Source organism: Roseomonas sp. KE0001, assembly GCF_016107285.1.
In the GTDB taxonomy this organism is placed as follows: domain Bacteria; phylum Pseudomonadota; class Alphaproteobacteria; order Acetobacterales; family Acetobacteraceae; genus Pseudoroseomonas.
In genome coordinates, this window is sequence record NZ_RCVQ01000002.1 from 437,306 (window position 1) to 493,536 (window position 56,231).

At 73.2% G+C, this 56,231-nt stretch carries 49 protein-coding genes and 1 tRNA gene (2 of these 50 running past the window's edge); 27 read left to right on the plus strand and 23 right to left on the minus strand.

Going from position 1 to position 56,231, the window contains the following annotated elements; all coding sequences use genetic code 11:
* Positions 1–812: the 5' portion of a chorismate mutase gene (locus tag D9598_RS05635; RefSeq protein WP_198365409.1), read on the minus strand. Its footprint begins 61 nt before the window's first position; 812 of the gene's 873 nt are visible here — the first part of the coding sequence; its start codon is at positions 810–812; its stop codon lies beyond the left edge, outside the window.
* 153 nt (positions 813–965) lie between these two features.
* On the opposite strand from D9598_RS05635, the gene D9598_RS05640 reads away from it, so the two are divergent.
* Positions 966–2,105: a homoserine O-acetyltransferase gene (locus tag D9598_RS05640; RefSeq protein ID WP_232476917.1), complete on the plus strand. Its 1,140-nt coding sequence runs from the start codon at positions 966–968 to the stop codon at positions 2,103–2,105.
* 22 nt (positions 2,106–2,127) lie between these two features.
* Here the strand turns inward: D9598_RS05640 and D9598_RS05645 are convergent, their stop codons facing one another.
* The 4 genes from D9598_RS05645 to D9598_RS05660 all read right to left on the minus strand — a co-directional run bounded on the left by D9598_RS05645 (position 2,128) and on the right by D9598_RS05660 (position 7,134).
* The gene (locus D9598_RS05645) at positions 2,128–3,066 is read right to left on the minus strand and encodes a DUF5996 family protein (RefSeq protein ID WP_198365411.1); all 939 of its coding nucleotides are present in this window, start codon (positions 3,064–3,066) and stop codon (positions 2,128–2,130) included.
* A 55-nt stretch (positions 3,067–3,121) separates the two neighbouring features.
* Positions 3,122–5,434: a xanthine dehydrogenase molybdopterin binding subunit gene (xdhB, locus tag D9598_RS05650; RefSeq protein ID WP_198365412.1), complete on the minus strand. Its 2,313-nt coding sequence runs from the start codon at positions 5,432–5,434 to the stop codon at positions 3,122–3,124.
* Positions 5,434–6,831: an FAD binding domain-containing protein gene (locus D9598_RS05655; RefSeq protein WP_198365413.1), complete on the minus strand. Its 1,398-nt coding sequence runs from the start codon at positions 6,829–6,831 to the stop codon at positions 5,434–5,436. The genes xdhB and D9598_RS05655 overlap by 1 nt, the downstream gene beginning before the upstream one ends.
* 132 nt (positions 6,832–6,963) lie before the next feature.
* Complete coding sequence (locus D9598_RS05660; protein ID WP_198365414.1) at positions 6,964–7,134, minus strand: hypothetical protein; 171 nt, start codon at positions 7,132–7,134, stop codon at positions 6,964–6,966.
* Positions 7,135–7,423: 289 nt separating this feature from the next.
* Between D9598_RS05660 and D9598_RS05665 the strand changes: the two genes are divergently transcribed.
* From D9598_RS05665 to arfB, 5 genes are all read left to right on the plus strand, one after another.
* Entirely contained in the window at positions 7,424–9,460 is a 2,037-nt protein-coding gene (locus D9598_RS05665) for a hypothetical protein (protein WP_232476918.1), read from the plus strand.
* 63 nt (positions 9,461–9,523) lie between these two features.
* Entirely contained in the window at positions 9,524–10,417 is an 894-nt protein-coding gene (locus D9598_RS05670; protein ID WP_198365416.1) for a DUF2272 domain-containing protein, read from the plus strand.
* Positions 10,414–11,526, plus strand: coding sequence for an NADH:flavin oxidoreductase/NADH oxidase (locus D9598_RS05675; RefSeq protein WP_198365417.1), 1,113 nt, complete (start codon positions 10,414–10,416; stop codon positions 11,524–11,526). The genes D9598_RS05670 and D9598_RS05675 overlap by 4 nt, the downstream gene beginning before the upstream one ends.
* A complete protein-coding gene (locus tag D9598_RS20960) occupies positions 11,523–12,245 on the plus strand; it encodes a class I SAM-dependent methyltransferase (RefSeq protein ID WP_198365418.1) in 723 nt (240 codons plus the stop codon). The genes D9598_RS05675 and D9598_RS20960 overlap by 4 nt, the downstream gene beginning before the upstream one ends.
* A 73-nt stretch (positions 12,246–12,318) precedes the next feature.
* A complete protein-coding gene (arfB, locus tag D9598_RS05685; protein WP_198365419.1) occupies positions 12,319–12,738 on the plus strand; it encodes an alternative ribosome rescue aminoacyl-tRNA hydrolase ArfB in 420 nt (139 codons plus the stop codon).
* A gap of 13 nt (positions 12,739–12,751) precedes the next feature.
* Here arfB and D9598_RS05690 read toward each other — a convergent pair whose 3' ends face one another.
* From D9598_RS05690 to D9598_RS05700, 3 genes are all read right to left on the minus strand, one after another.
* A complete protein-coding gene (locus D9598_RS05690; protein WP_198365420.1) occupies positions 12,752–13,504 on the minus strand; it encodes an ABC transporter ATP-binding protein in 753 nt (250 codons plus the stop codon).
* 4 nt (positions 13,505–13,508) lie between these two features.
* The gene (locus tag D9598_RS05695; RefSeq protein WP_198365421.1) at positions 13,509–14,342 is read right to left on the minus strand and encodes an ABC transporter permease; all 834 of its coding nucleotides are present in this window, start codon (positions 14,340–14,342) and stop codon (positions 13,509–13,511) included.
* An 88-nt stretch (positions 14,343–14,430) separates the two neighbouring features.
* A complete protein-coding gene (locus D9598_RS05700) occupies positions 14,431–15,000 on the minus strand; it encodes a glycine zipper 2TM domain-containing protein (protein ID WP_232476919.1) in 570 nt (189 codons plus the stop codon).
* Between the two features lie 381 nt (positions 15,001–15,381).
* Here D9598_RS05700 and D9598_RS05705 point away from each other — a divergent pair, with 381 nt between their 5' ends.
* The gene (locus D9598_RS05705) at positions 15,382–16,872 is read left to right on the plus strand and encodes a transglycosylase SLT domain-containing protein (RefSeq protein WP_198365422.1); all 1,491 of its coding nucleotides are present in this window, start codon (positions 15,382–15,384) and stop codon (positions 16,870–16,872) included.
* A gap of 87 nt (positions 16,873–16,959) precedes the next feature.
* Here D9598_RS05705 and D9598_RS05710 read toward each other — a convergent pair whose 3' ends face one another.
* The 5 genes from D9598_RS05710 to D9598_RS05730 all read right to left on the minus strand — a co-directional run bounded on the left by D9598_RS05710 (position 16,960) and on the right by D9598_RS05730 (position 23,250).
* The gene (locus D9598_RS05710) at positions 16,960–18,243 is read right to left on the minus strand and encodes a folylpolyglutamate synthase/dihydrofolate synthase family protein (protein WP_198365423.1); all 1,284 of its coding nucleotides are present in this window, start codon (positions 18,241–18,243) and stop codon (positions 16,960–16,962) included.
* The gene (gene accD, locus D9598_RS05715; protein WP_198365424.1) at positions 18,240–19,259 is read right to left on the minus strand and encodes an acetyl-CoA carboxylase, carboxyltransferase subunit beta; all 1,020 of its coding nucleotides are present in this window, start codon (positions 19,257–19,259) and stop codon (positions 18,240–18,242) included. The genes D9598_RS05710 and accD overlap by 4 nt, the downstream gene beginning before the upstream one ends.
* 155 nt (positions 19,260–19,414) lie before the next feature.
* Positions 19,415–21,277 carry a cation:proton antiporter gene (locus D9598_RS05720; RefSeq protein ID WP_198365425.1) on the minus strand — a complete coding sequence of 621 codons (1,863 nt, stop codon included), beginning with the start codon at positions 21,275–21,277 and terminating at the stop codon, positions 19,415–19,417.
* A 182-nt stretch (positions 21,278–21,459) separates the two neighbouring features.
* Positions 21,460–22,392 carry a metal ABC transporter solute-binding protein, Zn/Mn family gene (locus D9598_RS05725; RefSeq protein ID WP_232476920.1) on the minus strand — a complete coding sequence of 311 codons (933 nt, stop codon included), beginning with the start codon at positions 22,390–22,392 and terminating at the stop codon, positions 21,460–21,462.
* Positions 22,393–22,470: 78 nt separating this feature from the next.
* The gene (locus D9598_RS05730; RefSeq protein ID WP_198365426.1) at positions 22,471–23,250 is read right to left on the minus strand and encodes a hypothetical protein; all 780 of its coding nucleotides are present in this window, start codon (positions 23,248–23,250) and stop codon (positions 22,471–22,473) included.
* Positions 23,251–23,363: 113 nt separating this feature from the next.
* Between D9598_RS05730 and pip the strand changes: the two genes are divergently transcribed.
* The 4 genes from pip (at position 23,364) to D9598_RS05750 (ending at position 26,949) form a co-directional block, all read left to right on the plus strand.
* Complete coding sequence (pip, locus tag D9598_RS05735; RefSeq protein WP_198365427.1) at positions 23,364–24,314, plus strand: prolyl aminopeptidase; 951 nt, start codon at positions 23,364–23,366, stop codon at positions 24,312–24,314.
* A gap of 61 nt (positions 24,315–24,375) precedes the next feature.
* Positions 24,376–24,452: transfer RNA gene (locus tag D9598_RS05740), tRNA-Arg, on the plus strand.
* A gap of 312 nt (positions 24,453–24,764) precedes the next feature.
* Positions 24,765–26,108: an APC family permease gene (locus D9598_RS05745; RefSeq protein ID WP_198365428.1), complete on the plus strand. Its 1,344-nt coding sequence runs from the start codon at positions 24,765–24,767 to the stop codon at positions 26,106–26,108.
* A 25-nt stretch (positions 26,109–26,133) separates the two neighbouring features.
* Positions 26,134–26,949, plus strand: coding sequence for a cyclopropane-fatty-acyl-phospholipid synthase family protein (locus D9598_RS05750; RefSeq protein ID WP_198365429.1), 816 nt, complete (start codon positions 26,134–26,136; stop codon positions 26,947–26,949).
* Between the two features lie 27 nt (positions 26,950–26,976).
* Here the strand turns inward: D9598_RS05750 and D9598_RS05755 are convergent, their stop codons facing one another.
* A complete protein-coding gene (locus tag D9598_RS05755; protein WP_198365430.1) occupies positions 26,977–27,678 on the minus strand; it encodes a GntR family transcriptional regulator in 702 nt (233 codons plus the stop codon).
* A gap of 83 nt (positions 27,679–27,761) precedes the next feature.
* On the opposite strand from D9598_RS05755, the gene D9598_RS05760 reads away from it, so the two are divergent.
* From D9598_RS05760 to D9598_RS05785, 6 genes are read left to right on the plus strand one after another with little or no spacing between them, the layout of a single operon-like run.
* Complete coding sequence (locus D9598_RS05760) at positions 27,762–29,498, plus strand: acetolactate synthase catalytic subunit (protein ID WP_198365431.1); 1,737 nt, start codon at positions 27,762–27,764, stop codon at positions 29,496–29,498.
* Entirely contained in the window at positions 29,498–30,526 is a 1,029-nt protein-coding gene (locus tag D9598_RS05765; protein ID WP_198365432.1) for a zinc-binding dehydrogenase, read from the plus strand. Before D9598_RS05760 ends, D9598_RS05765 begins: the two co-directional genes overlap by 1 nt.
* Complete coding sequence (locus D9598_RS05770; protein ID WP_232476921.1) at positions 30,523–31,296, plus strand: SDR family NAD(P)-dependent oxidoreductase; 774 nt, start codon at positions 30,523–30,525, stop codon at positions 31,294–31,296. The genes D9598_RS05765 and D9598_RS05770 overlap by 4 nt, the downstream gene beginning before the upstream one ends.
* 42 nt (positions 31,297–31,338) lie before the next feature.
* Positions 31,339–32,289: a tripartite tricarboxylate transporter substrate binding protein gene (locus D9598_RS05775; protein WP_198365433.1), complete on the plus strand. Its 951-nt coding sequence runs from the start codon at positions 31,339–31,341 to the stop codon at positions 32,287–32,289.
* Positions 32,290–32,293: 4 nt separating this feature from the next.
* Positions 32,294–32,779, plus strand: a complete 486-nt coding sequence (locus tag D9598_RS05780) for a tripartite tricarboxylate transporter TctB family protein (protein ID WP_198365434.1) — start codon at positions 32,294–32,296, stop codon at positions 32,777–32,779.
* A 3-nt stretch (positions 32,780–32,782) separates the two neighbouring features.
* Complete coding sequence (locus tag D9598_RS05785) at positions 32,783–34,273, plus strand: tripartite tricarboxylate transporter permease (RefSeq protein ID WP_232476922.1); 1,491 nt, start codon at positions 32,783–32,785, stop codon at positions 34,271–34,273.
* A 93-nt stretch (positions 34,274–34,366) separates the two neighbouring features.
* Here the strand turns inward: D9598_RS05785 and D9598_RS05790 are convergent, their stop codons facing one another.
* Positions 34,367–34,690: a hypothetical protein gene (locus tag D9598_RS05790; RefSeq protein ID WP_198365435.1), complete on the minus strand. Its 324-nt coding sequence runs from the start codon at positions 34,688–34,690 to the stop codon at positions 34,367–34,369.
* A 179-nt stretch (positions 34,691–34,869) separates the two neighbouring features.
* Here D9598_RS05790 and D9598_RS05795 point away from each other — a divergent pair, with 179 nt between their 5' ends.
* The gene (locus D9598_RS05795) at positions 34,870–35,346 is read left to right on the plus strand and encodes a MarR family winged helix-turn-helix transcriptional regulator (protein ID WP_198365436.1); all 477 of its coding nucleotides are present in this window, start codon (positions 34,870–34,872) and stop codon (positions 35,344–35,346) included.
* A 35-nt stretch (positions 35,347–35,381) separates the two neighbouring features.
* On the opposite strand, the gene D9598_RS05800 is transcribed toward D9598_RS05795, so the two are convergent.
* Positions 35,382–38,576, minus strand: a complete 3,195-nt coding sequence (locus D9598_RS05800; RefSeq protein WP_198365437.1) for an efflux RND transporter permease subunit — start codon at positions 38,574–38,576, stop codon at positions 35,382–35,384.
* An 11-nt stretch (positions 38,577–38,587) separates the two neighbouring features.
* Positions 38,588–39,733, minus strand: coding sequence for an efflux RND transporter periplasmic adaptor subunit (locus tag D9598_RS05805; protein ID WP_198365438.1), 1,146 nt, complete (start codon positions 39,731–39,733; stop codon positions 38,588–38,590).
* Between the two features lie 129 nt (positions 39,734–39,862).
* On the opposite strand from D9598_RS05805, the gene D9598_RS05810 reads away from it, so the two are divergent.
* Positions 39,863–40,462, plus strand: a complete 600-nt coding sequence (locus D9598_RS05810; protein ID WP_370591939.1) for a TetR/AcrR family transcriptional regulator — start codon at positions 39,863–39,865, stop codon at positions 40,460–40,462.
* A 9-nt stretch (positions 40,463–40,471) separates the two neighbouring features.
* On the opposite strand, the gene D9598_RS05815 is transcribed toward D9598_RS05810, so the two are convergent.
* Positions 40,472–41,125 carry a GntR family transcriptional regulator gene (locus D9598_RS05815; RefSeq protein ID WP_198365440.1) on the minus strand — a complete coding sequence of 218 codons (654 nt, stop codon included), beginning with the start codon at positions 41,123–41,125 and terminating at the stop codon, positions 40,472–40,474.
* 140 nt (positions 41,126–41,265) lie between these two features.
* Here D9598_RS05815 and D9598_RS05820 point away from each other — a divergent pair, with 140 nt between their 5' ends.
* From D9598_RS05820 to D9598_RS05840, 5 genes are read left to right on the plus strand one after another with little or no spacing between them, the layout of a single operon-like run.
* Positions 41,266–42,390: an ABC transporter substrate-binding protein gene (locus D9598_RS05820; protein ID WP_198365441.1), complete on the plus strand. Its 1,125-nt coding sequence runs from the start codon at positions 41,266–41,268 to the stop codon at positions 42,388–42,390.
* A gap of 4 nt (positions 42,391–42,394) precedes the next feature.
* On the plus strand, positions 42,395–44,119 hold the full coding sequence (locus D9598_RS05825) for an iron ABC transporter permease (protein ID WP_198365442.1): 1,725 nt from the start codon (positions 42,395–42,397) through the stop codon (positions 44,117–44,119).
* Positions 44,112–45,236, plus strand: a complete 1,125-nt coding sequence (locus D9598_RS05830) for an ABC transporter ATP-binding protein (RefSeq protein ID WP_198365443.1) — start codon at positions 44,112–44,114, stop codon at positions 45,234–45,236. The genes D9598_RS05825 and D9598_RS05830 overlap by 8 nt, the downstream gene beginning before the upstream one ends.
* A complete protein-coding gene (locus D9598_RS05835; RefSeq protein WP_232476923.1) occupies positions 45,223–46,473 on the plus strand; it encodes a CaiB/BaiF CoA-transferase family protein in 1,251 nt (416 codons plus the stop codon). Before D9598_RS05830 ends, D9598_RS05835 begins: the two co-directional genes overlap by 14 nt.
* Positions 46,470–47,357 carry a CoA ester lyase gene (locus D9598_RS05840; protein WP_198365444.1) on the plus strand — a complete coding sequence of 296 codons (888 nt, stop codon included), beginning with the start codon at positions 46,470–46,472 and terminating at the stop codon, positions 47,355–47,357. The genes D9598_RS05835 and D9598_RS05840 overlap by 4 nt, the downstream gene beginning before the upstream one ends.
* A gap of 8 nt (positions 47,358–47,365) precedes the next feature.
* Here D9598_RS05840 and D9598_RS05845 read toward each other — a convergent pair whose 3' ends face one another.
* The 5 genes from D9598_RS05845 to D9598_RS05865 form a co-directional block, all read right to left on the minus strand.
* Positions 47,366–48,463: an ABC transporter ATP-binding protein gene (locus tag D9598_RS05845; RefSeq protein WP_198365445.1), complete on the minus strand. Its 1,098-nt coding sequence runs from the start codon at positions 48,461–48,463 to the stop codon at positions 47,366–47,368.
* Entirely contained in the window at positions 48,460–50,172 is a 1,713-nt protein-coding gene (locus tag D9598_RS05850) for an ABC transporter permease (RefSeq protein WP_370591940.1), read from the minus strand. Before D9598_RS05850 ends, D9598_RS05845 begins: the two co-directional genes overlap by 4 nt.
* Positions 50,173–50,178: 6 nt before the next feature.
* Entirely contained in the window at positions 50,179–51,507 is a 1,329-nt protein-coding gene (locus D9598_RS05855) for an ABC transporter substrate-binding protein (protein ID WP_198365446.1), read from the minus strand.
* Positions 51,508–51,585: 78 nt separating this feature from the next.
* Positions 51,586–52,746, minus strand: coding sequence for a mandelate racemase/muconate lactonizing enzyme family protein (locus D9598_RS05860; protein ID WP_198365447.1), 1,161 nt, complete (start codon positions 52,744–52,746; stop codon positions 51,586–51,588).
* A gap of 5 nt (positions 52,747–52,751) precedes the next feature.
* On the minus strand, positions 52,752–53,750 hold the full coding sequence (locus D9598_RS05865; protein WP_198365448.1) for a tripartite tricarboxylate transporter substrate binding protein: 999 nt from the start codon (positions 53,748–53,750) through the stop codon (positions 52,752–52,754).
* Between the two features lie 208 nt (positions 53,751–53,958).
* Between D9598_RS05865 and D9598_RS05870 the strand changes: the two genes are divergently transcribed.
* The 3 genes from D9598_RS05870 to D9598_RS05880 all read left to right on the plus strand — a co-directional run.
* Complete coding sequence (locus D9598_RS05870; RefSeq protein ID WP_232476924.1) at positions 53,959–54,282, plus strand: hypothetical protein; 324 nt, start codon at positions 53,959–53,961, stop codon at positions 54,280–54,282.
* A gap of 154 nt (positions 54,283–54,436) precedes the next feature.
* Positions 54,437–55,678, plus strand: coding sequence for an MFS transporter (locus D9598_RS05875; RefSeq protein ID WP_232476925.1), 1,242 nt, complete (start codon positions 54,437–54,439; stop codon positions 55,676–55,678).
* Positions 55,679–55,760: 82 nt separating this feature from the next.
* On the plus strand, positions 55,761–56,231 hold the 5' portion of the coding sequence (locus tag D9598_RS05880; protein WP_232476926.1) for a 4-hydroxythreonine-4-phosphate dehydrogenase PdxA. Its footprint extends 627 nt past the window's final position; the window shows 471 of its 1,098 coding nt (coding positions 1–471); its start codon is at positions 55,761–55,763; its stop codon lies off the right edge, out of view.

Here is a 56,231-nt window from a genome sequence, read left to right on the forward strand (position 1 = left end):
GCGGCGAGGCGCGGATCGCCCGCCTCCAGGAAGCCCTCGACCACGGCCAGCATGGCCGGCTCCGGCTGCTCGCGCCACAGCAGGGCCAGCGGCGGAAGGCCGGCGGCCTCCAGCGCGGCCCCGAGGGCGGCGACGGCATGGTCGCGCGGCTGGCCGGGCACCGGCACGAGGCGCAGCAGGCTGTGGTCGCGCCCCGTCGGCTCCGGCGGCAGGGCGGCCACGACACAGGCGCCCGGCGCGGCGCCGGCGGCCAGGAAGGGCAGGGCGGCGACCACCTGCAGGCGGGGGGCCTGCATCCGGGTCCACCAGGCCGCCTCGGCCGGCTCCTCCTCGCGCGGGACCGGCAGCACCGCCAGGCTGGCCTCGCCCCGCTCCAGCGCGGCCAGGGCGAGGCAGGGGGTGGGATGGGGACGCAGCGGCGTGAGCCCGCCGAAATGGCCGCGCGCCAGCCCGGCCAGCGCCTCTCCGGGCGCCACGGCCACCGAGAAGGGACCCTGCTGCGCCAGGGAGGCGGCAATGATCTCGCGCCAGACCCGCAGCACCACTGTCCGCCGCAGGGCGCCGCGGTTGCGGGCCAGCAGGCGGCGCAGGATCGCCGCCTCGCGCCCCGGGCGGAAGATGGCGCCGCCGCCCTTCGCCCGCCCGCCGGCCATCTCCGCCACCAGATCGGCGCGGCGCATCAGCAGATCGTGCAGGGCATCGTCGAGGGTGTCGATCCGGGCGCGCAGCGTGGCGAGGTCCGTCGCCGCGGGCGGCGCGGAGGAGGCCGGGAGCGGCGCGGCGGGCGGCGGTTCGGCGGTCGGATCACGCATCGGCCGCCAGCAATAGAGCCCCCCCGCCCCGCCGCCAAGCCGGAAGCCATCCGGCCCCGCTGGAGCCGGCGGCGGGATCGGGCATGATGGACCTGAGGCGCCCGCCATCTTATTGCTTGCGGCATCATGAGTCAGGCGCAGCCGATCCCTTCGATGCCCGCCGCCCCCGGCGCTTCCGTGGCGCACCGCCATGTCCGCTTCCCCGAGGGGCTGGCGCTCGACTGCGGGGCGGTCGTCGCCCCCATGGACGTGGCCTACCGCACCTATGGCCGGCTCAACGCCGCACGCAGCAATGCCGTGCTGGTCTGCCATGCCCTGACCGGGGACCAGTACCTGGCCGAGCGGCAGCCGCTGACCGGCAAGCCCGGCTGGTGGGAGGCGATCGTCGGGCCCGGCCGGCCGATCGACACCGATCGCTACTTCGTCATCTGCGCCAATGTGCTGGGCGGCTGCATGGGCTCGACCGGGCCGCGCAGCCCGCGCGACGGGACGGAGGATGGCGAGCCCTGGGGCATCGACTTCCCGCCCGTCACCATCCGCGACATGGTGCGCGCGCAGCGGCTGCTGGTCGGGCATCTCGGCATCGACCGGCTGCTGGCCGTGGTCGGCGGCTCGATGGGCGGCATGCAGTGCCTGGAATGGGCGGCGACCTTCCCGGAGATGGTGCACGCGGCGGCGCCGATCGCGACGGCGACGCACCACAGCGCGCAGAACATCGCCTTCCACGAGGTCGGCCGCGCCGCCATCCATTCCGACCCGGACTGGCGGGGCGGCCGCTACTGGGAGGATGGGCGGATCCCGGCCAAGGGCCTCTCCGTCGCGCGCATGGTGGCGCATATCACCTATCTCTCGGAGCAGGCGCTGACGCGGAAGTTCGGCCGCCGGCTGCGCGGCGCCTCGGCGCTGAACTTCCTCGAGGATGTCTTCGAGGTGGAGAGCTACCTCCGCCACCAGGGCAGCACCTTCGTCCGCCGCTTCGACGCCAACAGCTACCTCACCATCACCCGGGCGATGGACTATTTCGACCTCGCCGCCGAGCATGGCGGGGATCTGGCCGCCGCCTTCCGCGGCACCCGCACGCGCTTCTTCGTGGCGAGCTTCAGCTCCGACTGGCTCTTCCCCACCAGCGAGAGCCGGCAGCTGGTCCGGGCGCTGAACGCGGCGGCGGCCAATGTCTCCTTCATCGAGATCGACTCCGACAAGGGCCACGACGCCTTCCTGCTCGACGAGCCGGAATTCCACGCGGCGCTCGGCGGTTTCCTGCGCGGGGCGGCGCGGAAGCTGGTACTCTGAGCGCTCTCCCCAGCCGGAACCCTCAGACCGGACGCGGCCGGCCGGGCCGGCCCATGGCGCAGTCGAGCGCGGCCCGGTCCCACCGGCCGAGATCGGCCGCCGCGGCATAGCTGCTCTCCAGGAATTCGAGCAGCAGCGCCGCCGGGTCGGCGGCCTGGCGCACCGCCTCGTAGGGCAGCAGGAACTCGCCGAGCCCGGTGTCGAAGCGCGCCGTCGCCGGCCGCACGGCCGCCGCAGCGAAACCCTCCGGCGCGGGATAGGCGTAGGAATAGAAGGCCGGCTCCTCCACCCCGCCGCCGCCCGGCCAGAAGCCGGCGGAGGAGACCTGGTGGCTGTAGGCCTCGCGCGTCACCGGGTCGGGCAGGCCGGGCACCCCGCCCGGATGCGGCGGCGCGGCGCGGCCGGAGAAGCGCGTCACCGCCAGGTCGAAGCTGCCCCAGAAGAGATGCACCGGGCTGACCTTGCCGAGGAAGCCGGTGCGGAACTGCCGGAACACATGGCTGACCGAGAGCAGGGCCCGGTGGAAGCGCGCCACCGCGGCGGCGTCGTAGGGGCGGGGCGCGGTGTCCTCGGTGAAGCGGACGGGATCGGGAACCTCATTCGGGATGCCATGGAACTGCGCCGTGCCGCCAAGGTAGCGCAGCATCTCCAGCAGCCGGGCATGGAACGCCGCGACCGACATCGGCCCCAGCGCGAAGCGCGCCTCCCGCCCGTCCGCCGCCTGGCCCCAGGCGGCATGGCCGGTCAGGTCCAGCCCCAGGGTGATGCCGCCGGGCCCGTCCGGCACCGGGCCGGTGGTGAGGCCGCGTGTCTCCGGATAGAGGGTGGCGTGCCAGGAATGGTTGACCCAGGGCGCATGGGCGAGCCGGTACTTGCCGAGGACCTGGCAGTAGAGGTGAAGCGCGGCGCAGGTCTCGCGCCAGGACGCATAGGGGATCTCGGGCCAGTTGTCGTCCGACATGGTGCCGCCTCCTGTTGCCGGGGCAGGCTGGATGTCCGGAGGGGTGGCTGTCCATTCACGGCTGCCTGACCTGCGCCCCCCTCCGCAGCGCCGCCAGCACGCGCTCCGGCGTCGCCGGCAGGTCGAGCCGTGGCGTTTCGCCGAGTGGCGAGACCGCATCGCGCAGCGCGTTCCAGACGCAGGTCGCCAGCAGCAGCGGCGGCTCCCCCACCGCCTTGGAGCGGAAGATGGTGTTGGCCCGCGCCGGACTGTCCTCCAGCAGCCGCAGGTGGAAGGCCTTCGGCATCTCGCGCGAGCCGGGGATCTTGTAGGTGGAGGGGCCCAGGGTGCGGAGCCGCCCCGCCGCGTCCCACCACAGCTCCTCGCAGGTCAGCCAGCCCATCCCCTGCAGGAAGGCCCCCTCGATCTGCCCGCGGTCGATGGCCGGGTTCAGCGAGCGTCCGCAATCCTGCACGAGATCGGCGCGGGTGACGCGGTACTCGCCGGTGAGGGTATCGACCAGCACCTCGGCGAAGGCGGCGCCGTAGGAGAAGTAGAAGAAGGGCTCGCCGCGCATCGCCACCGGGTCCCAGTGGATGTCGGGCGTCCTGTAGAAGCCGGTGGCCGAGAGGCTGACGCGCTGCGCCCAGCACTGCTGCGCCAGCTCGCCGAAGTCCATGGCGTGGTTGCCGGCGGTGACGCGGCCATCGGCGAAGCGCAGCGCCGCCGCCTCCACCTTCCACAGCGCGGCGGCGACGGCGGCCATGCGGGCGCGGATGGCGGAGGCCGCCTGATGCGCCGCCCAGCCGTTCAGGTCGGAGCCGGTGCTGGCGGCGGTGGGCGCGGTGTTGGGCACTTCGGCGGTGGAGGTGGCGGTGATGCGGATGCGCTCCACCTCGACGCCGAACACCTCGGCCACCACCTGGGCGATCTTGATGAACAGGCCCTGGCCCATCTCGGTGCCGCCATGGTTCAGGCGGATCGAGCCATCGGTGTAGACATGCACCAGCGCGCCCGCCTGGTTCATCGCCATGATGCCGAAGGAAATGCCGAAGGCGAGCGCGAAGCCGCCGAGGCCCCGGCGGAGCGTCGGATGGGCGGCGTTGAAGGCATCGATCTCCGCACGGCGCGCCTCCCAGTCCGCGTCGCGCCGCGCCTCGGCCCAGACGCGGCGGATGAGGTCGCCCTCCAGCGCCTGGCCATAGGGGGTCTCAGCGCCATTCGGCCCGCCGGCGAAGTTCCGTTCTCGCAACGAATCGACCGGGACGCCCAGCGCGCGGGCGGCGCCGTGCAGCACGTCCTCCATCAGTAGCGCGCCCTGCGGCCCGCCGAAGCCGCGGAAGGCGGTGTTGCTGACGGTGTTGGTCCTGCAGGCGAGGCCGGTGATCCGCACCGCCGGCACGTCATAGGCGTTCAGCGCATGGGTCACGGCGCGGAAGATGACGCCGCCCGAGAGATCCAGGCTGTGCCCGCCATCGGCGGCCAGCGTCGCGTCCAGCGCGAGGACGCGGCCCCGCGCGTCGATCCCGGCCCGCCAGCGGTAGAGGAAGGGATGGCGCTTGCCGGTCGCCGCCATGTCGGCGCGGCGGGAGAGGCGCAGCTTCACCGGCCGCCCGGTCAGCCGGGCCGCCAGGGCGGCGGCGGCGGCGATCCAGGAGGCGTTGCTCTCCTTGCCGCCGAAGCCGCCGCCCATGCGCCGGCACTGCACCGTGATCCGGTTGTAGTCGCAGCCCAGCACGCGGGCCGCGATGTGCTGCACCTCGGTCGGGTGCTGGGTGGAGGAATGCAGGAGGAGATCGCCATCCTCGCCGGGGATGGCGAGCGCGATCTGACCTTCCAGGTAGAAATGCTCCTGCCCGCCGCAGCGGAACTCGCCCTGGATGCGGCGCGGCGCGGCGGCCAGGGCCTCCTCCCAGTCGCCGCGCGCGATCACCTGGGGCGGCATCAGCAGCGCCCCTTCCTCCAGCGCCGCCTCGATGGAGAGGATGGGCGGCAACTCCGCGATCTCCGGCCGCAGCGCGGCGGCGCCGGCCAGGGCCGCGTCGCGCGTGGTCGCGACCACCAGGGCCAGCGGCTGGCCCCAATGCGCCACATGGCCCGTGGCGAAGAGCACCTCCGCCGCCTTGCCGCTGGGCGAGATGTCGTTGCGTCCCGGCACCTCAGCCGGCCCGAAGGCGGCGACCACCCCCGGCACGGCGCGGGCCGGGGCCAGGTCGAGCGGCGCCAGACTTCCATGCGCCACCGGGGAGAGGGCCAGGGCGGCGTGCAGCAGGCCAGGGGGCTCGGGCAGGTCGTCGAGGAACCGGGCCTCGCCGGTGGCGTGGCGCAGCGCGCTGTCCTGGCGCAGCGCGGCGCCCATGCCGGTCCGGCTCGGGGGCGGGGTGTCCATCAGCCTTGCACCTCGAGCATCAGGTCGGGCCGGGCGGCGCGCCAGTAGAGCCGCCGCAACAGGCCCTGCGCGCCCCGCATCCGGTACGCCGCGCTGCCGCGCCAGTCGTCGCGCGGCGTGAGGTCGCGCGCCAGGGCGGCGGCGGCGGCCTCGAAGCTGGCCTCGGCCAGCGGCGCGGCAACCAGCGCGGCCTCGGCGGCGGGGGCGTGGGTGGCGGTGGCGGCCATGCCCCCGAAGGCCAGCCGCGCCCCGTCGATGACACCCTCCCCGAGCCGTAGCAGGAAGGCGGCGGAGACGGCGGAGATGTCCTGGTCGTGCCGCCTGGAGAGCTTCTCGCAGGCCAGGATCGCGCCGGCGGGCGGGCGGGGCAGGTCGATGGCGGCGATGATCTCGTCCGGCGCCAGGGCGGTCCGGCGATAGCCGGTGAGGAAATCCGCCACCGGCAGGCGCCGCTCGCCGCGGGCGGCGGAGGCCAGCACCAGCTCCGCGCCGAGGGCCAGCATCGGCGGCAGGGCGTCGCCGATCGGCGAGGCGGTGCCGAGATTGCCGCCCAGCGTGCCCATGCCGCGGATCTGCCGCGAGCCGAGGCGGCGGAGATAGGCGGCGAGCGGCGCCAGATCGGGCAGGGGCGCGATGGCCTTCAGCAGCCGGGCATAGGTGACGCCGGCGCCGATGCGCAGCCGGCCGGGATGCACCGCCAGCGCCTGCAGCTCCGCCACTCCGGAGAGGCCGAGGATGCGCCCCGGCCTTTCCCGGTGTTCGGAGACGCGCAGGCCGAGGTCGGTGCCGCCGGCCAGCAGCCAGGCCTCCGGGTGAGCGGCACGCAGCGCCAGGGCCTCGGCCAGGCTGGCCGGGCGGTGGAAGACCTGGCCGGGCGCGATGAACTCGGCGCTTTCCACGGGGGGCGGGGAGGGCGGCGGCGCCCCGTCATCGGTGAGGGATTCGAGCACCGCCAGGATCGGCCGGTAGCCGGTGCAGCGGCAGAGATTGCCGGCCAGCGCCTCATCGGCCGCCCCGCCCTCCCGCGCATGGGCCCAGGCGGACATGACGATGCCGGGGGTGCAGAAGCCGCATTGCGTGGCGTCGCCCTCCGCCATGGCGCGCTGCACCGGATGCGGCGCCGCGCCCCCGCCCAGCCCCTCGACCGTGCGGATCGCCCGGCCATGCATCTGCCCGAGCAGGGCCAGGCAGGCATTGACCGGGATGCGGCTGCCATCCGCCTCCTCGAGCACCACGGTGCAGGCGCCGCAATCGCCCTCGGCGCAGCCTTCCTTGGTGCCGGGCAGCCCCGCGCCGTCAGGGGCGCGCAACCAGTCCAGCAGGGTGAGGCCGGGGGGCGTGGCGGGCGGCAGGCGGCGAGGTTCGCCGTTGAGGAGGAAGGCGATGCATCCGGTCATGCCCGGAGCGAAGCAAAAGCCGGGCCGGCCCGTCTAAGGAAAACGGAAGGGCCGGGGCCTGCGCGGCCCGGGCAGCAAAAAGCCCGGCTGGGGGGCCGGGCTTCGGGGACGACCGCCGTCAGGGCGCGCCGCTTACCAGCGGCCGTAGGAGCCGAGGCTCAGGCTGTTGCGCTCGCCCCAGCTGTTCCACTGGCTGAAGCTGGAGGCGGTGTCGGCACGGAAGGCATCCTCGCGCAGCCGCTCGTTGATCGGGGCGGTCTTGCGGGCGTCGGTCTCGGCGATGGTCTGCTTGCGATCGAACATGCTGGCCTCCTTGCTGCAGACATAATTGGGGCAAGCCGCCGCCACATTCCAGCCTTAATCCCGCCCGAACGCCATTTTTGCGCCGTATTCACGCGGCTGTGACACCGTGGACGGGGAGAAAGGCCTTTTGGAACAAAGGCATGGTGGTGTCCCGCCTTGCGGCCGAATTATGGCTAAGCCTACGGAGATGGCCGGGCGCCCCTTTATGTGCCACGAGATTGCAACCTGAGGCGGATGATTTCTGATTCGACTCGCTCACCGCGTGCGTTCGCCGCAAAGCTTGCCTATCATGCGCCGCCGCCGATCGATGGAGCCGGAACTGCCAATGGCCGAATTGCTGCGTGAGCCCGAGCGCGACCGCCTGATCGCCTTCATGGAGCGCCGCCTGCTGCGGGCCGCGCCCCTGGACGGGCTTGCCGTGCCGGCGCTGCGGGAGACGCACCTGCCCTTTCCCACCTCCGAATGGTGCTGGACCGCCGACAGCGCCGCCGCGGTGGAACTGCTGGCGCAGCCGGAACTGCGGCGCAAATGGGGCCATCTGGCCGATGACCTGACGGAGTTCCTCCTCGCCATGGGCCGCGGGGAGCTGCTGCTGCGCCGCCTGGCGCCCCCGGAATGCGTGGTGCAGCAGGACGACCCGCGCGACTTCCTGATCCTGACCGGTACCCACAGCTTCCAGGGCGATCTCTCGCGCGGCCTGGTGCGGCAGTCGGTGCGCGGCGGCCCGGCGCAGCGCGAGCTGCGCCACACGGGGCATCTCGTCGAGTTCCGCCTCGGCCGGCAGCGGCACTGCCTGGATGTGGAGGACAGCATCGTCGAGCACGGGTTGCTGACCCGCCCCGATGGCGCCGTCCTGTTCCACGAGAGCCTGCTCAAGGTGCCGGCCGGCCTGCTGCGCCGGTCGGAGAGCGTGGTCGGCCGGCTGCGCTACGAATACAGCATCAGCGCCACGGACCCGCGCCTGATGCTCGCCGTCACGCTGCGCGCGGAGCCGGGCGTCAGCCTGTCCGACATCCGCCTGACCACCGCGCTCGACGAACTCTCCGGCGAGGCGCGACGGCCGATCCGGCAGGTGGTGCTGGGCGACGCCGCCGGTGCCGCGCTGCGCACCGCGCCACTGCCCGAGGACGGCCTGGTCACCTTGGCGGAGGGCGCGGTCGGCCTCATCAGCATGGTCGAGGAGGCGCCTCCCGGCACCGCCAACGGCATCCACCTGCACCCGCTGGCGCCCGATGCGGTGTTCAGCGTCAAGGCGCAGGCCCGGAGCGGCCGCCTGCACTGGCTGCTGACCCGTCACGCCGTGCCGCGCCTGGAGGAGGGGCAGGCCTTCACGCTGCGCGAGGCGCGGCTGATCACCGCCGGCACGCAGCCGGGCGCCACCGCCGCCTATGCCGCCATGCTGCACGATCCCGGCCTGCTCGGCGGGCGCGACCCGGGGCTCACCGCCGATGTCGGCACGGCGCTGAACGCGATGGCGACGCAGATCCTCCACGCCCGGCACGGCAGCTACGAGCCGCCGCTGCCGCCCGGGCGCCTGGCGGCGATGCAGGCCTGGTACGACCGCCACCTCACCGCCTTCTTCGCCGGCCTCGGCGGCCATGGCGCGGCGGCGGACCCGGCGCGCGGCTACCTGCGCGCCCTGGCCTTCGCCCTGGTCTCGCTGGACACCATGCAGCGCGCCACGGGCGATGGCCGCTACACCGCCCTGATCGAGCGTGGCCTGGCGCTGATGCTGCCGCTGCAGCGCCCCGACGAGGATGGCGGCGCCTTCGCCGATCTCGGGCAGATGCCCTATCTGGACTGCCACGCCGCCGCGATGCTGGCGCTGGCCCGGCTGCTGCCCCAGCGCCCCGATCCGGTCCTGCAGACGGCGCTGCGGCGCGCCATCGCCGCGCTCCGCCTCGGCAGCGTCGATGTCGCGCTGGGCGAGGGGCGGCGGCACAACCTCGACACGCCCTTCGTGCGCGGCCGGCTCCCCGGAGGCGGGGGCGGGGGGGCGGCGCCGGGGCCGTGGGAGGATGATGGCGGCTTCTGGTCCTTCAAGCTCGGCCTGCTGATGCGGGCGCTGAGCGCCGCGCGGCTGGCGCGCGAGGCCGGCGCCCTGCCGCTGGAGACGGCCGAGCTGCAGCGCCTGCAGACGCTGTACGAGGCGAGCTTCCGCGCCCTGCGCGGCCGGGTGCGGGATCACCAGGGCTGCCTCGAGGTGCTGACCAGCCCGCTGGCCGGGGAGGGCAATGCCGCCACCCAGCCGGTGGTGATGCTCGGCCTGCTCGCGCCCGATGCCGCCATCCTCGGCATCGGCACGCGCCGTCCCGTACCGGCCTGAGGGCCGAGGAAGGGGGGGCGGGGCTTCCCAGCCACCCCCGGTGCGGCCCATAGGCTCCGCCTCATGCCGTCACACCGCTCACCGAGTCTCCTGCCGCTGCTGGCCTTCCTGCTGGCCCTGGCGGGTTGCGCCACCCCGCCCGCCGCACCGCCGCGCGAGGCACCGCTCTCCTATCCGCCGAGCGTGCGGGAGCGCATCCTGCGCATCGCCGAGGCGGAGTGGCGGGACTGGGGCGGCATCGTCCTGGAGGCCGAGGCCCAGGCCGCCACCCCGCGCGAGGAGGACCACCCCACCCCCGGCGCCGCGCGCCCCGCCGAGAGCGACCCGCTGAACTTCCCGCGCGTCCTGGCCTATTGGCGCGCCGTGGACGACGCGGAGGCGGCCGGCGCCGTCGCCCGCAACCGGGCGCGCTACGCCACCCTGCTGGCGGCGCCCGGCGCGCCCTCCGGCCTCTGGTCCGAGCCCGCATGGTCGGCGGCCTTCATCAGCCATGTCATGCGGAGCGCCGGGCTCGACCGCCGCGAGTTCCCACCCTCCGCCGCGCATGCCTTCTACATTGACGCCCTGCTGGCCGACGCCATGGCCTTCCCCGGACACGCGCCCTTCCTGCCGCGGGACTGGGCGGCCTATGCGCCACGGCCGGGCGACCTGGTCTGCGCCGACCGCTCGGCGCGGCCGCTGCCGGACTGGCGCGCGCGCCTCCCCGAGGCCGGCCGCTTCCGCCCCATGCATTGCGACATCGTGCTCGCCGCCGGGCCGGGAGAGGTCGCGGCGGTCGGTGGCAATGTGCGCGACGCGGTGACCCTGTCACGCTTCCCGGCCGATGCGGCGGGGCGGCTGTTGGCGCGGCGGGGCGGGGGGCCTACATGGTTTGCCGTCTTCGAGAACCGACTGGGGCGCCTGCCCCCCTGGAATGCCATCCCGGCCCTCGCCGCCAACCGGAGTTCCGCCTGGTGACCGATCTTTTCGAGCCTCTCGCCCTGCGCGGCGTCACGCTGCGCAACCGCATCGGTGTCGCGCCCATGTGCCAGTATTCCTGCGCGCCGGACGGGCTGCCGACGGAGTGGCACCTGGCGCATCTGCACAGCCGCGCCATCGGTGGCGCCGGGCTGGTGATCACCGAGGCGACGGCGGTCGCGCCGGAGGGGCGCATCACCCCGGCCGATCTGGGCCTCTGGAGCGACGGGCACCTTCCCGGCCATGCCCGGCTGGCCCGCGCCATCGCCTCGACCGGCGCGGTGCCGGCCATCCAGCTCGCCCATGCCGGGCGCAAGGCCAGCTCCGCCGCGCCCTGGATCGGCGGCATGGCGCGCGAGCATGGCTGGCAGGCGCTCGGTCCCAGCGCCCTGGCCATGCCGGGGATGGACACGCCGCGCGCCATGACCGAGGCGGATATCCACCGCGTCATCGAGGACTTCGCCGCCACGGCGCGGCGCGCCATCGCCGCCGGCTACCGGCTGATCGAGATCCACGCGGCGCATGGCTATCTGCTGCACAGCTTTCTCTCGCCGCTCTCCAACCAGCGCAATGACGGCTGGGGCGGCGATTTCGCCGGCCGCACCCGGCTGCTGCGCGAGGTGGTCTCGGTGGTGCGCGCCGCCATCCCGGACGAGGTGCCGCTGGCCGTCCGCTTCTCCCACACCGACTGGATCGAGGGCGGCTGGAGCACGGAGGAGACCGTGGCGCTGGCGCGCGAGCTGAAGGCGGCGGGCGTCGACCTCGCCGACGTCTCCTCCGGCGGCGTGCTGCCGGCCGAGATCCCGATGGGCCCGGGCTACCAGGTGCCGGGTGCCGCGGCCGTGCGCGCCGGCACCGGGATCGTCACCGCGGCGGTCGGCCTGATCACCGAGCCGCAGCAGGCCCAGGCGATCCTGGACGAGGGCAAGGCGGACCTGATCCTGCTGGCGCGCGAGCTGTTGCGCGACCCCTACTGGCCGATGCGCGCCGCCGCCACGCTGGGCCGGATGGAGGCGATGCAGATGCCGCCGCAGTACGACCGCGCCTGGAACAGCCGCAACAAGACGCGGATCGACCTCGCCGTGGCGGAGCCGCTGCCGCCGCTGTGACGGCACCCGGGGACAGCGCGTCGCTGGCCGGGCGGCCGGAGGCGGTGGCCGCCGCCCTGCCCGGGCTGATCGGCCGCGTCGCCGCGCGCTATGCCGGCGCCTCGCGCTACAGCCGGGGCTTCGTGCCGCGCAAGCTGCGCCACGATCCGGCGACCGCCGCCATCCTGGCGCGCGCCGCCGCGGTGGGCGGCTTCGGCGCCGTCACCGATCTCGGCTGCGGCCGCGGGCAGCTCACCCTGCTGCTGCTGGAGGCCGGGCTGGCGCGCAGGGCGGTGGGGCTCGACCTGCTGGCGGACCAGGTGGCGGAGGCAGGCGCCGCCGCCGCCGGCCTGCCGGCCCGCTTCCTGGCCGGCGACCTGGCCCGGCCGGAGGTCCAGGCGGCCCTGCCCGGCGCCGACACGGTGATGATCATCGACGTGCTCTACCTGCTGCCACCCGCCGCGCAGCTCGCCCTGCTGCGGCGGGCCATGCCGATGGCGGGCCAGCGGCTGGTGCTGCGCGTCTTCGATCCCGAGCGCGGCTGGCGCAGCCGCTTCGGCCGGGGGATGGAGCGGGTGAACGCGCTGCTGCGCGGCGAGCCGCGCGCGCTGGTGGCGCCGCTGCCGCTCGGCGCGCTGGAGGCGGTGCTGGACGAGGGGGACTTCGCCGTCACGCGGCAGCCCTGCTGGGGCGGGCTGCCCTTGCCGAATGTGCTGCTGCTGGCTGAAAAGCGGGCTTGAGGCGGCGGGCCGCTCCGGGGCAAAGGAGAGGCCGCGCCGCCCCCAGCTCCCAGCCCCCCCCGGACCCCGGACGATGATCGAGATCCCGCCCCGTATCGTCATCGCCGAGGAGGAGCTGCGGGAGAGCTTCGTCCGCGCGTCCGGGCCGGGCGGGCAGAACGTCAACAAGGTCTCCACCGCCGTGCGGCTCAGCCTCGATGTCCTGGCCTCGCCCGGCATCCCGCCGGCGGTGAAGGACCGGCTGGCGCGGCTGGCCGGGCGGCGGATGACGCCGGCCGGGCTGCTGGTGATCGCGGCGCAGCGCTTCCGCTCGCTGGAGCAGAACCGGCAGGATGCGCGGGAGCGGCTGATCGCCCTGCTGCGCGAGGCGGCGGTGCCGCCGGCGCCGCGCGTCGCCACCCGCGTCTCGCGCACCCAGAAGCGCAAGCGCGTGGAGGAGAAGAAGGTGCGGGCGGGCGTGAAGCAGATGCGGGCGCGGCCGGCCCCGGAGTGAGCCGGCCCTCCGCTCAGGCCACCGGGTCCGCGGCCGCGACGGGTCCCAGCACCTCGTCCACCGTGCCATCGGCGACGATACGGCCGGATTCGAGCCGGATCACGCGGCTGCACCAGCGGCGCACCACGCCCATGTCGTGCGTGGCGATCACCAGGATGTCGGCCCCCTCCACCAGGCGGGTGAGCCGCGCCTCCGCCTTGCGCATGAAGTCGGCGTCGCCGGCCATGAACCACTCGTCCATCAGCAGGATCTGCGGCGTGATGGCGGTCGCCATGGCGAAGGCGAGGCGGATGTTCATGCCGGCGGAATAGCCGCGCGTCGGCACGTCGAGGAACTCGCCGAGGCCGGAGAACTCGGCGGCATCGGCCTCCAGGGCGGCGATGCCGGCCTCGTCCATGCCCCGGTAGAGGCCGCGCAGGCGGATGTTCTCGCGTCCCGTGCTGTCGGAATCCATGCCGGCGGCGGGGTCGATCAGCGAGCCGATCTCGCCCTCGACGGAGAGTTGCCCCGCCACCGGCTCATAGATGCCGGCGATGGTGCGGAGCAGGGTGGTCTTGCCGGCGCCATTGGTGCCGATCAGCGCCACGCGCTCGCCGCGGGTGATCTCGAAGTTGAGGTCGCTCAGCGCCGAGACGACGACGCGGTTCGATTCGTCGGTCTTGACCCGGATGGCGGCCTTGGCCAGCAGCCGCTTCTTCAGGCTGCGGGCGGCGAGGTGATAGAGCGGGAATTCGATGCGCAGGCCGCGCGCGGAGATATTCGCCACCGGATCAGACCCAGAATGCCACGCGGTTGCGGAAACGGACGAAGAAGACGAGGGCGATCGCGGCCAGGACCGAGGAATAGATCAGCGCGGCGACCCAGGTCATCAGCGTGCCGCCGCCCTCGACCAGCGGGCCGCGCAGCATCTCGAGCAGCGTGTAGAAGGGGTTCAGCGGCAGCCAGACCGCCTTGTCGCCGAGCGATTCCGGCTTCCAGATCACCGGCGTCATGAAGAAGGCGAGCTGCATGAAGTTGGTGACGATCGGCCCGATGTCGCGGAAGCGGGCGCAGATCATGCCGAGGAAGAGCGTGATGGTGAAGGCGTTCAAGGCCAGCACGGCGAGGCCCGGCACCACCAGCAGCAACTCCCAGCCCGGCCAGTGGCCGACCAGCAGGAAGACCACCAGGATCAGCGGCAGGCTGTGCGCCGCCGTCACCGCGTTGCGGAAGACGCAGCGGAGCACATGGGTGGTCAGGGGCAGGCGGAGCTGGCGGATCACCGCCTCGGCGCTGCTGAGGCTGGTCGTCGCGTCTCCCACCAGCGTCGCCAGGGCCTGCCAGGTGACCAGGCTGGCCGCGAGGTGCGGCAGGTAGTTGCCGAGCGCGATGCCGAAGAGCTGCGAGTAGAGCAGGCCGAGGCCGAGCAGCATGGCGGCGGTCGAGAGCGTCACCCAGAAGGGGCCGATCACCGAGCCGCGGTAGCGGTTGCGCAGGTCCAGCCGGGCCAGGGCCCAGGCCAGGCGCCAGGCGGCGAAGCCGTCGCGCAGATCGGCCATGGCCCGCCCCGCCCGGTCCGGCCGGTTGGCGTCGATATGATAGGTGGGGGAGACCGCGTGCTGCATGGCCGCGGCTCTATACACCGCAAGGCGGGCCGACCGCCATCCCGGGTCGCCGGGACGGCGGTCGCCGCCACGATCCTGCTTCGGCGCCTTACTTCGGCCCGCCGTAGCTCGCGCCCATGGCGCTGGCCGGCGGCGGGAAGGCGCCCGGGGGCGGGCCGCCGGCGGCGCGGGAGAGGCGGGTGCGGTCGCCGCGCGCGATCACAACACGGTCATTGACCTGCAGCCCTTCCTCGTTGGTCTGGACCACGGAGATGTCGCCGCCCTGATCCTCGCGGACGAAGAACTCGACCGCGTTGCCGCCGCTGACGCCGCTGCCGATGGCGTTGCCGGCGAGGCCGCCCAGCACGGCGCCGCCGAGGCCCGCCAGAGCATTGGAGCGCCAGTCGCCGCCGATGAAGCTGCCGGCCACGCCGCCGGCGACGGCGCCGGCCGCCGTGCCGATGCCCGAGCCGCTCCCCTGCACATGCACGGGCCGCATGCCGATGATGGTGCCGAAGGACACGGACGCCGCGCGTCCCATGGAGGCGCTGGAGAAGCTCGAGCCGGACTGCTGCGGGGCGCAGGCGGAGACGGCGCCGCCGATCAGCAGCGCGGCGATCCCGGCGCGGAGCACGGGGCGGGCAGCCAGAGCGCGGAGGAAGTGATGAGGCGCGGCCATGTGATCTTTCCTGACGAATCGAGGGACATCGGCGCACCGCCGCCGCGACGGCGGGCCTGCGGCGGGCCGGAGAAGCAGGCCGCGCCGCCGGGCGAGACATGGCGCTTTTCGCGCGATCTTGCCAGAGGGGTTGCCAGAGGGCTTGCCATGGGGCTTGCCGAGCCGGAGGCAGGGCTGCAGGCCGGCGGAAGGGCGGCCATCGCCTCCGGGCGCGGAAGGACGGCGCAGACGAGGCTTGCGCTAGCCTCCTGTATCCTTTAGCGGTTTGCGCGTACGTGTCGTATTGAAACCAGCACCGGGTTGTACCCTGGATTCGCAGGCGTGGGGGCGCAGGCGGTCCGTCATCAGGGGTGCTTCGCGTTGCCTGACGGAGAACTGGGGATGACTCCGTTCCAATCTGCTCGGATGACGCCGGGGGGGCGCATCCGCCTGCTGGCCACGCTGTCCATGGTGAGCCTTCTGGCCGCCTGCGGAAGCGCGCAGCAGGCCGGCCGGCCGATCTCGGCCAGCGCCGCGGCCCAGGCCGCGGCCTATCCACAACCATCCAGCTACGAGCCGCCGGGACCGTCGCACGATCCCTGGGGCCCCTATATCCGCGAGGCGTCGAAGCGGTTCGACATTCCCGAGCGCTGGATCCGCGAGGTCATGCGCCAGGAGAGCGGCGGCCGCGTCACCGCCACCAGCCCGGTCGGGGCCATGGGGCTGATGCAGGTCATGCCCGGCACCTACGCCGAGCTGCGCGCCCGCTACGGCCTGGGGGATGATGCCTATCATCCCTGGAACAGCATGATGGCCGGCACGGCCTATCTGCGCGAGATGTACGAGCTCTACGGCAGCCCGGGCTTCCTCGCCGCCTACAATGCCGGCCCGCGCCGCCTGGAGGACTACCTCTGGAACGGCCGCGGCCTGCCGGCCGAGACCCGCAACTACGTGGCCCGCATCGGCTCGCGTATCGGCGACACCCATCCGAACCGCCGCGCCGCGCCGGAAGTCTACGCGGCGGCCGAGATCCCGCTCAACATCCCGGCCGGCCCGCGCCGCGGCAACCAGGCGACCATGCTGGCGCTACGCGAACAGCGCAACGCGGTCGACCCCGGCATCAGGGTCGCCACCCTGCCGCCGGGCCCAGTGGTGCGGATGGACCCGATCCCGGATGGCTCGACCTATCCGGCCCCCGTGCAGCTCGCCAGCCTCGACGGCGCCGGCGGCGTGGTGCGGATGGATCCGATCCCGGACGGCTCCACCTACGCCCAGCCCGCCTACGCCCCGCCCGCCGCCTCCGCCCTGGCCGCCGGCACCGTGGTGCGGATGGACCCGATCCCGGACGGCTCCACCTATGCCAGCGCGCCGCCGGTGGCCGAGCCGCCGCCTCCGGCGCCCGCGCCGAGCCTGCTCGCCGCCGCGGTGACGCCGCGCCCGGCAGCGGCCGCGCCGGTCCAGGCCCGTGCCGAAGTGCCGACCAAGGCCCGCATCGCCACCGCCTTCTCCGAGCCGGCGCGTCCCGCTCCCGCCCCGAGCCTGGCCCGCAGCAGCGGCTTCAGCCTGGTCGGCACGGCGAACGCCGCCACGGTGGCGCCGCCGGCGAATGTGCTGCGTGCCCCGGCCAAGGCGACACCGGCCGCCGCGGTGGCCAGCGGCGGCGCCTGGGGCGTGCAGGTCGGCGCCTTCGCCAATGCCGCCCAGGCGCGCAGCGCCGCCAACGACGCGCGCGGCCGGCTGGGCGCGGCGGGCGCCAGGCCGGCGGTCGAATCGGTCGGGCAGGGCAATGGCACGCTCTACCGGGCCCGGGTCATGGGCCTGTCGCAGGCCAGTGCCCAGGCGGCCTGTGACAAGCTGCGCAGCCGCGGCGCCTGTCTGATCGTCTCGCCCTGAGGCATCGGGTGGCGGGAGCCGTTTCTCCCGCCACCCGTCCGGAAGGACAGCGCTTGTCCTCAGGCGCCCATCCTCAGGCGCCCATCCTCAGGCGATGCTGCTGCCGTCCGCCTTGAGCACCTCGCCCGCGAGGTAGAGGCTGCCGCAGATCAGCACCCGTCCGGGTTCCCCGGCCTCGGCGGCGATGGCGCGCAGCGCGTCCGCCACCCGCGGCCCGGGCCGGGCGCGGCCGCCACTGGCGGCGACGATGCCCTCCACCGGCACGGCGAGGTGCTGGCCCGGCTCGGCCACCGCCCAGAGGCCCTCGGCCAGTGGCAGCAGCGGCCGCAGGAAATCCTGCGAGGCCTTGCCCTGCTTCATCCCGACCACCAGGTGGCGCGGCCGGTCGGCCCAGGCCGGCAGGTGCTCGGCCAGCGCGGCGCCGCCGCCGGCATTGTGCCCGCCATCCAGCCACAGCTCCCAGCCCGGCGGCAGCAGCGTGGCCAGCGCGCCGTGCAGCTGTTGCAACCGGGCCGGCCAGGTGACGGTGGCGAGGCCGGCGGCGATCGCCGCCTCATTCAGCCAGGGCGGATCCCAGCCGCGCAGCGCGGCGATGGCGAGGCCGGCATTGTCGGCCTGATGCGGCCCCGGCAGGGCCGGTCGCGGCAGGTCCATGGCGCCGCCGGTATCGGCATAGCGCAGCCCGGCCTCGGTCCAGGTCACCGCCCAGTCCTGGCCGCGCACGGCGAGCCGCACCCCGAGCGCCTGCGCCACGTCCTCCAGCACCATCAAGGCCTCGGGCGGCTGCCGGCCGGTGGCGGCGGGCACGCCCGGCTTGAGGATCCCGGCCTTCTCGCCGGCGATCTGCGCCAGGCTGTCGCCCAGGAAATCGGTGTGGTCCAGGGAGATGCTGCTGATGGCGCAGGCCGCCGGGCGCTCGACCACATTGGTCGCGTCGAAACGGCCGCCGAGGCCGACCTCCAGCACCAGCAGGTCGGCCGGCACGCGGCTGAACAGCAGGAAGCCCACCGCCGTCGTCACCTCGAAGACGGTGATCGGCTGGCCGGCATTGGCCGCCTCCACCTCCTCCAACGCGGCGGCCAGGGCCTCGTCCGTGACCAGCGTGCCGGCCAGCCGATAGCGCTCGCGGAAGCGCACCAGATGGGGTGAGGAATAGACATGCACGCGCTGCCCCGCCGCCTCGGCGATGGCGCGCAGGAAGGCGCAGGTCGAGCCCTTGCCGTTGGTGCCGGCGACGTGCACCACCGGCGGCAACTTCCGCTCCGGATGGCCGAGCGTCGCCAGCAGGCGTTGCAGCCGCTCCAGGCTGAGGTCGATCAGCTTGGGGTGCAGGCTGTGCAGCCGCTCGATGATGGCCTCCGCGCGACTCACGCCGGCGGGGCTCCCTTCGCCGCCGCCGGGGATGACGCCGGCGCCTCCTCCGGCGCCCGGGCGCGCGGCGGCCCGGCCTGCGGCTCCGGTGCGCCCTCGGCCCCGGTCAGGGCGGCGCGGTCCGGCGTCGTCCCGGCGGTGACATCCCCCGCCACCGCCACCGCCACCAGGACCGGCTCGCGCAGCAGGGAGATCACGTGCGCCAGCGTCTCGCGCATGGCGCCGCGCTTCACCACCATGTCAAGGATGCCGTGCTCCAGCAGGTACTCGGCGCGCTGGAAGCCCTCGGGCAGCTTCTCGCGCACGGTCTGCTCGATGACGCGGGCGCCGGCGAAGCCGATCATGGCCCCCGGCTCGGCGATCTGGATATCGCCCAGCATGGCGAAGCTGGCGGTGACGCCGCCCGTGGTCGGGTCGCAGAGCACCACGATGAAGGGCAGGCCGGCCTCCTTCACCATCTGGCTGGCGATGACGGTGCGCGGCATCTGCATCAGGCTGACCGCGCCCTCCTGCATGCGGGCGCCGCCCGAGGCGGTGAAGACGATCAGCGGCGCGTCCTGCAGCACGGCGAGCTTCGCCGCGGTGACGATGGCCTCGCCGACGCCCGCGCCCATCGAGCCGCCCATGAAGCTGAACTCGAAGGCGGCGACGACGGCGCGGCGGCCCTCGATGGCGCCATGCGCCACCACCACGGCGTCATCCTGCCCGGCCTTGGCCTGCGCCTCCTTCAGCCGGTCGCCGTAGCGGCGCTGGTCGCGGAAGCGCAGCGGGTCGGCCGGCGCCTTCGGCAGCTCGATGCGCTGGAAGCCGGGATCGAGCGTGTACTCGACCCGCTTCAGCGCACCGACGCGGAGATGATGGCCGCAATGGGTGCAGACATGCAGGTTCCGCTCGAGGTCGCGGTGGAAGATCATCTGCTCGCAGGCCGGACATTTGTGCCAGAGGTTGTCCGGCACCTCCTTGCGGCCGAGCCATGTCTGGATCTTCGGCAGCGCCCATTCGCTGATCCAGTTCATGCGCGTCACCCCCTTGCGGACCTGGCGGAAAGGGGCGGTGGTAGGGCCGCCATCCTACCCTGGCAAGGGTCTCGCCGCGCCCCCGCGGTCTGGGCCGTCCACCCGCGCCGGGTCGCGGAACGCGACGGGCGCCGGAGGCCGGCCCCGCCGGCGCGTCAGTTCCCCGATTCCGCGGGGTCGCGCTGGCTGCCGACCACCCGCCGGGCCGCGGTCATGTGCAGCGCGGGCTGCACCGCGGCGGCGGCGGGGGGCAGGCGGGCATGGTCGAGCATGCCGCGCGCGATCTCCCGCTCGCCCATGATGGTCAGCGAGGCGCCGAGCTTCATCAGGTGCTCGACCTCGGCATCGGTATGGGCGCGGGCCAGGATGTCCAGCCCGGGATTGATCGCCCGCGCCTGCTCGACGACCTGCCCGGCGTGGAAGCTCTCGGGGATGGCGATGAAGAGGCGGTCGGCCTCGGCCAGGTTGGCGGCGGCCAGCACCGCCGGATCGGCGGCATTGCCCAGGATCGCCTCCATCCCATCCGCCCGCGCCGCCTCGACGCTCTCGCGCCGCTCCTCGATCACCAGCACCGGCTCGCCGGCACGGTGCAATCCCTGCCCGACCAGCCGCCCGACCCGGCCATAGCCGATCAGCACCGAATGATGCGCCAGGGCGGTGGGGCGGAGGTCGGTCGTCTGCTCCTCATCCTGGGACTCGGCGGGGGCTGGCTCCGCCGGCGCGGCGGGCGCGACGGGGGCGGGCGCCGCGGCGGCCATGACGGGAGCCGGCGCGGGCACCGGGGCGGGCGCGGCCGTGGCCTGGCGGGCGGCCGCCCGCGCCGTGACGCGGTCGATGATGATGAAGAAGAAGGGGTTGAACAGGATGGAGAGGATGGCGCCGGCCAGGATCAGGTCGCGCCCCTCGGCGGGCAGCATGTTCAGCGCCACGCCGAGCCCGGCCAGGATGAAGGAGAACTCGCCGATCTGCGCCAGGCTGGCGGAGATGGTCAGCGCCACGGTGTTCGAGCGGCCGAAGGCACGGACGATGGCCCAGGCGGCGATCGACTTGCCGACGACGATGATCAGGATGGTGCCCGCCAGGGCCGCCGGGGCGGTGGCGATGATGCTCGGATTGAACAGCATGCCGACCGAGACGAAGAACAGCACGGCGAAGGCGTCGCGCAGCGGCAGGGTCTCCTCGGCCGCGCGGTGGCTGAGCTGGCTCTCGGCCAGCACCATGCCGGCGAAGAAGGCGCCGAGGGCGAAGGAGACGTCGAAGAGGATGGCCGCGCCATAGGCGACGCCCAGCGCCACGGCCAGCACCGAGAGGCGGAACAGCTCGCGCGAGCCGGTATGCACCACCCAGTGCAGCACCCAGGGGATGACGCGGCGCCCGACGATCAGCATGACGGCGACGAAGGCGACGACCTTGGCGAGGGTGACCATCAGGATGCCGGCGAGGCCGAGATCGAGCCGCGCCGCCAGCGGCCCGCCGCCATCGCTCGGCGTGCCGTTCACCGCGCTGGCGATGGCCGGCAGCAGCACCAGGGCGAGGACCATGGCCAGGTCCTCGACGATCAGCCAGCCGACGGCGATGCGCCCGCGCTCGGTCTCGACGATGCGCCGCTCCTGCAGCGCGCGCAGCAGCACCACGGTGGAGGCGACGGAGAGGGCGAGGCCGAAGACGAAACCCTCGGGGATCGACCAGCCGAGCATCCAGGCCAGGCCCATGCCCATCAGCGTCGCGGCGCCGATCTGCACCACGGCGCCCGGCACCGCGATCTTGCGGACCGAGAGCAGGTCCTTGAGGGAGAAATGCAGACCGACGCCGAACATCAGCAGGATGACGCCGATCTCCGCCAGCTCGTTGGCCAGGCCCTGGTCGGCGACGAAGCCCGGCGTGAAGGGCCCGATGGCGACGCCGGCGAGAAGATAGCCGACAAGCGGGGAGATGCGCAGCCTCTGCGCGACCGCGCCGAAGATGAAGGCGAGCGAAAGCCCGGCGCAGATGGTGGCGATCAGCGGTCCGTGATGCATGCGTCTCCCTGTACGGGCTGGATCGGGCGTTGAAAGAGCGAGCGGTTGAATTCCGTTGCCGGAAATTAACTGCACGATCGCTCAATTTCAAGCTTTGTTCCTGCCGTTCAGGAGATTTTACGGAAATACTTCTATTCCGCCGGCAGCTCACGGCGTGGCCCGGCCGCCGGCCGGGCGCCGTCTCAGCCGCGCATGGCCGCTGTCAGCAGGCCGACATTGTGGCGGAACATCGCCTCGTAGCTCGGCGCCGGCCCGTCGGCGGAGGAGAGGGCATCGGCGTAGAGCCGGCCCTTGACCGTGACCCCCGCCTCCGCCGCCAGCCGGTTCAGCGTCGCCGGATTCGACATGTTCTCCAGGAACACCGCCGTGATCCCCTCGCGCTTCAACAGGCGGATCAGCCGGGCCACCTCGGCGGCCGAGGGCTCGGCCGCGGTGCTGACGCCCTGTGGCGCGATGAACCGCACGCCATAGGCCGCGCCGAAATAGCCGAAGGCATCGTGGCTCGTGACCACCACCTGGCGTGCCTCCGGCACGCGCCCGATCTCGGCCCGCACCCAGGCATCGAGGGCGGCGAGCCGGGCCAGGTAGGCCTCCGCCCGCGCGGCATGGCCCGCCGCCCCGGCGGGATCGGCCGCCTGCAGCCCGGCGAGGATGATCCGCACATAGGACTGGCCCAGGCGCAGATCCTGCCAGGCATGCGGATCGACCGCGTCATGATCGTGGCCGTGGCTGTGACCATGGCTGTGGCCGTGATCCGCGGGCCCGGCCTGGCGGGGCGTGATCCCCTGGCTGGCGGTGACGAGCCGCCCCTGCTGCCCGGCCGCGGCCAGCATGCGGTCCAGCCAGGGCTCGAAGCCCAGCCCGTTGCGGACCACCAGCCGGGCGGCGCGCAGGGCCTGGGCGTCGGAGGGGCGGGGCTGGAAGCTGTGGGCGTCCACATCGGGCCCGGCCAGGACGCGCACCGTCAGCCCGTCGCCGCCGACCTCCCGCAGCATGTCGCCCAGAACGGAGAAGGAGGCGACGACCGGAAGCGGTGCCGGTTGCGCCAGGGCGGCGCGCCCAAGAACAGGAAGGGCAAGGGGCAGCGCGACCAGGGCGCGGCGGGACAGCGGCATGAAGAGTCTCCAGAGAACGTTATAGCGTATCAATTCGCCCGAAATGGCGGGCCCGGCAAGCCCGCCCGGGCCGCGCCCTCAGCGCCGGCCGAAGATCTGCCGCAGCCAGCTCCAGAGGCCCTCCCCGGTGGCGCGGCGGCCAATCCGCTGCTGCGCCACATGCGGCCGGCGCGCCGGCGGCGGCAGGGCGCTGGCCATGGTGTGGCGGCCGGCATCGCGCGCGGCGACCAGGCGGCGCTCCAGCGCCGTCACCTGGGCCACCGCCTCGGGCGGCTGGCTGGCCAGCAGCCCCTCCACCGTGGCGGCCGCGTCCTCCCAGGCCTCGGCGCGGCGCAGCGCGTCGATCACCCGGACCGTCTGCTCGGCATCCAGCGGCGGGCCGCTGCGCCAGAGCGCCACCGCCTCCAGCCGCCAGCTGGCGGCGAGGTCGGGGCGGTTCATGTCGTCCGCCACCCAGGCGGCGTGCAGCGTCGCCTCCGCCGCGGCATGCAGCGCCCCGGTCTCCTCCAGCACATGCGCCCAGGCCAGGAAGCGCCGCGCCAGCAGCGGATGGCTGGTCTCGGTGATCAGCGCCCGGAAGGGCGCCGCCGCCACCGCCTCGGCCGCCGCCGGATGCGCCCGGCCGATGTCGGGCGCGGCATAGGAGCAGTGCGGGCACTGCTGCAGCCACCGCGCCATGGTGCCGCGCAACGGCTCGCCCGGCCGCAGGTCGAGGTCCGGGGCCTGCTCGGGGGGGCCGGGGCGGAAGGGCGGCTGGCGGCTCTCGCCGCCGCAGACGGCGCAGCGCAGGCCACCGGCCGGCCGGCCGGCCTGGGTGCCGGTCGAGGAGGGGCCGGTGGAGGAGGAGGGAGACGCCATTGGCCCAAGCTAGGCACGAAGCGGCCCGGCGCGAAGAGGCGGGCGCGCGCAAACGTTATGCCGCTCCCGAGATGGTGTTGCGCGGCAGCGGCCGAAGCGCCAAACATCCCGCCATGCCCCGCGGCGACCTCTTCCCCGATATCGCGCCCTACGAGACCGGCCTGCTGCCGCTTTCGGGCGGGCATGTCATGTACTGGGAACAGGTCGGCAATCCGCGGGGCCAGCCGGTGCTGTTCCTGCACGGCGGGCCGGGAGCGGGAGCAGGGGCCGTGCACCGCCGCTTCTTCGACCCGCTGCACTGGCGCATCATCATCTTCGACCAGCGCGGCTCCGGCCGCTCCCGCCCGCTCGGTGAACTCGCCGGCAATACCACGCAGGAGCTGGTGGGCGACATCGAGACCCTGCGCCGCTTCCTTGGCCTGGAGCGTTGGCTGCTCTTCGGCGGCTCCTGGGGTTCCACCCTGGCCCTCGCCTATGCCCAAGAGCATCCCGGGCGCGTGGCCGGCTGCGTGCTGCGCGGCGTCTTTCTCGGGCGGCGGCGGGAGGTGGACTGGTTCCTCTACGGGCTGCGCCGGGTCTTCCCCGATGCCTGGGAGCAGTTCGCCGAGCATGTCCCGCCGGCCGAGCGGGGCGACCTGCTGGCCGCCTATCTGCGCCGCCTGACCGACCCCGACCCAACGGTGCATTTCGCCGCCGCCCGGGCCTGGAGCCAGTATGAGGGGCTCTGCAGCACGCTGATGCCGAGCCCCGACACGGTGGCGAGCTTCGCCCAGGACCGCACGGCGCTCGGCCTGGCGCGTATCGAGGCGCACTACTTCGCGCATGACCTCTTCCTGCCGCCGGAGGGGCTGCTCGGGCGCATGGAGCGCATCGCCCACCTGCCGGCCGAGATCGTGCAGGGGCGCTACGACATGGTCTGCCCCGCCGAGAGCGCCTTCGACCTGACCGCCGCCTGGCCGCGCGCCCGGCTGACGGTGGTGCCGGATGCGGGGCATTCGGCGCTGGAGCCCGGGGTGCGGATGGCGCTGGTGGCCGCGGTCGAGCGCTTCCGCCGCCCGCGATGAGGCCCAATGATGAGGAAGGGCGGTTTCGCCCTGGCGCGATCTGCTCTATTTTGCCGCCGGCGTCTCCGTAGCTCAGCAGGATAGAGCACCAGATTCCTAATCTGGGGGCCGTGGGTTCGAATCCCGCCGGGGACACCATTCACCGATAATCCGCGCGTTTCCCGGCACGGACAGCCATCCCTCCGCATCGTGCCGCCTGCCCACCCCTCGATGACGCGCGCCACAGCCGCGCCGCCCTCGCGGGAGCCACTTGCGTCAATCAGGCCCCGTGCTTCGCCGGCAGCGAATGCGGAAGTCGCCACCGGCCGCCCTCCATGACGCTTCGCAACTCTTCTTCACTTGGCGTCGCGCCCCGGGCAGGAGCAAGCTGAACTATCGGTTTCGTAATTTTTTGGATATGATCCAGCCACAGACCGTCGCGGCCCCTCCATCTAAGATGTGGAACATGTGATGCCGCAGCCCGGAACATCGGAAGCGCGGTCCGGTCTGTCGGTGCTCGACGCGGTGGTCATTCTGGTCGGCATCGTGGTCGGGGTGGGCATCTTCCGCACCCCCTCGCTCGTCGCGTCCCAGGTGGACAGCGAGGCCGCCTTCCTGGGTGTCTGGCTGATAGGTGGCCTCATCACCCTGGTGGGCGCCCTCTGCTACGCCGAACTTTCCGCCGCCCATCCCCAGAGCGGAGGAGAGTACCATTTCCTGTCCCGCGCCTATGGCCGCCCCGTGGCCATGCTGTTCGGCTGGGCGCGGAGCGCGGTGATCCAGACCGGCGCCATCGCCGCCGTCGCCTTCGTCCTCGGAGATTACGCCGCGGCCGCCCTGCCCCTCGGGCCGTATGGCAGCGCGGTCTACGCGGCGCTGGCCGTGGTGATGCTGACGGCCGTCAACATCGCCGGCACCTTCCAGAGCAAGACCTTGCAGCTGGCGGTCACCACGCTCGAGATCGGCGCCATCCTCGCCATCATCGGCCTCGGCCTGCTGGCGGCGCCCGAGGCCACGGCCCCGTCGCCGGTCTCCGCTCCGGCGATGGGATCGCTCGGCCTCGCCCTGGTCTTCGTGCTCCTGACCTATGGCGGCTGGAACGAGGCCTCCTACCTGACCGGCGAGGTGCGGGACGCGCCGCGCAACATCGCCCGCGTCTTCCTGATCGGTACCGCCCTGCTGGTTGGCCTCTACCTGCTGGTCAACATCGCGCTGCTGGCCGTGCTGGGGCTGGAGGGGCTGCGCCGCTCCGACGCCGTGGCCGCCGACATGATGCGCGTGGTGGCCGGGGAGGCGGGGGCGGGCATCGTCACCGCCGCCGTGGTCGTCGCCGCCGTCTCCACCCTGAATGCCACCATCTTCACCGGCGCCCGCTCCGCCGCCGCCCTGGCGCGGGACGTCACCTGGCTGGCGAGGATGGGCGAATGGAACCAGGCCCGCCACACGCCGACGCGGGGGCTGCTCCTGCAGGGCGCGGTGGCCCTGGCACTGGTGGGATTCGGCGCCGCCACGCAGGATGGCTTCCGCGCCATGGTGGATTACGGCGCGCCGGTGTTCTGGGGCTTCATGTTGATGACGGGCCTGGCCTTGTTCGTGCTGCGATGGCGGGAGCCGGAGCGGGTGCTGCCCTTCCGGGTACCGCTCTACCCCCTCACGCCCATCCTGTTCTGCCTGGCCTGCGCCTACATGCTGCATTCCAGCATCGCTTATACCGGCCTCGGCGCCCTGGTGGGGCTGGCCGCCGTGGCGGCGGGCGCGCCTCTGCTGCTGTTCCGCCGCCGCGAGGTACCTCCCTTGCCCGCCTCCTCCCCCTAGCCCCCTGATCCCGGAAAGGCCCCACATGACGCGCTTCTCCACACTCGTCGTGGCCACCGCCCTCTCCGCCCTTGTGTCGCAGGGCGTCCTGGCGCAGCAGCCGGCCGCGCCGCCCGCCTATGCGCCCACGGTGGGGCAGGCCGGCAAGGACGTGATCTGGCTGCCCACCCAGGCCTGGCTGATCGAGCGGATGCTGGATATGGCGGCGGTGACGCCGCAGGATCGGCTGGTGGATCTCGGCTCGGGCGATGGCCGCACGGTGATCGCCGCGGCCAAGCGCGGGCTGCGCGCCCACGGCATCGAGTACAACGCGGATCTGGTGGAGCATTCCCGCCGCAGCGCGCAGGCGGAAGGCGTGGCGGATCGCGCCACCTTCTCCCAGGGGGACATCTTCCAGTCCGATTTCTCGGACGCCACGGTGGTGACGCTGTTCCTGTTGCAAGCCCTGAATGAGCGCCTCCGCCCCACCCTGCTGGCCATGGAGCCGGGCACCCGCGTGGTCTCCAACACCTTCACCATGGGAGACTGGACACCGGATGACGAGGTGGTCGGCGAGTCCGGCTGCACCAGCTTCTGTCGTGCCTATAAATGGGTGATCCCGGCACAGGCCGGTGGCGAATGGCGGCTCGGCGAGGGCCGGCTGGCCCTCGTGCAGCGCTACCAGATGCTGACCGGCACCCTGACGCTGGATGGCCGCACGATGGACATCACGGATGGCCGCATGGATGGTCGCCGCATCAGCTTCGAGGCAGGAGGCCGCCGCTACCAGGGCGAGGTGCGCGAGGGCCGCATCTCCGGTCAGGTCGAGGGCGCGGCCTGGAGCGCGGAACGCCCGGGGTAAGGGCGGGCTTCGGCGGCGCTTCTCCGCTCAGTCCGGCGGCGGGCTCGCCGCCAGCAGCGCGGCGATGAAGGCGCCATGCTCGCGCAGATCGCGCGTGACGGCGGCGCGGGCGGCCTCGCCGTCATGCGCCTCCAGCGCCCGCAGCAGGGCCTGGTGCGGGTGCGCCTGCGGGGTCAGCGGGCGCGGCGCGGCGAACAGCAGATTGATCGTCGGCCCCGCCTGCACCCAGAGCCCCTCGACCAGGCGCTGCAGGATCGGCATGCGCGCCAGGGCGATGGTGCGGAAGTGGAAGCGCTCGTTCTCCGTCAGGACCATGCGGGCGTCGTTGCGCATCCGCCCCTCGGCGACGCGGTCATGGATGGCGCGCAACTCGGCGATCTCGGCCGGCAGGGCCAGTTCGGCGGCGCGGGCGGCAGCGCGGCCCTCGAGGTCCACGCGCAGGTCCATGATCTCGGCATAGCGGTCGGGATGCAGCCGGGGCACACGGGCGACGCCGCGCGCATCCAGGTCCAGCGCCCCTTCCGAGGCGAGGCGGAGCAGGGCCTCGCGCACCGGGGTCGGGCTGACGCCCAGCTCCTGCGCCAGCAGCCGGTGCACCAGCTTCTGGCCCGGCATCAGCCGGCCGGACATCAGCGCGGCACGGAGCTGCCGATAGGCCTTTCCGGCCAGGGAATCCTCGCGGTGAATGGGCGCCAGGGGCAGGCCGTCCGAGGGCAGGCTATCGTCCATGCGGCGGAGATCCCCGGAGTGACTTGACGAGTCAAGCACGGCGTTATTTGCTATAGCAAATCGCAAAAACACCAGGAAACGCCATGCCTGCCTCCGCTCCCGCCCCATCCCGCGACACGCCCAACGCGACCGTCGCCCTGCGCCTGGCCGAGGCCCTGGCCCGCCACGGCGTGACGCTGACCTTCGGCCAGAGCCTGCCCTCGGCCTTTCATCTGGCCGCGCCCCATGCCGGGATCGAGCAGAAGGTCTACCGCCAGGAGAACATGGGCGGCACCATGGCCGACGGCTATGCGCGCGTCTCGCACAAGGTCGGCGTGGTCACGGCGCAGAACGGCCCCGCCGCCGCCCTGCTGGTGCCGCCGCTGGCCGAGGCGATGAAGGCCAGCGTGCCGGTTCTCGCCCTGGTGCAGGAAGTGTCGCGCGACAGCGCCGACCGCAACGCCTTCCAGGAGCTCGACCACCTCGCCCTCTTCGCGCCGGTGGCCAAGCTGGTACGGCGGATCGACCGGGCCGACCGGCTGGAGGACTATGTGGACATGGCCTTCACCGCCGCCACCTCGGGCCGGCCGGGCCCGGCGGTGCTGCTGCTGCCGGCCGACCTGCTGCTGGAGCAGGCGGTGCCGGTGGCCGGACGCCGGGCCAGCCTCGGCCGGTATCCGCTCGACCGCACCCTGCCCGAGGCCGTGCGCATCGAGGCCGCGGCGGCGGCGCTGGCGGGGGCGCGGCAGCCGCTGATGATCGCCGGCGGCGGCGTGCATCTCTCGGACGCGGCGGAGGAGCTCGCCGCGCTGCAGGAGGCGGCGCACCTGCCCGTCGCCACCACCTTCATGGGCAAGGGCGCGGTTGCCGAGACGCACCCGCTCTCGCTCGGCGTCGTCGGCAACACCATGGGGCTCGGCGCCCGCACGCACGCGATGCGGCCGCTGGTCGAGGAGGCGGATGTCGTCCTGCTGGTCGGCAACCGCACCAACCAGAACGGCACCGACAGCTGGTCGCTCTACCCGCGCGCCGCCCGCTTCATCCATATCGACCCCGATCCCATCGAGATCGGCCGCAACTACGAGGCGATGCGCCTGGCCGGTGACGCGAAGGCGACGCTGGCGGCGCTGCGCGAGGCGATGTTGCGCCAGGACCTCGCCGCGCGCGCGGCGGCGCGGCCCGCGGTTGAGGCGCGCATCGCCGAGGCCGTCCGCGGATGGGAGAGGCTCACCGCCGGGGTGCGCGGGCGCGATGGCGGGCCGGTGCGCCCCGAGCGCGTCGCCGCCGAGATCGACCGCCGCATGCCGGAGGACGGCATCATGGTCGCCGATGCCTCCTACTCCTCGAACTGGATCAACATCCACATGACGGCGAAGCGCGCCGGGCAGCGCTTCCTGACGCCGCGCGGCCTGGCCGGGCTCGGCTGGGGCGTGCCGCTGGCGATCGGCGCCCAGGTGGCGGCGCCGGAGCAGCGCGTGGTCTGCCTCTGCGGCGATGGCGGCTTCGGCCATTCCTGGGCCGAGCTGGAGACGCTGTTCCGCCTGCAGCTCCCGGTCACGGTGGTGGTGCTGAACAACGGCATCCTCGGCTTCCAGAAGCACGCGGAGGACGCCAAGTTCGGCGAGCACACCATCGCCTGCGACTTCGCCAGCGTCGACCATGCCGCCATCGCGCGGGCCTGCGGCATCTCCGGCGTGCGGGTGGAGCGCGGCGAGGATCTCGGCGCCGCGTTGGATGCCGCCTTCGCCGCCGGGAAGCCGGCGCTGATCGAGGTGATCACCGACCCCGAGGCCAAGCCGCCGATCACCGTCTTCCACGGGCACTTCCCCGAGCCCTTCTGATGCTGGCGCTGCGCAAGACGCGGCCCGGCCCGGGGCTGCAGGCGCTGGAGGTGCCGGAGCCCGGCGCTCCGGCGGCGGGCGAGGTGCTGGTGCGGATCGAGGCGGTGGGCATCTGCGGCAGCGATGTCCATGCCTATGAGTGGACCGAGGGCTACGGCCTCATGACGCCGCACCTGCCGCTGACGATGGGGCATGAGATGGCGGGGCGTGTCCTCGCCGCCGGCCCGGGCGCGGACCTGCCCGAGGGGCTGCGCGTGGCGCTGCATCCGGGCCTGGTCTGCGGCCGCTGCGAGGCCTGCCGGCGGGGCGAGCCGCGCGGCTGCACCGGCCGCCGCACCCTGGGCCTGACCTGCGACGGCGGCTTCGCGCCGCTGCTGCGCCTGCCGGCGGCCAATCTCCTGCCGCTGCCGCCGGCGGTGGATGCCGAGCTGGGCGCGCTGGTCGAGCCGCTGGCGGTGGCGGCCGAGGCGGTGCGGCTCGGCGGGGTCGGCCTTGGCGACACCGTGCTGGTGCTGGGGCCGGGCACCATCGGCCAGGGGCTGGCGCTGATGGCGCGCGCGGCGGGGGCGGGGCGGGTGGTGATCGCCGGCCGCGCCGACGCGCCGCGCTTCGCGGTGCTGCGGCGGCTCGGCTTCACCGATCTCGTCGATGTCGCCGAGGCGCCGCTGGCCGAGGGGGTGCGGGCGCTGACCGGCGGCGCGGTGGATGTGGTGCTGGAGGCGACGGGCCATCCGCCCTCCGTCACCGAGGCGCTCGGCGTGCTGCGGCGGGATGGCGTGCTGGTGGTGGCCGGCATCCACGCGGCGCCGCTCACCCTGCCGCTCACCGATTTCGTCCGCAACCGGCATCAGCTCCGCGCCTCGCACGGCTCGGCCCGCGGCACCTGGGACCGCGTGCTGGCCCTGCTGGCGCGCGACCCGGAGGGCTTCCGGCCGATGATCACGCACCGCCTGCCGCTCGAACGCGGCCTGGAGGGGTTCGAACTGTCCCGCCAGCGCGCCGCCAGCAAGGTGATCCTGACCCCATGAACGACATTGTCATCGGCGCCGAGGACCGCGTCGCGCTCGTCACCGGCGCCGCGCGCGGCCTCGGCGCCGCCATCGGCCGCAGCCTGGCCGAGGCCGGGCATCCGGTGGTGCTTGCCGATGTGCTGGAGGGCGTGGAGGCCCTGGCCGCCACGCTGAACGCCGCCGGCCACCGGGCCCGCGCGCTGCGGCTCGACGTGGCGGACGAGGGCGCCATCGGCCGCCTGCCGGAGACGCTGGGCCCCTGGTGGGCGGCGCTGGGCGTGCTGGTGAACAATGCCGGCATCTCGCCCAAGGTGGAGGGCCGCAAGCGGCTGGTCGAGGAGATCCCGACGGAGGAATGGCGGCGGGTGATGGAGGTCAACCTGACCGGCCCCTTCCTGCTCTGCCGCGCCGCCATCCCGGTGCTGAAGCGGCGCGGCTGGGGCCGCGTCGTGATGATGACCAGCCAGGCCGCGCATGTGCCGAGCAGCATCACCGGCGCCTATTACGGGGCCTCCAAGGCCGGGCTGATGGGCTTCGCGCGCAACCTCGCGGTCGAGCTCGGGCCCTTCGGCATCACCGTCAACAGCGTGGCGCCCGGGCGCATCCGCACGGACATGGTGGCCGGCGCCGCGCCGGGGATGAACGAGGCCTTCCTGGCGCGCATTCCGCTCGGCCGGCTGGGGGAGCCGGCGGAGGTGGGCGCGGTGGTGCGCTTCCTGGCCTCGGACGAGGCCGCCTACCTGACCGGCACGACCATCGACGTCGGCGGCGGCAGCTACATGCCCTGAGCCGCCACCCCGGCGGACAACGACATTCGGGAGGAAAGAATCATGCAGAGACGGACGCTGCTGGCGGCCGGGGCCGCCGGCCTCTTCGCGCCCCATCTGGCCCGCGCCGCCACCTGGCCGGAGCGGGAGGTCACCATCATCGTCCAGTACGGACCGGGTGGCTCGACCGATGTCTCCACCCGCGCCATCGCGGCGGAGATGGAGAAGATCCTGGGCGTGCCGGTGCAGATCGTGAACCGGCCCGGCGGGCAGGGCACGGTCGGGCCGCAGCAGGTGGCCGCCGCCCGGCCGGACGGCTACACGCTCGGCACCACCGGCCTCGCGGGCCTGGCCATCGCGCCGCACATGCTGGACGTGCCCTACAGCGCCGACAGCTTCGCCTTCCTGCCGGCCTTCGCGCGCTACCTCTACGGCATCGCCGTGCGGGCGGAATCGCCGCACCGGACGCTGGCCGACCTCATCGCCGCGGCCAGGGCGAAGCGCACCACCTTCGGCGCCACCGGCGCGCCCAACAACATCGGCATGTTCGACCTGGCGCGGCTGACCGGCGCGCGCTTCCAGTTCGTGCCCTTCGGCTCGGGCGCGGAGGCGGTGACGGCGGCGATCGGCGGCCATGTCGAGGCGGTGATCCAGAACCCGCCGGAGATGCTGCCGGCGCTGGAATCCGGCCGCCTGCGCCTGCTCGCCTCGGCCAGCGCGGGGCGCTGGAAGGAGTTCCCCGAGGTGCCGACGCTGCGCGAGCAGGGGCATGAGGTGGTGGTCGATTCCATGATCGGCTTCATCGGCCCCAGGGGCATCCCGGAGGAACGGCGCGCCGTGCTGGCGCGCGCCATCCTGGAGGCGGCGCAGAAGCCGGCGCTCGCCGAGATCCTGGGCCGCTTCGGCATGGTGCCCTCGCTGATGCAGGCCGCGGAGTTCGAGACCACGGTGCGCCAGGCGCATGACCGCTTCGGGCCGCAGCTCCGCGAGGCCGGCCTGGCCCGGAAGCGCTGAGGCCATGATGACCCGCACCGCGCGCGGGGTCGCCCTGGGCGGCCTGGTCTTCGCCGCGCTGGCCTGGTGGGAGGCCTCGCGCCTGGAGAGCTGGAGCTGGGACGGCCCGGGCCCCGGCCTGATGCCGCAGGCCCTGTCGATCCTGATCGCCCTGGCGGCGCTGGCGGTGCTGGTCTGGCCAGGTGACCCGACGGCGGAGGCGGAAGGCGGCGCGGCACCCTTCCGCGACCGCACCTTCCTCGCCTATGTCCTGGCCATGCTGGGTGCCGCCGCCGCGGTGCCCTTCCTGGGCTTCGTGCCGCCGATGCTGGCGGCGACCACGCTGATGCTGCGCCTGGGCGAGCGCAGCTCCTGGACCGAGGCGCTGCTCTACGCCCTGCTGCTGGCGGCCGGCATCGTGCTGCTCTTCGGCACGGCGCTCGGCGTGCCGTTTCCCACCGGGCCGGTCGAGCGGGTGCTGAGCGGGCTCGGCCTGCTGCGCGGGAGCTGAGCCATGATGGACGGCCTGCTGCACGGCTTCGCCGTGCTCTCCACCTGGCAGAATCTGAGCCTCTGCCTGCTCGGCGCCTTTCTCGGCACGCTGGTCGGCGTGCTGCCGGGCCTCGGTCCCGCCACCACCATCGCCCTGCTGCTGCCGATCACGCTGAAGCTCGACCCGACCGGGGCGATCATCCTGCTCGCCGGCATCTACTACGGCGTCGCCTATGGCGGCACGCTGACCTCGGTGCTGATGCGCATCCCCGGCGAGGCCTCCTCCGTCGTCACCTGCCTCGACGGCTACGAGATGGCGCGCAGGGGGCGGGCCGGGGCGGCGCTCGGCATCGCCGCCATCGGCTCCTTCTTCGCCAGCACCGTGGGCATCCTCGGCGTCATGCTGCTCTCGCCGCTGCTGGCCGAGCTGGTCATCGCCTTCGGCCCCTGGGAATACGCGGCGCTGATGCTGGCCGGCCTGTCGCTGATCGCCTTCTTCGCCGCTTCCGGCCTGGCCAAGGCGGCGCTGATGGCGCTGCTCGGCCTGTTCCTCGGCTCGGTCGGCATCGATCCCATCGCCGGCACGCCGCGCTTCACCTTCGGCATCCCGGAGCTGGTGGACGGGATCAACATCACGCCGCTGGCGCTCGGCCTGTTCGGCCTGTCGGAGCTGCTCTTCCTGGCGCTGGCCCGCCCCGGCAAGGCCGAGATCCTGCGGCCGCCCAACTCGCTGCTGGGCTTCCTGCCGAACCGCGAGGAGGCGCGGCGCTCGGTGGCGCCGGTGCTGCGCGGCTCGGTGCTGGGCTTCCTGGTCGGGCTGCTGCCGGGGGGCGGGGCGGTGCTGGCCTCCTTCCTCTCCTATGCCGTGGAGCGGCGGCTGACGCGGCGGCCCGAGGAATTCGGCCGGGGCGCGGTGGAGGGCGTGGCGGGGCCGGAGGCGGCGAACAATTCCGGCACCGCCGGCGCCTTCATCCCGCTGCTGACGCTGGGCATCCCGTCCAACGCCGTCACCGCCCTGCTGCTCGGCGCGCTGCTGATCCACGGCGTGCAGCCGGGCCCGATGATCCTGGAGCGGCAGCCCGAGATCTACTGGGGCGTCATCGCCTCGATGTATCTCGGCAACCTGATCCTGCTGGTGCTGAACCTGCCGCTGGTCGGGCTTTTCGTGCGCGCCCTGGAGATCCCGCGCCGCTTCATGGCGGCGGCGATCCTCTCGATCTGCGTCATCGGCGTCTACAGCACCAATCTCGCGACCTTCGACATCCTGCTGGCGGTGGGCTTCGGCCTGCTCGGCTTCGCGCTGCGCCGGGGCGGCTTCGACCTCGGGCCGCTGATCCTGGCCTATGTGCTGGGGCCGACCTTCGAGCGCTCGCTGCGCCAGGGCCTGCTGATCGCGGATGGCAACCTGCTGGAGCTGGCCGACCGGCCGATCGCGCTGGGCTTCATCCTGGCGGCGGTGGCGACGCTGGCCGGCGCGGTGCTGCTGCGCAACCGGGCGCGGGTGGCGGACTGACGGCGCGAAGGGGCGCCCGGACCGCTGCCGGGCGCCCCTTCGGCGCGGCGGGAGGGGATCGCCCTCCCGGTGGTCGCCTTCCCTGCGGCCGGCTCAGCGCGCGGCGAGCGTCGCGGGCGCGGCCGAGGGGGCCAGATAGACCACCTCCGAATGCTGGCCGCCGATCAGCACCGGGATGCCCGGGGCCTGGCGGCCGAGGGCGGGATCGTCATAGGCGATCCGGCCCGACTGGCCCTGGCCGGCGAAGCGCGCATAGCCGCCGCCGACGACATTGCCGCGATAGGCCTCGTCATACCGGACGGCGAAGTTCTCGCCCTGGCCGGTGACCGTCAGGAAGTCCCGCGCCTGGACAGGGGCCAGGGCGGCAGTGGTGCCGAGCAGGGCGGCGGCGGCGAGGAGGGTGCGGAGGGTGGACATGGAATGGAGCCTTTGTGGGAGTGGGGCGCCCCCGGTGGAGCGCTGTTGATAGTGATATTGAGCGCGATATCATCGTGCGCGACCTATAATCCGGCAGGCCAGCCATGCGCGACAATATTGCGCGATCACGTCGCGCACGACTTATATGCCTGGCAGCCTTCCCCCTCAGGAGCCCCGCCATGACTCCGCACGACACCCCCGAACCGGACAGTCCTGAAGGGAATGCCCCGGACCTCGACGAACTGCTCTGCTTCGCCATCCATTCCACGGCGCATGCCATCCAGCGCGCCAACAAGCCGCTGCTGGACCGGTTGGGCCTGACCTATCCGCAGTACCTCGTCATGGTCGTGCTGTGGTCCGCCGACGGGCAGACGGTGGGCGCCATCGGCGACCGCCTCTTCCTGGAGAGCAGCACCCTGACGCCGCTGCTCAAGCGGCTGCAGGCGGCCGGCCTGGTCGAGCGGCAGCGCGACGCGGCGGATGAGCGGCAGGTGCGGATCCGCCTGACGGCGGCAGGCCGCGCCCTGCGCGGCAAGGCCTGCGAGAAGCCGGCCTGGATGGGGCACTGCTTCGGCGGCGAGGAGGAGGCGCGGGCGCTGCAGCGGGCGATCCTGCGCCTCCGGGACGCGGTGACGCGGGAGCCGGGGGTGAGCTGAGGCCGGAGCGCCGGCCGGCCCCCCCCCTTCCGCCTTCAGGCATGGCCTTCCGAGGTGGCGTCATCCCGGGCCGACGCCTGCCCGTGCCCCTGGCGCTGCGCCATGGCCCGCGCCACCACGTAGAAGACCGGGGTGAAGAACAGGCCGAAGAGCGTCACGCCCAGCATGCCGGCGAAGACCGCCGTGCCCAGGCTCTGCCGCATCTCCGCCCCCGCCCCGGTGGCGATGGCGAGCGGCAGCACGCCGAGGATGAAGGCCAGCGAGGTCATCAGGATCGGCCGCAGCCGCGTGCGCGCCGCCGCCGCCGCCGCCGCCCAGCGGTCCAGCCCCTGCTGCTCCGCCTGCCGCGCGAACTCGACGATCAGGATGGCGTTCTTGGCGGCCAGCCCGATGAGCACGACCAGCCCGATCTGCACCAGCACGTTGTTGTCCAGCCCGCGCCAGGCGATGCCGGCCAGCGCCGCCAGCACGGACATCGGCGCGATCATCACCACCGCGAGCGGCAGCAGCCAGCTCTCGTAGAGCGCCGCCAGCAGCAGGAAGACGAAGACCACGGCGAGGCCGAAGGCGATGGGCGCGGTATTGCCCTGGGTCGTCTCCTGCAGGGCGATCTCGGTCCATTCGTAGCCGTAGCCCCGCGGCAGGGTCTCGGCCAGCACCGCCTGCATCGCCGCGATCGCCTGGCCGGTGGAATAGCCCGGCGCCGCCGCACCCTGCACCTCGGCCGCCGGAAACAGGTTGTAGCGTGGCACGCGATAGGGGCCGGTATCCGGCTCCAGCCGCGCCAGGGCGCCGATCGGCACCATCTCGCCATCGACATTGCGGGCGCGCAGCAGGGCGACGTCGCGAGGGGTGCGGCGCTGCGCCTCCTCGGCCTGGGCGGTGACGCGGTAGGTGCGGCCGAGGATGTTGAAGTCGTTGACGAAGGCGGAGCCGAGATAGATCGACAGCGTCTCGGACACGCGGTCGAGCGGCACGCCCAGCATCTCCGCCTTGCCGCGGTCCACCTCGGCGCGCAGCGAGGGCGTCGCGGTGCTGAACAGGGTGAAGGCCATGGCGATCTCGGGCCGCGCCGCCGCCGCCGCCACCACCCGCTGCGTCACCGCCTCCAGCGCGTGGCCGCCGCGGTCGCCGTGATCCTGCACATAGAGCTTGAAGCCGCCGCCGGTGCCGATGCCGGAGACCGAGGGCGGCGGGATGACCAGGCCGAGCGCGTCGCGCTGCCGGCCGATGGCGGCCTGCACGGCGCCGATCAGCGCCGGATAGGCGATGCCCTCCTCCGCGCGCTTCTCGAAGCTCTGCAGCGTGACGAAGATCACGCCGGTGTTCGGCGCGTTGGTGAAGGTGGCGCCGTCGAAGCCGGTGAACATGACGGTGTCCGCCACGCCCGGCACCTTCAGCACCGCCTCGGAGGCGGCGCGCATCACCCTGTCGGTGCGGTCCAGCGTGGCGCCGGGCGGCAGCTGGAAGGCGGCGATGAGATAGCCGCGGTCGAGCGGCGGGATCAGCCCGGTGGGGGTCGTGCGCACCACCTGGCCGGTCAGCGCCAGCAGGCCGGCGAAGAGGATCAGCACGATGGCGGAGACCCGCACCAGCCGCCGCGTCAGCGCCCCGTAGCCGAGCGACAGCGCGTCGAAGGCGCGGTTGAAGCCTCGGAAGAACAGGCCAAAGGGCGCGCCCAGCACCCGTCGCCAGCCGCGGGGTGGGTGCTGCGCGTGCGGCCGCAGCAGCAGCGCCGCCAGCGCCGGCGAGAGGGTGAGCGAGACCAGGGCGGAGAGCAGCGTCGCCACCGCGATGGTCACGGCGAACTGGCGGTAGAAGGCGCCGGAGAGCCCCTCGATGAAGGCCGTCGGCACGAAGACGGCGCAGAGCACGAGGGCGATGGCGAGCAGGGCGAAGCCGACCTCGTCCATGGTGCGCCGCGTCGCCGTCAGCGGGTCCAGCCCCGCCGCCAGGTGCCGCTCCACATTCTCGACCACGACGATGGCGTCGTCCACGACGATGCCGATGGCCAGGATCAGCCCGAACATGGACAGGCTGTTGAGCGAGATGCCGAGCGCGCCCATGAAGGCGAAGGTGCCGATGATCGAGACCGGGATGGCGGCCAGCGGGATGATCGAGGCGCGCCAGGATTGCAGGAACAGGATCACCACCAGCACGACGAGGAGGATGGCCTCGACGAAGGTGTGCAGCACCGCCTCCATCGACTGCTCGATGAACTGCGTGGTGTCGTAGACGATGCGGTAGGCGACGCCGGGCGGGAAGTCGCGCTCCGCCTGCGCCAGCGTCGCCTTCAGCGCCGCCGCCGTGGCCAGGGCATTGGAGCCGGGCCGCTGGAAGATCGGCATGGCGACGGCGCTCGTGCCGCTCAGATAGGCGCGCATCGTGTAGTCCTGGCTGCCCAGCTCGACGCGGGCGATGTCGCGCAGCCGCAGCGGCGCGCCGCCGGCCTCCGTCGCCACCACGATATCGGCGAAGTCCGCCGCGTCGCGCAGCCGGCCGAGCGCCTGGATGTTGAGCTGGAAGGCCTCGCCGCCGCCGGTCCCCGTGGGCGGGTGGTTGAGCCCGCCGGCGGCGACCTGGACATTGGCGCGGCGCAGCGCCGCGACCACCTCGCCCGGCGTCAGGCCGCGCGCGGCGATGCGCGCCGGGTCGAGCCAGACCCGCATGGCATAGTCGCCGCCGCCGCCGAAGAGCTGCACGTCGCCGACGCCGTCGAGCCGCGCCAGCCGGTCCTTCAGGGCCAGGGTGGCGTAGTTGGCGAGATACTGGTCGCTGCGCGAGCCGTCGGGCGAGACCAGATGGACGACCATCATGATGTCGGGCGAGGCCTTCTTCACGATGAGCCCGAGGGCGCGCACCTCGGCCGGCAGGCGCGGCTCGGCGATGGCGACGCGGTTCTGCACCAGCACCTGCGCCTGATCGATGTCGGTGCCCTGGCGGAAGACGACGTTGATGGTGAGCCGGCCATCGCCGGTCGCCTGGGAGCCGACATAGAGCATGCCTTCGACGCCGTTGATCTCCTGCTCGATCGGCGAGGCCACGGTGTTGGCGATGGTCTCGGCGGAGGCGCCCGGATACTGCGCCGTGATGGTCACGGTGGGCGGGGCGATCTCGGGATACTCGCTGATCGGCAGCCGCGTCGCGGCGATGGCGCCGATCAGCAGGATGGCGATCGAGATGACGGCGGCGAAGACCGGCCGGCCGACGAAGAACTGGGCGAAGCGCATGGCGCGGCTCCTCAGCGGATGGCGGCGAGGCGGCCGTTTGGCCCGGCCGCCTCGGCGCTGACGCGGCTGCCGGGCCGCGCCAGATGCAGTCCGGCGGTGATGACCCGGTCCTGCGGCGAGAGGCCCGCGCGCACCACGCGCAGCCCGTCCACCACCGGGCCCAGCTCCACCGGCTTGGCCACGACCGTGCCATCGGCGGCGACGGTCATGACGACGCGGCTGGCCTGGTCGGCGGCGATGGCGGCATCGGGCACCAGCAGCCGCTCGCCCTGGCCGGCCGGCAGGCGCAGCCGCGCGAAGCCGCCCGGGGTCAGCAGCAGGTCGGGATTGGGCAGCACGGCGCGGGCGCGCAGCGTGCCGGAGCGGGGGCGCAGCTCGCTGTCGAGGAAGTCGAGCTGGCCGGTGCGCGGCCACTCCGCCTCGTCGGCCAGGCGCAGGCCGACGGTCAGCGGGGCGGCACCCGGCCGCGCCCCGCCGCGCCGGGCGAGGCGCAGATAGTCCGCCTCGCTCATGTCGAAGCTGGCATAGACCGGATCGAGGGCCAGGATGGTGGTGAGCAGCGTGCCGCCCGCCTGCACCAGGTTGCCGGCATCGACGCGGCGGTCCGAGGCGCGGCCGGATTGCGGCGCGCGCACCTCGGTCCAGTCCAGCTCCAGCGCCGCCTGCCGCACCCGCGCCTCCGCCCCGGCCAGCTCGGCCTCGGCCTGCCGCTCGGCGGCGCGGCGGCTGTCGAGCTGCGCCTCGGGGGCGATGCGGCGCTCGACCAGCGGCAGGCTGCGGCGGGTCTCCTGCCGGGCCAGGGCCAGCCTGGCGCGGGCGCCATCCCGTGCCGCCTCGGCATCGCGCAACGCGATCTCGAAGGGGCGCCGGTCGAGGGTGAAGAGGAGATCCCCGGCCCGGACGACCTGCCCGTCGCGGAAATGCACCGCCTCGACCAGGCCAGAGACGCGGGGGCGCAGCTCCACCCGCGCCGAGGGCTCGATGCGGGCGATGTGCTCCTCCCATTCGGTCAGGTCGCGGCGCAGCGGCGTGGCGACGGTGACGGTGGGGAGCGGGTCCTGCGCGGCGGCTGTGGTGGGGAGCAGCAGGGGAAGGGCCAGCGGGGCGGCCAGCAGCAGGGCGCGGAGAGGACGGGACTTGCGGATGAGGGTCGGCATTGCCTATCTCCAGGGCCGGATGATACCGACCGGTTCGTAACATGGATACGAACCGGTCGGTCACATTGCAAGCCCGCGGCGGACATGCTTCTCCAGCCGCGCCGCGCAAGAAGGAGTGAGGAGAGAACCGTGGCCCGCAACAAGGACGAGGACCGCCGCCCGGCGGCGCAGAGATTGCGGGATGTCGCGCGCGATCTCTTCTACCGGCAGGGCATCCGCGCCACCGGCGTCGAGGAACTCTGCCGCGTCGCGGGCACCACCAAGATCAGCCTCTACCGCGCCTTCCCCTCGAAGGACGAGCTGATCGCCGAGGTGCTGCGCGACGATTGCAGCGAGGATTCCTGCTGGTTCGAGACGGCCGTCGAGCCGGGGACGCCGCCGCGGGAGCGGCCGCGCGCCTATCTGCGGGCGGCGGTGGAGGTGCTGCGGCAGCCCGGCTTCCGGGGCTGCCCGATGGGCATGGCGATCGTGGAATTCCCCGACCCGCAGCACCCGGCGCGGCAGGTGACGGATGCCTACAAGCAGAAGGTGCGGTGCGACCTGCGGCGGATCTGCGCCGAGGCCGGCGCGGCGGAGCCGGACACGATGGGGGACGCCCTGCTGCTGCTGATCGAGGGCGCCTTTGCCGCCGCGCCCTATCTCGGCGCCGCCGAGGCCGCCGATGCGCTGGAGCGGGCCGGCCTGCGGCTGATCGGCGGCCTGCTGCCGCCGGCGGGCACGGCCGGCTGAGCCGGCGGGTCAGCGCCGCGCTTCCTCCTCCGTGTCCGGCTGATTGGCGGCCGAGTCCAGGATATGGGACCGCACGCTGGCGGCGACGCGCACCGGGTCGCCGCCGCGCAGGGCCGTCAGGATCTCGCCATGCCCCTCGGCGCTGCGGCGCAGCGCCCGCATGGAGGGCCAGAGCACCAGCGGCCACAGCCGCGCCCGGTCCCGCACCTCCAGCGCCAGCTCCACCAGCGCGCGGTTCGGCGCGAAGCCGTAGAGCGTGTCGTGGAAGTCGAGATTGGTGGCGCTCTGGCTGGCCGGACTGCCCTCGGCGATGGCCCGCTCGAAGGCGGCGGCCTTGGCCTCCAGCAGGGCCAAGGCGGCGTCGTCCAGCCGGGGCAGGGCGGTGAGCGCGGCCTCCGCCTCCAGCAGCGCCCGCACCTCCAGCATCTCGCCGATGCGCCGCCGGTCGGGCGTGGCGACACGGAAGCCGCGATTGGGCACATGCTCGACGGTCTGGCGCAGCGCCAGCTCCGCCAGGGCAGCGCGGATGTCGAAGCGCGTGGCGCCGAAGCGCTCCTCCAGATCCACCTGCCGCAGCCATTCGCCGGCGCGGTAGGCACCGCCGCGGATGGCGGTGGCGAGCTCGGCGGCCAGCGGGCGGCGGGCGCGGGGCAGGCGGGCCATGATCGTCCGGTCCTGTGGCGGAAAAGGGATTGCGGGGATCGTCAAAGGGGACCTAGCATATTGGCGCCAATAATTGCGCCAAAGAGCGCCGGGGTGAACCCCTCCACAGGGAGGCGGGCCCCGTCAGGGAGGACACGCCAATGACCTTGATCGGGCGCCGCGCCACGCTGGCCCTGCCCGGCCTGCTGCTGCCCGCCGGCCTGCGGGCGCAGGGCGCCACCGGAGCGCCGGCCGGCTATCCCCAGGGCTACCAGGAGGTGGTCGCCGGAGCGGAGCGCGAGGGCAGCCTGCTGGTCTATTCCATCATGTCGGCCGAGAACTGGCGGCCGGTGCTGGAAGGCTTCAACCGCCGCTATCCCAAGGTGAAGGTGGAGACGCTGGATCTCCCCAACTCGCGCGAGGTGTTCGAGCGCTACCTGGCCGAGCGTGGCACCAACAGCCGCACCGCCGACCTCCTCGCCACCGCCGATCCCTCGGGCTGGATCGAGTTCCAGCAACGCGGCGAGGTGATGCCCTACGAATCGCCCGAGATCGCCGCCTGGCCCGCCTGGTCGCGCCCCTGGCCCGGTGTCTATACCGTCTCGGCGGATCCGCTGGTCTTCATCTTCAACAAGATGCTGGTGCCGGAGGCGCAGCAGCCGAAGACCTTCGCGCAGTTCACCGAGCTGGCCGTGGAGAACCGCAGCCGCTGGCGCAACAAGCTGACCAGCTACGGCGCGCATTTCGGCGGCTTCGGCTACTCGGCCAATTTCGGCTTCGTGCAGAAGCACGGCGACAGGGCCTGGGAATGGTTCCGCCAGATCGCCCCCGCCCAGCCACGCTGGGAACGCTCCGGCGGGCCGATGACGGAGAAGGTCACCTCCGGCGAGTATGTCGCCGGCTGGTTCGTCTCCGCCATCACCTTCTGGCCCCGGCTGAACGACCCGGCGCGGGCGCGTGTGCTGGGCTGGAACTTCATCGGCGACGGGCAGCTCGTGATTCTGCGCGGCATGGCCATTCCAAAGGGCGCGCGCAACGTCAACGCGGCGAAGCTGCTGCTGGACTACATCGCCTCGGAGGAGGGGCAGCGCGCCTTCGGCCGTGGCGGCCTGACCCCCGCCCGGCCCGACGTGCGTCCCGGCGAGGGCATCCGCCACACCTACAGCTCGATCACCGAGGCCGTGGGCGGCGAGCAGAACATCGCCTTCATCGACTACAATCCGGCCATCCTCAGCGAATACCAGCCCTTCCTGGACCGCTGGAAGCAAGCCTACGGCGTGAGCTGAGCCGATGAGCCTGGCCCTCGACCGGCCGGACGCGCCGCCCGCGCAGCCGGCCATCCCGCGCGCCATTCCCATCCAGTACGGCACCGCCATCCTGGTGCTCGTGCTGGTGGCGGCGCCGCTCCTGCCCGTGCTGCTGCAATCGGTGCTGGACGGCGCGCTCTACGAGCCGGAGTACAACCTGACGCTGGCGAACTTCGCGCGGCTGGCGCGCACCGAGGGCTTCGGCACGGTGCTGCTGAACACCGTGCTGCTGGCGGCGCTGACGACGCTGGTGGCGCAGGTCGTGGGCACGCTCGCCGCCATCCTGTTCGGCCGCACCGACCTGCCGCTGGCGCGGGCGATGAGCGAGTTCTTCCTCTGGCCGCTCTATCTCTCCGCGCTGGTCCTCTCCTTCGGCTGGTACGCGGTCTATGGCCCCTCGGGCTATGTCACCCTGCTCTGGCAGTCTCTGTTCGGCGACGCGCCCTGGACGCTCTACTCGCTCTGGGGCATGGCGGTCATCGCCGGTGTCTCGCAGGCGCCGCTGGCCTATATCTACTGCCTGTCCTCCGCCACCATCACCGATCCCTCGCTGGAGGAGGCCGCGCGGGTGTCCGGCGCCGGCACGGCGCGCACCCTCTGGCGGGTGACGCTGCCGCTGATGAAGCCCGCCATCGCCTACAGCGCCGTGCTGAACTTCACCGTGGGGCTCGAGCTTCTCTCGATTCCGCTGATCTTCGGCGATCCCGCCGGCATCCCCGTGCTCACCACCTTCCTGTTCAACAACGGCGTCTCCTCGCCGCGCCCGGACCACGGCCTCGTCGCCACGGCGGCGGCGCTGATGCTGGTGGTGGTGTGCTTCCTGGTCTGGCTGCAGGGGCGGATGCTGGGCAATACGCGCCGTTTCATCACACTGGGCGGCAAGGCCTCGCGCCCGCGCCCCTTCCGCCTCGGCGGGCTGCGCTGGCCGCTCTTCGCGCTGGCCGCGCTCTACATCCTGGCCACCGTCATCGCGCCGATCGGCACGCTGGTGCTGCGCGCCTTCACCGCCTTCCTCTCGCCCATGATCCCGATCGGCGAGGTGCTGACCACCGGCAACTTCACCCAGATCTTCGAATATCCCGTCTATTCGCGCGCGGTCTGGAACTCCTTCGTGGTCAGCCTAGTCGGCGGCGCGCTGGCCACGGCGCTGATCGCCCTCATTGCCATCGTGGTGCACCGCTCGGAGTTCCGCTTCCGCGGCGCGCTGCAGTACCTGGCGCTGTTCCCCCGCGCGGTGCCGGGGGTGGTCGCCGGCATCGGCTTCTTCTACGCCTTCGCGCTGCTGCCGGGACTCGGCTTCCTGCGCAATTCCATCTGGATCCTGGTCATCGCCTTCACTATGCGCTTCATCCCGGCCGGGCTCGGCGCCGTCGCGCCGATGCTGCTGCAGGTCAGCCCGGATCTCGACCGCGCGGCGCGGGTGCAGGGGGCCGACTGGTGGCGGACCAGCCGCAGCATCCTGCTGCCGCTGATGCGCCCGGCCCTGGTCGGCTGCTTCACCATCCTCTTCATCTCCTTCTTCAAGGAGTATTCCACGGCGATCTTCCTCTTCGCCCCGGGCAGCGAGGTGATCGGCACGGCCCTGCTGCAACTCTGGGTGCAGGGCGAGGTCGGCCTCGTCGCCGCGCTGGCCACCATCCAGGTCGCGGTCATCGCCGTCTGCATCGCCGCGGTGCGCGGCATCTTCGGAGTGAAGCTGCATGGCTGACCTGACCATCCAGGGCCTGACCAAGCGCTTCGGCGGCGTCACCGCCGTCGAGGGGGTCGACCTGCACGTGGCGGATGGCGAGTTCGTCACCCTGCTCGGCCCCTCGGGCTGCGGCAAGTCCACCACCCTCGCCGCCGTGGCCGGGCTCGACCGCGCCGATGGCGGACGCATCCAGGTGGGCGACAGGGTCTACTTCGACGCCGCGAAGGGGATCTACCTGCCGCCGGAGGCGCGCAACTGCGGTCTTGTCTTCCAGAGCTACGCGCTCTGGCCTCACATGACGGTGGCCGACAACGTCGCCTTCCCCCTGACGCTGCGCAAGGTTCCCGCCGCCGAGCGTCGGCGCCGCATCGAGGAGGTGCTGGCGCTGGTCGAGATGGAGCGCTACGCCGCGCGCTACCCGCACGAGCTGTCGGGCGGACAGCAGCAGCGCGTGGCGCTGGCCCGCACCCTGGTCTATCGCCCGGCCATCCTGCTGCTCGACGAGCCGCTCTCCAACCTCGACGCCAAGCTGCGCGACCGCGCCCGCGCCTGGCTGGCCGAGCTGCGCACCCGGCTCGGCCTCACCACCATCTATGTCACCCATGACCAGATCGAGGCGCTCTCGCTCTCGGACCGCATCGTGGTGATGAATGGCGGGCACATCGCGCAGATCGGCGCGCCGCAGCAGATCTACGAGCAGCCGGCCGATCCCTTCGTCGCCGACTTCATCGGCACCACCAACTTCCTGCCCGCCCGCGTGGTCGGCGCCGCCCCGGCCGGCGGCCGCGCCGTCCTGGAACTGGCCGACGGGCAGCGGCTGGAGACGGTGGCCGGGCGCGCCGCCGCCGCCGGCGAGCGCGTCACCCTGGCCTATCGCCCCGAGCAGATGCGCGTGGCGACGCCGGGCGCCGGGGCGGGGGAGGGCCCAGGAGAGGGCCCGGGGGAGGGCTCGGTGCTGGCGACGCGCATCACCAGTCGCTCCTATGTCGGCGGGCAATGGCAGGTGGGGCTCGACCTCGCCGGCGCCGCCATCCGGCTGGAGGCGCGCACGCCCCCGGCCGGGGACACGCTCGATCTCTGGCTGCCCCATGCGGGCGGCATCCTGTTCCGGGGAGGCGCCGATGTCGCCGCTTGAGACCACGCGGGGCGGCGGCCTGCCGCGCGCCGACTACACGCCGGAGGCGACCGGCCCGCTGCAGGGCGTGCGGGTGCTGGACCTCTCCCGCCTCGTCGCCGGCAACACGCTGACGCAGCACCTGGCGGATTTCGGCGCCACGGTGGACAAGGTGGAGCCGCGCGATGGCGACACGCTGCGCGGCTGGCGCGTGCGCGGTGTCGAGACCGCCTGGAAGGTGCATGGCCGCGGCAAGCGCAGCCTCTGCATCGACTTCCGCCACGGGGAGGCGATCCCGCTGATCCGCCGCCTCGTCCCCGGCGCGGCGATGCTGGTCGAGAGCTTCCGCCCCGGCACGCTGGAGGCGATGGGCCTGGCGCCGGAGGAGCTGCTCCGGCTGGAGCCCCGGCTCATCATCGTCCGCATCTCCGGCTGGGGGCAGGACGGGCCCTATTCCCGCCGGCCCGGCTTCGGCACGCTGGTCGAGGGCTTCACCGGTTTCGCCGAGATGAACGGCTTCGCCGACCGCGAGCCGGTGCTGCCGCCGATGTATCTCGCCGACACCATCGCCGGGCTGACCGGCGCCTTCGCCGCGATGGCGGCACTGCGCGAGGTGGAGATGCGCGGCGGCCAGGGCCAGGTGATCGACCTGCCGCTGCTCGACCCGCTCTTCACCGCGCTCGGCCCGCAGGCGGCGAACTACCGCCTCACCGGCAAGACCAAGCCGCGCACCGGCAGCCGCTCCACCGGCGCCGCGCCGCGCAATGTCTACCGCACCAGGGATGACGGCTGGGTCTGCCTCTCCGCCTCCACCCAGGGCATGGCGGAGCGGGTGCTGCGCTCCATCGGGCGCGGCGACCTCATCGACGATCCGCGCTTCCGCACCAACGAGCAGCGCGTGGCGCATGGCGAGGAGCTGGACGCCATCATCGGCGCTTTCATCGCACGCAGGACACTGGAGGAGAACGTGGCCTTCTTCGAAGCCGCCGAGGTCACCATCGGCCCGGTGAACGACATCGTCCGCGTCATGGGCGACCGGCACGTGCGGGCGCGTGCCCTGCTGGCCGAGTATCCGGACGAGGACATGGGGAGCTTTCCGATGCATGCCGTTCCCGCGCGCCTCTCCGGCACGCCCGGCGCGATCCGCGCACCGGCGCCGCGCCTCGGCCAGCACAGCCGCGACATCCTGGCGGCGCAGGGCTTCTCGCCGGACGAGATCGCGGCGGCGGCGGCCTCCGGCCTGGTGGTGACGGCATGACCCCGCATCCCGTCTGGCGCTCCGGCCTGTTCGTGCCGGTGAACGTGGAGCGCTTCCTGGCCCGCGCGCACGAGCGCGGCGCCGATGCCATCCAGCTCGACCTGGAGGACAGCATCGCCCCCGCCGACAAGCCGGAGGCCCGCCGCCGGGTGGAGGCCGCCGTGGCGCGGCTGCGGCGCGAGGCGCGCGCGGATATCCTGGTGCGCATCAACCAGCCGCTCGAGGATGCGGTGCGCGACCTGGAGGCGGCCGTCATCCCCGGTGTCGCCGCCATCATGGTGACCAAGGTGGAGGGCGCGGACCATCTGCGCCTGCTCGACGAACTGGTTTCCCGCCTGGAGCAGGCGCGCGGCCTGCCGGCGGGGGGCATCCGCTTCGTCGCGCTGATCGAGGCGCCGGGGCCGCTGTCGCGCGCGCATGACATCGCCCGCGCCACGCCGCGGCTGGTGGGCCTCTCCCTCGGCGCCGAGGACTACGCCACGGCGATCGGCGGCGAGCCCTCGGAGGAGGTGTTGCTGATGCCCAAGCAGCAGATCCTGCAGGCGGCCACGGCCGCCGGCCTGATGCCGCTCGGCACCATCAGCACCGTGGCCGACTATTCCGACCTCGCCGCCTATGAGCGGGTGGTGCGCCGCTCCGCCGCCTTCGGCTTCGTCGGCGCCTCGGCCATCCACCCCTCGCAGGTGCCGGTGCTGAACGCCGGCTTCAGCCCCTCGCCCGCCCGGGTGGCGGAGGCGGAGCGGATCGTGGCGCTGGACCGGGAGGCGGCGGCGCAGGGACGCGGCTCCTTCGCCATCGACGGCAAGATGATCGACATCCCGATCGTCCGCCGCGCCGTGGCGCTGCTGGCGCGGGCGCGCGCCGTCGCCGCCCGCGCCGGGTGAGGCGGGGGCTACTCCGTCAGCCAGTGCGCGCTGCCGAGATCGACGGTGATGGCGACGGTGTCGCCCACCTCGTGCAGCCGCGGGACGCCGCTGAAGGGCATGTCCACCAGCACCTCGGCCTCGCCGACGCGCACGCCGTAGCGCAGGACGGGCCCGAGGAACTCGCGATGCGCCACGGTGCCGGTCAGAAGGCTGTCGGGCCGCGGCGGCGCCAGGCTCGCATCCTGCGGCCGGAACATCAGCCGCGCGCCCGGCGGGGGGCGCAGCCCGGCCGGCAGCGGCAGCGCCGGCCCGCCCTCCACCGCGAACCGCCCCTCGCGCGGCGTGCCCGCCAGGATGTTGGCGCTGCCCAGGAAGCCGGCGACGAACAGGTTCGCCGGCCGCGCGTAGAGCGCCATCGGCGTGTCCACCTGCTGCACGCTGCCCTCGCGGAACACCGCGATGCGGTCGCAGACCGTATTCGCCTCCTCCTGGTCGTGCGTCACGAAGATCGCCGTCATGCCCAGGCTTCGCTGCAGGTCGCGCAACTCCCGCCGCACCTGCACGCGGAGCTTGGCGTCGAGGTTGGAGAGCGGCTCGTCGAGCAGCAGCAGGCGCGGGCGGATGGCGATGGTGCGCGCCACCGCGACGCGCTGCTGCTGGCCGCCCGAGAGGGCGGCGGGACGGCGGTCGGCGAGATGCGCGAGCCCCACCAGCCCGAGCGCCTGCTCGACCCGGGCAGCGATCTCGGCGCGGGGCAGGCGCCGCTCCTCGAGCCCGAAGGCGACGTTCTGCCGCACGCTCAGATGCGGCCAGAGCGCGTAGGACTGGAACACCATGCCGATGTCGCGCTTCCAGGGCGGCAGGGCCGAGATGTCCCGCCCCCCGACCAGGACGCGGCCGGTATCGGCCTGGTTGAAGCCGGCGATCAGCCGCAGCAGCGTCGTCTTGCCGCAGCCGGAGGGGCCGAGGAAGGCGAAGAACTCGCCGGGCCTGATCTCCAGCTCGACATCCTTCAGGACGTGGTTGCTGCCATAGGAGAGGTTGACCCCCTCGATCCGCACCCCCGCCGCCTGGCCGGCGACGGAGAGGGCGGCGGCCTCCTCCTCGCGCGGGCCGGGCGTCATGCCTGCCTCCCGCGCGTCCGCTGGCTGCGCTCGATGACGAGATGCGAGAGGAAGGTGCAGGCTCCGACCAGGATCACGGCGATCACCCCGAGGGCCGCGCCCGGGCCCCGGCCGGCGGCGGATTGCATGAAGACGTACAGGCCATAGGCCAGCGGGGCGTCGGCATTGGACTGCACGAGCATCAGCGTCGCGGACAGCTCGACGGCGGCCGTCGCGAAGCTGGAGATGAAGCCGGCCAGGATGCCGCCGGCCATCAGGGGAACGACGATGCGGCGCACGGTGCGGCCCTTGCTGGCGCCGAGATTCTCCGCCGCCTCCTCCAGCGAGACCGAGATCTGCTGCAGCGCGGCATGGCAGGCGCGCAGGGCGTAGGGCAGGCGGCGGATGGCGAGCGCCAGGACGATGACGAGCCAGAGGCTGGCCAGCGGGCGGCCATCCGGCAGGGTCACGCCGTAGAAGCTGCGCAGATAGCCGATGCCCAGCACCACGCCGGGCACCGCGAGCGCGGCGCTCGCCGTCCAGTCCAGCCATTCGCGGCCGACCAGCCGCGTCCGCAGCACCAGATAGGCGATGGCGGTGCCGAGCACGACGTCGATCAGCGCCGCCAGCGAGGCATAGGTGACCGTGTTCCAGATATAGGCCGAGCTGTCGCTGAAGACGCGGGCGTAGTGGGCCAGGGTGAAGCCGTCGGGCAGCGGGCTGAAGGACCAGATGGTGGCCAGCGACAGCAGCAGCAGGCCGAGATGCGGCGCCAGCACCAGCGCCAGGATCAGCCCGACCGTGCCATAGGCCAGCGCCGCCTGGCCGGGGCCGAGGCGGCGCCTCGCCAGGCCGCCGCCGCCGCGCTGCACCGTGGCGTAGTCGCCACGCCGGATGGCGCGCGCCGAGAGCCACATGGCCAGCACCGAGACGACGATCAGCACGACGCTGATCACATAGCCCATCGGATCCGCGAGGCCGATCGAGGTGATGCGCAGATAGGCCTGCGGCGCCAGCATCTCCTTGACGTTCAGCAGCAGCGGCGTCGCCAGGTCGTCGAAGACTTTGACGAAGACCAGCGAGGCGCCCGCGACATAGCCCGGCAGCGCCAGCGGGAAGACGATGCGGCGGAACAGGCGGAAGCCGGAGGAGCCGAGATTCTGCGCCGCCTCCTCCATGGCGCTGTCGATGTTGCGCAGCGCCGCCGAGAGGTTGACCAGGATGAAGGGGAAGTAGTGGACCGCCTGCACGAAGACGACGCCGTTCAGGCCTTCCATGAAGGGGATGTTGATGCCGGCCCAGTCGCCGAGCAGCAGGTTCACCGTACCGTTGCGGCCGAAGAGCAGCTGCATGGCGACGGCGCCGGCGAAGGGCGGCATGATCAGCGGCAGGAAGCCCAGCGTCTGGATCAGCAGCGCGCCGCGGAAATGGAAGCGCACGGTGATGTAGGCGAGCGGCAGGGCGAAGAGCGAGGCCAGCAGCACCGTGGCGGCCGAGACATAGAGCGAGTTGAGGAAGGAGCGCACGAAAAGTTCCGTGCGGAAGGCGTCCCAGACGTTCACCAGGGTGAAGGCACCGCTGCCCGGCTCGGTGAAGGCGACGTACATCACCGTCGCCACCGGCAGGATCAGGAAGGCCGCGAGAAAGAGGGCGATGGCGATGGCCAGCGCCGCCTGCCCCGGCGTGAAGGCGCGCCGCCCGGCGCGCGGGCGGGAGAGGGTGGCGGACACGGGGCGTCAGCGGGCCAGGCGCGCCGCCTCCTGGGCCTTGTCGCGCGCCCTGGCGTAGCGCTCGCGCGCGAAGGCCGCCCAGGCCTGTTCCAGCTCGGCCTGTCGCGGCCCTTCCGCGCGCTGGCCGCCGAAGGCGCCGGCCACCGCCGGCCCGCTGGCCTCCGCCTCGCTCACCGGCATGGCGGCGATCAGGTCGCGCGCCTCCCGCACCAAGCTCCGCGCCGCGGCATTGTCCTTCTTCTCCAGCGCCGCCTCGGCGGCCTGGATGGCCCGGGTCGCGGCCTTCAGCGCGTCGAGCTGGAAGGTGATGAGCTGGTCGAAGAGCGTGTCCACCACGGCGGTCCGCTTCTCGGAGACATCGACGTCGAAGCGGACGCGGGCGCCGAGCGAGGGGTCCTTGAAGGGGTTGGGATAGTCCGCGGGCGCCTGGGCATAGATCTCCGGATTGACCGGCAGGCGCCGGATGCCCGGCTCCAGCAGCACCGCCTGGCCGGCGGGGGAGAGCAGGAACTCGACGAAGGCCTGCGCCCCCGCGGTGTTGGGCGCGCGGGTGACGATGCCGACATTGGCCGGCACGATGGTCGTCACGGTCGGGTAGACGAACTTCACCGGGAAGCCCGAGGCCTGGGCCGAGAAGGCGAAGAAGTCGATGACGATCCCGACGCCGACCTGCCCCGAATTCACCGCCTCGGGCACGCCGAAGGACCGCTCGGTGATGGTGCGGAAATTGCCGGCCATGGCCTTCAGGAGGCGCCAGCCCTGATCCCAGCCATCGCCCTGCAGCATGGTCTCGATGGTCAGGTGCGTGGTGCCGGAGCGCGAGGGCGCGGCGATGGCGACATGGTCGTGGAACACCGGCAGCGCCAAGTCGCCCCATTCCTTCGGCGCCGGCAGGCGGTTGGCGCGGGCGTAGCGCTCGTTCCACATGATGCCGTAGCCCGAGGCGGCGAAGCCGAAGTACTGGCCGTCGGGATCGTTGGTCGGCATGGAGCCCACGCGCGGCGCGATGCCGGTCGCCTTCGGCGTGTAGCGCTGCAGCAGCCCCTTCGACTTCAGCACCTCGAAGGCATCGGGCGCCGAGGCCCAGAAGACGTCCACCTGGTTGTTGCCCCGCGTCTCCTCCAGGTACTTCACGCCGGCATTGGTGTTGCGGTTCTGCACGTCGAGCGTCACGCCCGGCATGGCCTTCTCGAAGGCGGCCTTGAAGGGGTCGGTGACATCCTTGGAGAAGGAGGTGACGACCGTGACCTTGCCGGCCTGCGCCCGCGCGCCCGGCGCCAGCAGGGCGCCGGACAGGCCGAGCGTGGAGGCCAGAACGAAGCTGCGACGCTGCATGACGATCTCCCGTTTTTCGTGCTTGTCATGGAAGTGTCACGAAAGCGGGGCTGCCGCAACAGGAAGCGGGGCCGCCGTTCAGCCGAGCCGCGGATCGAGCCAGGGGCGGGGCTGCGGCTGCCAGGGCGAGGCCCGGGCGGCGGTCTCGTCCAGCGCGACGCCGAGCCCGGGCCGGTCGGGCGCCGCCGCCGCGCCCTGGCGGAAGGCGAGCGCCGCGCCGCCCTCGACCAGGCTGAAGAAGCGCTCCGTCTCGCCGTACTGCACCTCGAGCCAGAGCAGGTTCGGCAGCACGGCGCAGAGATGCAGGGAATGCGCGTGGCAGACCGGCCCGGTCGGATTGTGCGGCGCGATCTCGATCCCGGCGGTCTCCGCCAGGGCGGCGATGCGGCGGATCTCCTCGTGCCCGCCGGCATGCTTGATGTCGGGCATCAGCACGTCGTAGCAGCCCGCCTCGATCATGCGGCGGTAGGCGCCGAGGCCGCTCAGCGTCTCCGCCCCGGCGAGCCGCATGCCGCGCTCATTGGCCATGCCGCGCAGGCGCCGGATCTCGGGCAGGTTGGCCTCGGCCACCGGGCATTCGAGCCAGAACAGGCCGAAGGGCGCGACGTCGCGCAGCAGCGCCGCCACGCCGCCCGGCGAGAAGCGCCAGTGCGCGTCCACCATGACATCGACATCCGGCCCCACCGCCGCGCGCACGGCGGCGATGCGCGCCAGCCCCTCGGCGTAGGCGGCGCGCTGCGCCCGCGCCTCGCCGCCGGCCTCGAGCCAGATCAGCGGCTCGAAAGGGGCGAGCTTCACCGCCAGGAAGCCCTCGGCCACGGCGCGGCGGGCGGCGGCGGCGAAGCCCTCCGGCGTGCGCGGGGAGGCGCCGCGGTTGATGTTGGCGTAGAGCGTGATCCGGTCGCGCAGCGCGCCGCCCAGCAGTCGATGGACCGGCGCGCCCTGGGCCTGCCCGGCGATGTCCCAGAGCGCCGCCTCGAAGGCGCTGTGCACGGTCTGCGCCACCAGCCCGCCGGGGGCGTGCGGCGGCGCCGGGCAGAGCCGGTTGCGCAGCAGCGGGTCCTCGCCGGCGACGCGGGCGCCGAGCCGCGCCGCCTCGGCGGCGAGCCCCGCCTCCTCGCCCGACAGCGTGCATTCGCCGAGGCCGGTGAGGCCGGCATCGGTGCGGATCAGCAGGAAGCACCAGTTGGTCCGGGGCGTCACCCGGACGCCCAGCATCTCGGCGGCGGTGATCCGCATGCCCGTCACTCCGCCTGGATGCCGGCCTGGCCGGCCAGTTGCTTCCATTGCCGGATATCCGACGCGATGCGCTCCGCGAAGACCTCCGGCGGCGAGATGACGAGCTGCCCGCCCAGGCGGCGGATGCGCCCGCGCAGAGGCTCCGACGTCCGCAGCGTCACCAGCGCGGCCAGCAGCCGGTCACGAATCGGCTCCGGCGTGCCGGGCGGCGCCAGGATGCCGTTCCAGGCCAGGGTCTCGAAGCCGGGCAGCACCTCCGCCACCGCCGGCACGCCGGGCAGTTCCGGCACCGGCGCGCGCGCGGTGACGGCGATGGCGCGCACCTCGCCCCGCTCGATATAGGGCATGACATTGACAAGGTTGGCGAACATCAGCGCGGTGTCGCCGGCGATGACCGACTGCGCCATGGCCGGCGTGCCGCGATAGGGGATGTGCAGGATGTCGAGCCCGGCGCGGGCCTTGAACAGCTCCATCGACATATGCGCCGAGGAGCCGATGCCGCCGGAGGCATAGTTCAGCGAGCCGGGCGCGGTGCGCAGCATCGCGATCAGCGAGGGCAGGTCACGCGCCGGCAGCAGCCGCTGGTTGACCACCAGCACGTTCGGCCCCTGCACCAGCAGCGACACCGGCTCGAAGGCGCTGGCGAGGTCATAGGGCAGGTTGCGGTAGATCGCGGCGTTGATGCCGTTGGAGCCGGCATTGCCGAAGAGGAAGCTGTAGCCGTCCGGCGCCGCCTTCCAGGCGGCCTCGACACCGATGCGCCCGCCGGCCCCGCCGCGGTTCTCGATCACGAAGGGCTGGCCGAGCAGGGCCTCCAGCTCGGGCGCGATGAGCCGCGCCGTGGTGTCGTTGCCGCTGCCGGGGCTGTCGGGGAGGATCAGCCGCACCGGGCTTTCCGGCCAGTCCGCGGCATGGCCCCCCGGCATGGCGCGGGCGGCGCGCGGCGCCAGGGCGGCCGGCGGGGCGGCCAGGGCGAGGGCGAGCAGGGCGCGGCGTACAGGCATGGCGGTCCTCCTGTCTTCCGGCGAAGTTTGAGGTCACTCCGGCGGCGCCGCAACCGGCGCGTGCGGCGGCGCGGCACCCGCCCGGCGCGGTGAACTTGCGGTGAGCGGCGGGGCCGCCGCGGCCAGGGCCGGCGCGGCGATGCGATTCCCGGGATGCGCGCCGCCATCGCCCTCCCCTATGCTGACGCGGGATGAGAGGATCTCCTGCATGAACGAGCCGGGCCGGGATCTGTCCACCGAACGGGCCTCCGAGCGGGTGGTCAGCCTGAGCCGGGCACGGGACGACAAGCTCTGGGCCGTCGTCGCCACGCTCGGCCGCCGCCGCCGTGTCGCGGAGATCTTCGCCAGCCGCGCCGCCGCCGATGCCGATCGCAACTGGCGCGAGCAGCAGGTGCAGGCCTATGCGAGCTTCCTGCGCAGCTCCAGCATGCCGGTGCCGGTCTATACCGTCGCCGCCATCCGCCGCGCCGAGCTGCCCCGCCGCTGGCAGCCGCTGCCGGCGCTGGGCTTCCTGCGCGGGCAGTTCGCCTGACGCCTGCCTGGCGACCCCCCGGCGCCGAGGCGGCCCCTCCGCCATCCGGCCCGGCCGCGCCGGGGGCCTGCACGCACCGACGCTTCGTGATAGCAGGGCGGCGCGGCCGGTGCGCGAGCCGGTCCGCCGCGACGCAGAGCAGCAGAGGTCCCGCATGGCAGAGCCATCCTTTCCCCCGACCCGGCCGGCCGACCCGGATCAGGTCACGCCGGTCGGCTGGAAGGCCCTGGCGGGCTCCACCCTGGGCTATGCCATGGATGGCTTCGACCTGCTGATCCTGGGCTTCATGCTGCGCGCCATCTCGGCCGATCTCGGGCTCAGCCAGGCGCAGGCGGCCTCGCTGGTGACGGCGACGCTGGTCGGCGCGGTGATCGGCGGCATCGGCTTCGGCATGCTGTCGGACCGGCTCGGGCGCGTGCGGGTGCTGACCTGGACCATCGTGCTCTTCGCCGTCTTCACCGGCCTCTGCGCCTTCGCCCAGGGCTACTGGGACCTGCTGATCTACCGCACCATCGCCGGCATCGGCCTGGGCGGCGAGTTCGGCATCGGCATGGCGCTGGTGGCCGAGGCCTGGCCGGCCAGCAAGCGCGCGCGCGCCTCCTCCTATGTCGGCCTCGGCTGGCAGGCGGGCGTGCTGGCGGCGGCGCTCCTGACGCCGCTGCTGCTGCCCTCGATCGGCTGGCGCGGCATGTTCATCATCGGCCTGCTGCCCGCCTTCGCCGCCTATTTCATCCGCAAGAACCTGCACGAGCCGGAGGTCTTCGTCGCCCGCGCGGCGCGCCCCGGCCAGGCGCGATCCTCGCTGCGGCTGCTGGTGGCCGACCGCGAGACGACGCGGCGCAGCATCGGCATGGTCATCCTCTGCTCGGTGCAGAACTTCGGCTACTACGGCGTGATGATCTGGCTGCCGAACTACCTGTCGAGCCGCTTCGGCTTCGGGCTGACGCAGTCGGCGACCTGGACGGCGGTGACCATCCTCGGCATGGCCGCCGGCATCTACGCCTTCGGCCATGTGGCCGACCGCGTCGGCCGCAAGCCCGCCTTCTTCGGCTGGATGCTGGGCGCGGCCGTCATGGTCGTGGTCTATGCCGGGCTGACGGACCCCATGGCGCTGCTGATCGGCGGCGCCGTGATGGGCTTCTTCGTCAACGGCATGCTGGGTGGCTACGGCGCGCTGATGAGCGAGCTCTACCCGACGGCGGCGCGCGCCACGGCGCAGAACGTGCTGTTCAACATCGGCCGCGCGGTCGGCGGCTTCGGCCCGCTGGTGGTGGGCGCCGTGGCCGCCGCCTGGGGATTCCAGACCGCCATCGCGCTGCTGGCCGTGCTCTACCTGCTGGACATCCTGGCGATGTGGAGGCTGATCCCGGAGAAGCGTGGCGCCGAGCTGGCGTGAGCGGGCGGGCGGGATTTCCCCTTGCCATTCCGCGGCCAGGGCGGAGACTTCGGGAAAGCGCCAGAACCAGGGAGAAGCCGCCATGGCGGAAAGCCCGCACGACCCCGCCGACCGGCCCGTCATCGCCCTGGCCATGGGCGACCCGGCCGGCATCAGCCCCGAGCTGACCGCCCGTGTCCTGGCCGATCCCGAGGTGCTGCGCGCCGCCGGGCTGATCGTCATCGGGGACCGCAGGGTGCTGGAGGACGGCGCGCGCATCGCCGGCGTCACTCCCGACATCGCCGTCATCGCGCCCGAGGCGCCGCTGCCGCGCGACCTGTCGCGTCCGGTGCTGATCGACCTCGGCACGCTGGATCCGGCGACGGTCGCGCGCGGCAGGATCAGCGAGGCCGGCGGCCGCTTCGCCGCCGGGAACTACCGCCATGCCCTGGCGCTGGCCGCGCGGGGCGAGGCCGATGCCGTGGCCTTCACGCCCTTCAACAAGGCGGCGATGCGGCTCGCCGTGCCGGATTACGACGACGAGATCGCCTTCACGGCGCGGTTCATCGGCTTC

Bases quoted from the DNA above. Each gene is read 5' to 3' on its own strand.
- D9598_RS05695 (WP_198365421.1), bottom strand. From the start codon at position 14,342: ATGCAGCACGCGGTCTCCCCCACCTATCATATCGACGCCAACCGGCCG.
- D9598_RS05805 (WP_198365438.1), bottom strand. From the start codon at position 39,733: ATGCCGACCCTCATCCGCAAGTCCCGTCCTCTCCGCGCCCTGCTGCTG.
- D9598_RS05875 (WP_232476925.1), top strand. From the start codon at position 54,437: ATGGCAGAGCCATCCTTTCCCCCGACCCGGCCGGCCGACCCGGATCAG.
- D9598_RS05760 (WP_198365431.1), top strand. From the start codon at position 27,762: ATGCCTGCCTCCGCTCCCGCCCCATCCCGCGACACGCCCAACGCGACC.
- D9598_RS05725 (WP_232476920.1), bottom strand. From the start codon at position 22,392: ATGCCGCTGTCCCGCCGCGCCCTGGTCGCGCTGCCCCTTGCCCTTCCT.
- D9598_RS05865 (WP_198365448.1), bottom strand. From the start codon at position 53,750: ATGCCTGTACGCCGCGCCCTGCTCGCCCTCGCCCTGGCCGCCCCGCCG.
- pip (WP_198365427.1), top strand. From the start codon at position 23,364: ATGCCCCGCGGCGACCTCTTCCCCGATATCGCGCCCTACGAGACCGGC.
- D9598_RS05640 (WP_232476917.1), top strand. From the start codon at position 966: ATGCCCGCCGCCCCCGGCGCTTCCGTGGCGCACCGCCATGTCCGCTTC.
- accD (WP_198365424.1), bottom strand. From the start codon at position 19,259: ATGAACTGGATCAGCGAATGGGCGCTGCCGAAGATCCAGACATGGCTC.
- D9598_RS05845 (WP_198365445.1), bottom strand. From the start codon at position 48,463: ATGACGCCCGGCCCGCGCGAGGAGGAGGCCGCCGCCCTCTCCGTCGCC.
- D9598_RS05670 (WP_198365416.1), top strand. From the start codon at position 9,524: ATGCCGTCACACCGCTCACCGAGTCTCCTGCCGCTGCTGGCCTTCCTG.
- D9598_RS05790 (WP_198365435.1), bottom strand. From the start codon at position 34,690: ATGTCCACCCTCCGCACCCTCCTCGCCGCCGCCGCCCTGCTCGGCACC.
- D9598_RS05660 (WP_198365414.1), bottom strand. From the start codon at position 7,134: ATGTTCGATCGCAAGCAGACCATCGCCGAGACCGACGCCCGCAAGACC.
- arfB (WP_198365419.1), top strand. From the start codon at position 12,319: ATGATCGAGATCCCGCCCCGTATCGTCATCGCCGAGGAGGAGCTGCGG.
- D9598_RS05700 (WP_232476919.1), bottom strand. From the start codon at position 15,000: ATGGCCGCGCCTCATCACTTCCTCCGCGCTCTGGCTGCCCGCCCCGTG.
- D9598_RS05645 (WP_198365411.1), bottom strand. From the start codon at position 3,066: ATGTCGGACGACAACTGGCCCGAGATCCCCTATGCGTCCTGGCGCGAG.
- D9598_RS05820 (WP_198365441.1), top strand. From the start codon at position 41,266: ATGACCTTGATCGGGCGCCGCGCCACGCTGGCCCTGCCCGGCCTGCTG.
- D9598_RS05840 (WP_198365444.1), top strand. From the start codon at position 46,470: ATGACCCCGCATCCCGTCTGGCGCTCCGGCCTGTTCGTGCCGGTGAAC.
- D9598_RS05830 (WP_198365443.1), top strand. From the start codon at position 44,112: ATGGCTGACCTGACCATCCAGGGCCTGACCAAGCGCTTCGGCGGCGTC.
- D9598_RS05855 (WP_198365446.1), bottom strand. From the start codon at position 51,507: ATGCAGCGTCGCAGCTTCGTTCTGGCCTCCACGCTCGGCCTGTCCGGC.
- D9598_RS05730 (WP_198365426.1), bottom strand. From the start codon at position 23,250: ATGGCGTCTCCCTCCTCCTCCACCGGCCCCTCCTCGACCGGCACCCAG.
- D9598_RS05765 (WP_198365432.1), top strand. From the start codon at position 29,498: ATGCTGGCGCTGCGCAAGACGCGGCCCGGCCCGGGGCTGCAGGCGCTG.
- D9598_RS05825 (WP_198365442.1), top strand. From the start codon at position 42,395: ATGAGCCTGGCCCTCGACCGGCCGGACGCGCCGCCCGCGCAGCCGGCC.
- D9598_RS05780 (WP_198365434.1), top strand. From the start codon at position 32,294: ATGATGACCCGCACCGCGCGCGGGGTCGCCCTGGGCGGCCTGGTCTTC.
- D9598_RS05755 (WP_198365430.1), bottom strand. From the start codon at position 27,678: ATGGACGATAGCCTGCCCTCGGACGGCCTGCCCCTGGCGCCCATTCAC.
- D9598_RS05770 (WP_232476921.1), top strand. From the start codon at position 30,523: ATGAACGACATTGTCATCGGCGCCGAGGACCGCGTCGCGCTCGTCACC.
- D9598_RS05750 (WP_198365429.1), top strand. From the start codon at position 26,134: ATGACGCGCTTCTCCACACTCGTCGTGGCCACCGCCCTCTCCGCCCTT.
- D9598_RS05870 (WP_232476924.1), top strand. From the start codon at position 53,959: ATGAACGAGCCGGGCCGGGATCTGTCCACCGAACGGGCCTCCGAGCGG.
- D9598_RS05835 (WP_232476923.1), top strand. From the start codon at position 45,223: ATGTCGCCGCTTGAGACCACGCGGGGCGGCGGCCTGCCGCGCGCCGAC.
- D9598_RS05815 (WP_198365440.1), bottom strand. From the start codon at position 41,125: ATGGCCCGCCTGCCCCGCGCCCGCCGCCCGCTGGCCGCCGAGCTCGCC.
- xdhB (WP_198365412.1), bottom strand. From the start codon at position 5,434: ATGGACACCCCGCCCCCGAGCCGGACCGGCATGGGCGCCGCGCTGCGC.
- D9598_RS05665 (WP_232476918.1), top strand. From the start codon at position 7,424: ATGCGCCGCCGCCGATCGATGGAGCCGGAACTGCCAATGGCCGAATTG.
- D9598_RS05785 (WP_232476922.1), top strand. From the start codon at position 32,783: ATGATGGACGGCCTGCTGCACGGCTTCGCCGTGCTCTCCACCTGGCAG.
- D9598_RS05860 (WP_198365447.1), bottom strand. From the start codon at position 52,746: ATGCGGATCACCGCCGCCGAGATGCTGGGCGTCCGGGTGACGCCCCGG.
- D9598_RS05795 (WP_198365436.1), top strand. From the start codon at position 34,870: ATGACTCCGCACGACACCCCCGAACCGGACAGTCCTGAAGGGAATGCC.
- D9598_RS05705 (WP_198365422.1), top strand. From the start codon at position 15,382: ATGACTCCGTTCCAATCTGCTCGGATGACGCCGGGGGGGCGCATCCGC.
- D9598_RS05800 (WP_198365437.1), bottom strand. From the start codon at position 38,576: ATGCGCTTCGCCCAGTTCTTCGTCGGCCGGCCGGTCTTCGCCGCCGTC.
- D9598_RS05775 (WP_198365433.1), top strand. From the start codon at position 31,339: ATGCAGAGACGGACGCTGCTGGCGGCCGGGGCCGCCGGCCTCTTCGCG.
- D9598_RS05655 (WP_198365413.1), bottom strand. From the start codon at position 6,831: ATGACCGGATGCATCGCCTTCCTCCTCAACGGCGAACCTCGCCGCCTG.
- D9598_RS05745 (WP_198365428.1), top strand. From the start codon at position 24,765: ATGCCGCAGCCCGGAACATCGGAAGCGCGGTCCGGTCTGTCGGTGCTC.
- D9598_RS05720 (WP_198365425.1), bottom strand. From the start codon at position 21,277: ATGCATCACGGACCGCTGATCGCCACCATCTGCGCCGGGCTTTCGCTC.